At 66.2% G+C, this 57127-nt stretch carries 54 protein-coding genes (1 of these 54 cut by a window edge); 11 read left to right on the forward strand and 43 right to left on the reverse strand.

The window, feature by feature from the left end; translation table 11 throughout:
- Positions 1-310 precede the first annotated feature (310 nt).
- The 5 genes from QQL87_RS33040 to QQL87_RS33060 all read right to left on the reverse strand — a co-directional run bounded on the left by QQL87_RS33040 (position 311) and on the right by QQL87_RS33060 (position 2948).
- Positions 311-649 carry a hypothetical protein gene (locus QQL87_RS33040; protein ID WP_284423317.1) on the reverse strand — a complete coding sequence of 113 codons (339 nt, stop codon included), beginning with the start codon at positions 647-649 and terminating at the stop codon, positions 311-313.
- A gap of 199 nt (positions 650-848) precedes the next feature.
- Positions 849-1043 (reverse strand): hypothetical protein, encoded by a 195-nt coding sequence (locus QQL87_RS33045; protein ID WP_284423316.1) that lies wholly within the window; start codon positions 1041-1043, stop codon positions 849-851.
- Positions 1044-1087: 44 nt separating this feature from the next.
- On the reverse strand, positions 1088-1321 hold the full coding sequence (locus tag QQL87_RS33050) for a type II toxin-antitoxin system HicB family antitoxin (protein ID WP_284423315.1): 234 nt from the start codon (positions 1319-1321) through the stop codon (positions 1088-1090).
- Complete coding sequence (locus tag QQL87_RS33055; protein ID WP_284423314.1) at positions 1318-1917, reverse strand: hypothetical protein; 600 nt, start codon at positions 1915-1917, stop codon at positions 1318-1320. The genes QQL87_RS33050 and QQL87_RS33055 overlap by 4 nt, the downstream gene beginning before the upstream one ends.
- Before the next feature lie 101 nt (positions 1918-2018).
- Positions 2019-2948, reverse strand: coding sequence for a hydrogen peroxide-inducible genes activator (locus QQL87_RS33060; protein WP_284423313.1), 930 nt, complete (start codon positions 2946-2948; stop codon positions 2019-2021).
- Positions 2949-3207: 259 nt separating this feature from the next.
- Between QQL87_RS33060 and katG the strand changes: the two genes are divergently transcribed.
- On the forward strand, positions 3208-5388 hold the full coding sequence (gene katG / locus QQL87_RS33065) for a catalase/peroxidase HPI (RefSeq protein ID WP_284423312.1): 2181 nt from the start codon (positions 3208-3210) through the stop codon (positions 5386-5388).
- A 235-nt stretch (positions 5389-5623) separates the two neighbouring features.
- Here katG and QQL87_RS33070 read toward each other — a convergent pair whose 3' ends face one another.
- Positions 5624-6439: a lytic murein transglycosylase gene (locus tag QQL87_RS33070; RefSeq protein ID WP_502871247.1), complete on the reverse strand. Its 816-nt coding sequence runs from the start codon at positions 6437-6439 to the stop codon at positions 5624-5626.
- A gap of 543 nt (positions 6440-6982) precedes the next feature.
- Between QQL87_RS33070 and QQL87_RS33075 the strand changes: the two genes are divergently transcribed.
- On the forward strand, positions 6983-7573 hold the full coding sequence (locus QQL87_RS33075) for a PepSY domain-containing protein (protein ID WP_284423311.1): 591 nt from the start codon (positions 6983-6985) through the stop codon (positions 7571-7573).
- Between the two features lie 56 nt (positions 7574-7629).
- On the opposite strand, the gene QQL87_RS33080 is transcribed toward QQL87_RS33075, so the two are convergent.
- From QQL87_RS33080 to QQL87_RS33120, 9 genes are all read right to left on the reverse strand, one after another.
- The gene (locus tag QQL87_RS33080; protein WP_284423310.1) at positions 7630-8322 is read right to left on the reverse strand and encodes a TetR/AcrR family transcriptional regulator; all 693 of its coding nucleotides are present in this window, start codon (positions 8320-8322) and stop codon (positions 7630-7632) included.
- Positions 8323-8470: 148 nt separating this feature from the next.
- Entirely contained in the window at positions 8471-9193 is a 723-nt protein-coding gene (locus QQL87_RS33085; protein WP_284423309.1) for an HAD-IA family hydrolase, read from the reverse strand.
- Positions 9194-9198: 5 nt separating this feature from the next.
- Positions 9199-10134 (reverse strand): CbbX protein, encoded by a 936-nt coding sequence (gene cbbX / locus QQL87_RS33090; protein WP_284423308.1) that lies wholly within the window; start codon positions 10132-10134, stop codon positions 9199-9201.
- Positions 10135-10304: 170 nt separating this feature from the next.
- Positions 10305-10721 (reverse strand): ribulose bisphosphate carboxylase small subunit, encoded by a 417-nt coding sequence (locus tag QQL87_RS33095; protein WP_284423307.1) that lies wholly within the window; start codon positions 10719-10721, stop codon positions 10305-10307.
- A 75-nt stretch (positions 10722-10796) separates the two neighbouring features.
- Positions 10797-12257 (reverse strand): form I ribulose bisphosphate carboxylase large subunit, encoded by a 1461-nt coding sequence (locus QQL87_RS33100; RefSeq protein WP_284423306.1) that lies wholly within the window; start codon positions 12255-12257, stop codon positions 10797-10799.
- A 35-nt stretch (positions 12258-12292) separates the two neighbouring features.
- A complete protein-coding gene (gene fba, locus QQL87_RS33105; RefSeq protein WP_284423305.1) occupies positions 12293-13375 on the reverse strand; it encodes a class II fructose-bisphosphate aldolase in 1083 nt (360 codons plus the stop codon).
- A gap of 55 nt (positions 13376-13430) precedes the next feature.
- Positions 13431-15458 (reverse strand): transketolase, encoded by a 2028-nt coding sequence (tkt, locus tag QQL87_RS33110; RefSeq protein WP_284423304.1) that lies wholly within the window; start codon positions 15456-15458, stop codon positions 13431-13433.
- Positions 15455-16330: a phosphoribulokinase gene (locus QQL87_RS33115; protein WP_284423303.1), complete on the reverse strand. Its 876-nt coding sequence runs from the start codon at positions 16328-16330 to the stop codon at positions 15455-15457. Before QQL87_RS33115 ends, tkt begins: the two co-directional genes overlap by 4 nt.
- Before the next feature lie 36 nt (positions 16331-16366).
- Entirely contained in the window at positions 16367-17401 is a 1035-nt protein-coding gene (locus tag QQL87_RS33120) for a class 1 fructose-bisphosphatase (protein ID WP_502871248.1), read from the reverse strand.
- A 165-nt stretch (positions 17402-17566) separates the two neighbouring features.
- On the opposite strand from QQL87_RS33120, the gene QQL87_RS33125 reads away from it, so the two are divergent.
- On the forward strand, positions 17567-18487 hold the full coding sequence (locus tag QQL87_RS33125; protein WP_284423302.1) for a LysR family transcriptional regulator: 921 nt from the start codon (positions 17567-17569) through the stop codon (positions 18485-18487).
- A 48-nt stretch (positions 18488-18535) separates the two neighbouring features.
- Here the strand turns inward: QQL87_RS33125 and bchJ are convergent, their stop codons facing one another.
- The 16 genes from bchJ to bchF form a co-directional block, all read right to left on the reverse strand.
- Complete coding sequence (gene bchJ / locus QQL87_RS33130) at positions 18536-19177, reverse strand: bacteriochlorophyll 4-vinyl reductase (protein WP_284423301.1); 642 nt, start codon at positions 19175-19177, stop codon at positions 18536-18538.
- A 1-nt stretch (position 19178) separates the two neighbouring features.
- Positions 19179-20783 (reverse strand): magnesium-protoporphyrin IX monomethyl ester anaerobic oxidative cyclase, encoded by a 1605-nt coding sequence (bchE, locus tag QQL87_RS33135; protein ID WP_284423300.1) that lies wholly within the window; start codon positions 20781-20783, stop codon positions 19179-19181.
- A gap of 96 nt (positions 20784-20879) precedes the next feature.
- Positions 20880-22091, reverse strand: a complete 1212-nt coding sequence (hemA, locus tag QQL87_RS33140; RefSeq protein ID WP_284423299.1) for a 5-aminolevulinate synthase — start codon at positions 22089-22091, stop codon at positions 20880-20882.
- Positions 22088-23143, reverse strand: coding sequence for a putative photosynthetic complex assembly protein PuhE (gene puhE / locus QQL87_RS33145; protein WP_284423298.1), 1056 nt, complete (start codon positions 23141-23143; stop codon positions 22088-22090). Before puhE ends, hemA begins: the two co-directional genes overlap by 4 nt.
- 13 nt (positions 23144-23156) lie before the next feature.
- Complete coding sequence (acsF, locus tag QQL87_RS33150; protein WP_284423297.1) at positions 23157-24218, reverse strand: magnesium-protoporphyrin IX monomethyl ester (oxidative) cyclase; 1062 nt, start codon at positions 24216-24218, stop codon at positions 23157-23159.
- Complete coding sequence (locus QQL87_RS33155) at positions 24215-24520, reverse strand: O2-dependent cyclase accessory protein (protein WP_284423296.1); 306 nt, start codon at positions 24518-24520, stop codon at positions 24215-24217. Before QQL87_RS33155 ends, acsF begins: the two co-directional genes overlap by 4 nt.
- Positions 24517-24984 carry a photosynthetic complex assembly protein PuhC gene (puhC, locus tag QQL87_RS33160; RefSeq protein WP_284423295.1) on the reverse strand — a complete coding sequence of 156 codons (468 nt, stop codon included), beginning with the start codon at positions 24982-24984 and terminating at the stop codon, positions 24517-24519. The genes QQL87_RS33155 and puhC overlap by 4 nt, the downstream gene beginning before the upstream one ends.
- Before the next feature lie 16 nt (positions 24985-25000).
- Complete coding sequence (gene puhB, locus QQL87_RS33165; protein WP_284423294.1) at positions 25001-25621, reverse strand: photosynthetic complex putative assembly protein PuhB; 621 nt, start codon at positions 25619-25621, stop codon at positions 25001-25003.
- A 26-nt stretch (positions 25622-25647) separates the two neighbouring features.
- On the reverse strand, positions 25648-26430 hold the full coding sequence (gene puhA, locus QQL87_RS33170) for a photosynthetic reaction center subunit H (RefSeq protein ID WP_284423293.1): 783 nt from the start codon (positions 26428-26430) through the stop codon (positions 25648-25650).
- 19 nt (positions 26431-26449) lie between these two features.
- Positions 26450-27877 (reverse strand): PucC family protein, encoded by a 1428-nt coding sequence (locus QQL87_RS33175; protein WP_284423292.1) that lies wholly within the window; start codon positions 27875-27877, stop codon positions 26450-26452.
- A complete protein-coding gene (gene bchM, locus QQL87_RS33180; protein WP_284423291.1) occupies positions 27874-28575 on the reverse strand; it encodes a magnesium protoporphyrin IX methyltransferase in 702 nt (233 codons plus the stop codon). Before bchM ends, QQL87_RS33175 begins: the two co-directional genes overlap by 4 nt.
- Before the next feature lie 15 nt (positions 28576-28590).
- Complete coding sequence (gene bchL / locus QQL87_RS33185) at positions 28591-29499, reverse strand: ferredoxin:protochlorophyllide reductase (ATP-dependent) iron-sulfur ATP-binding protein (protein WP_284423290.1); 909 nt, start codon at positions 29497-29499, stop codon at positions 28591-28593.
- On the reverse strand, positions 29496-33224 hold the full coding sequence (locus tag QQL87_RS33190; RefSeq protein ID WP_284423289.1) for a magnesium chelatase subunit H: 3729 nt from the start codon (positions 33222-33224) through the stop codon (positions 29496-29498). Before QQL87_RS33190 ends, bchL begins: the two co-directional genes overlap by 4 nt.
- Positions 33199-34752 (reverse strand): ferredoxin:protochlorophyllide reductase (ATP-dependent) subunit B, encoded by a 1554-nt coding sequence (gene bchB, locus QQL87_RS33195; protein ID WP_284423288.1) that lies wholly within the window; start codon positions 34750-34752, stop codon positions 33199-33201. Before bchB ends, QQL87_RS33190 begins: the two co-directional genes overlap by 26 nt.
- Before the next feature lies 1 nt (position 34753).
- Complete coding sequence (locus QQL87_RS33200; RefSeq protein ID WP_284423287.1) at positions 34754-36040, reverse strand: ferredoxin:protochlorophyllide reductase (ATP-dependent) subunit N; 1287 nt, start codon at positions 36038-36040, stop codon at positions 34754-34756.
- Complete coding sequence (gene bchF, locus QQL87_RS33205) at positions 36037-36636, reverse strand: 2-vinyl bacteriochlorophyllide hydratase (protein ID WP_284423286.1); 600 nt, start codon at positions 36634-36636, stop codon at positions 36037-36039. Before bchF ends, QQL87_RS33200 begins: the two co-directional genes overlap by 4 nt.
- 230 nt (positions 36637-36866) lie before the next feature.
- Between bchF and QQL87_RS33210 the strand changes: the two genes are divergently transcribed.
- From QQL87_RS33210 to QQL87_RS33235, 6 genes are all read left to right on the forward strand, one after another.
- Complete coding sequence (locus tag QQL87_RS33210) at positions 36867-37763, forward strand: cobalamin B12-binding domain-containing protein (protein ID WP_284423285.1); 897 nt, start codon at positions 36867-36869, stop codon at positions 37761-37763.
- A 138-nt stretch (positions 37764-37901) separates the two neighbouring features.
- Positions 37902-39269 carry a transcriptional regulator PpsR gene (gene ppsR / locus QQL87_RS33215; protein WP_284423284.1) on the forward strand — a complete coding sequence of 456 codons (1368 nt, stop codon included), beginning with the start codon at positions 37902-37904 and terminating at the stop codon, positions 39267-39269.
- 13 nt (positions 39270-39282) lie between these two features.
- Entirely contained in the window at positions 39283-40209 is a 927-nt protein-coding gene (gene chlG, locus QQL87_RS33220) for a chlorophyll synthase ChlG (RefSeq protein WP_284423283.1), read from the forward strand.
- Positions 40210-40214: 5 nt separating this feature from the next.
- The gene (locus tag QQL87_RS33225; protein ID WP_284423319.1) at positions 40215-41549 is read left to right on the forward strand and encodes a BCD family MFS transporter; all 1335 of its coding nucleotides are present in this window, start codon (positions 40215-40217) and stop codon (positions 41547-41549) included.
- Positions 41550-41552: 3 nt separating this feature from the next.
- On the forward strand, positions 41553-42764 hold the full coding sequence (locus QQL87_RS33230) for a geranylgeranyl diphosphate reductase (protein WP_284423282.1): 1212 nt from the start codon (positions 41553-41555) through the stop codon (positions 42762-42764).
- 11 nt (positions 42765-42775) lie between these two features.
- Entirely contained in the window at positions 42776-43039 is a 264-nt protein-coding gene (locus QQL87_RS33235; RefSeq protein ID WP_284423281.1) for a hypothetical protein, read from the forward strand.
- A gap of 17 nt (positions 43040-43056) precedes the next feature.
- On the opposite strand, the gene QQL87_RS33240 is transcribed toward QQL87_RS33235, so the two are convergent.
- Entirely contained in the window at positions 43057-43461 is a 405-nt protein-coding gene (locus tag QQL87_RS33240; protein ID WP_284423318.1) for a c-type cytochrome, read from the reverse strand.
- Positions 43462-43808: 347 nt separating this feature from the next.
- Here QQL87_RS33240 and ppsR (QQL87_RS33245) point away from each other — a divergent pair, with 347 nt between their 5' ends.
- Together ppsR (QQL87_RS33245) and QQL87_RS33250 are read left to right on the forward strand one after the other, a co-directional pair.
- Complete coding sequence (ppsR, locus tag QQL87_RS33245) at positions 43809-45179, forward strand: transcriptional regulator PpsR (RefSeq protein WP_284423280.1); 1371 nt, start codon at positions 43809-43811, stop codon at positions 45177-45179.
- Positions 45180-47354 carry a GAF domain-containing protein gene (locus QQL87_RS33250; RefSeq protein ID WP_284423279.1) on the forward strand — a complete coding sequence of 725 codons (2175 nt, stop codon included), beginning with the start codon at positions 45180-45182 and terminating at the stop codon, positions 47352-47354.
- 276 nt (positions 47355-47630) lie between these two features.
- Here QQL87_RS33250 and QQL87_RS33255 read toward each other — a convergent pair whose 3' ends face one another.
- From QQL87_RS33255 to QQL87_RS33305, 11 genes are all read right to left on the reverse strand, one after another.
- Entirely contained in the window at positions 47631-48308 is a 678-nt protein-coding gene (locus tag QQL87_RS33255; RefSeq protein WP_284423278.1) for a biliverdin-producing heme oxygenase, read from the reverse strand.
- A gap of 18 nt (positions 48309-48326) precedes the next feature.
- Positions 48327-49253, reverse strand: a complete 927-nt coding sequence (gene pufM, locus QQL87_RS33260) for a photosynthetic reaction center subunit M (RefSeq protein WP_284423277.1) — start codon at positions 49251-49253, stop codon at positions 48327-48329.
- An 18-nt stretch (positions 49254-49271) separates the two neighbouring features.
- Entirely contained in the window at positions 49272-50114 is an 843-nt protein-coding gene (pufL, locus tag QQL87_RS33265; protein ID WP_284423276.1) for a photosynthetic reaction center subunit L, read from the reverse strand.
- A 160-nt stretch (positions 50115-50274) separates the two neighbouring features.
- Positions 50275-50463 (reverse strand): light-harvesting antenna LH1, alpha subunit, encoded by a 189-nt coding sequence (gene pufA, locus QQL87_RS33270; protein WP_284423275.1) that lies wholly within the window; start codon positions 50461-50463, stop codon positions 50275-50277.
- A 16-nt stretch (positions 50464-50479) separates the two neighbouring features.
- Positions 50480-50710, reverse strand: coding sequence for a light-harvesting antenna LH1, beta subunit (gene pufB / locus QQL87_RS33275; protein WP_284423274.1), 231 nt, complete (start codon positions 50708-50710; stop codon positions 50480-50482).
- A 170-nt stretch (positions 50711-50880) separates the two neighbouring features.
- On the reverse strand, positions 50881-51108 hold the full coding sequence (locus QQL87_RS33280; protein WP_284423273.1) for a hypothetical protein: 228 nt from the start codon (positions 51106-51108) through the stop codon (positions 50881-50883).
- Between the two features lie 33 nt (positions 51109-51141).
- On the reverse strand, positions 51142-52593 hold the full coding sequence (gene bchZ / locus QQL87_RS33285) for a chlorophyllide a reductase subunit Z (protein WP_284423272.1): 1452 nt from the start codon (positions 52591-52593) through the stop codon (positions 51142-51144).
- The gene (gene bchY, locus QQL87_RS33290) at positions 52593-54143 is read right to left on the reverse strand and encodes a chlorophyllide a reductase subunit Y (RefSeq protein WP_284423271.1); all 1551 of its coding nucleotides are present in this window, start codon (positions 54141-54143) and stop codon (positions 52593-52595) included. Before bchY ends, bchZ begins: the two co-directional genes overlap by 1 nt.
- Positions 54144-54174: 31 nt before the next feature.
- Positions 54175-55173, reverse strand: a complete 999-nt coding sequence (locus QQL87_RS33295; RefSeq protein ID WP_284423270.1) for a chlorophyllide a reductase iron protein subunit X — start codon at positions 55171-55173, stop codon at positions 54175-54177.
- The gene (gene bchC, locus QQL87_RS33300) at positions 55170-56111 is read right to left on the reverse strand and encodes a chlorophyll synthesis pathway protein BchC (protein ID WP_284423269.1); all 942 of its coding nucleotides are present in this window, start codon (positions 56109-56111) and stop codon (positions 55170-55172) included. Before bchC ends, QQL87_RS33295 begins: the two co-directional genes overlap by 4 nt.
- An 89-nt stretch (positions 56112-56200) precedes the next feature.
- Positions 56201-57127: the 3' portion of a methyltransferase gene (locus QQL87_RS33305; protein ID WP_284423268.1), read on the reverse strand. Its footprint extends 219 nt past the window's final position; 927 of the gene's 1146 nt are visible here — the last part of the coding sequence; its start codon lies beyond the right edge, outside the window; it ends in the stop codon at positions 56201-56203.

Here is a 57127-nt window from a genome sequence, read left to right on the forward strand (position 1 = left end):
TCGCAGCCCACCTCCACGTTCGTGACGACGCGTACGTCCCTCTGCTCGAGGCGGGATGACTACAAAAAGCACGAATTCCGAAAAATAGCAAGAGAATTATTTTTAGCAGAAGATCACGACAGTCATGGCTGACCAGGCGATCAGATGATCGGAGCTCTGGCTCGCTCGTATCCGCGTCGTCATGGCCGGGCTTGTCCCGGCCATCCACGCCGAACGGCTTGCTGGGTACGATTTGGATGCCCGGGACAAGCCCGGGCATGACGGAGTAACTCATTGGCAGTGCGTTCGTCGCGACACAATCGCATCGTCACTAGGCGATGGTCTTGTCAATAATCGACGGGATGGCCGCCCTGTCCTTCAGGATCTCGCGCGCCGCCGCCGCGATGCGCTGACATAGGGACAACGCAGTCTCCCTGTCCTTGACATGGAAGATCTCGTCGCTGATCAGGCGGTCATCGAGCCAGGCGCGAAACGCCTGCTCGCTGTCGGGCGTGAACGTGCCCTCCTCATAGATGAAGCCGCTCAGCGGGCCCTCGACCACGTAGTCGGTGTCAGCGGGATGTTGCGACGGCCGTGCGCATTGCGCCCAGATGCGCCCGTCGCCATCGACGAAGGCCAGCACGCCGTCGTCCCGCTGTTCGATTTTCATCCACACCTCCGGCAGTGTGTGAACGAGGCAAGCTCCCTCCACGTCATTGCGAGCGCAGCGAAGCAATCCAGAGTCTTTCCGCAGAGGCAGTCTGGATTGCTTCGCTGCGCTCGCAATGACGGCGGAGAGACGGTGCAAGTTCTCATCTGCCCTCCGACTCCGCGTACGACACGGCACGGCCGCCTGCCCGAATGCCGCGCTAGCTCTGTCCCGGACAGTTGATCTCCTTGTAGACGGCGTCGGCGAACGCCTTGATGCCGGTGTTGATGCGCAAGGGCGAGGTCAGCGTCTGGTAGGTGACGATGCCGCGGGTGATCGACAGCACCTTGTAGCTCTCGGCGATCCGCGTCTTGTAGCATCTGCCGACCTGGATGGCGTCCTCTGTCAGTGGCATGGTTTCTCCCGTCGCGTTGGCGTCTGCGATGGGCGAAGCAAGAATCAGGCAAGCGGCATCGCAGCCCGCGCCGCGCCCGGCAGCGGAGGCTCGCGGTCGACGGCCTTGAGCGCATCGAGGCAGGCGAACAGCGCCTGTTGTCCGTCAGCGACGGCCGCTTCGGTGGTCTCGCCAATGCCGATGACGCCGGGACAATCGGGAAAGGTGACGAGATAGCCGCCGCCATCCTCCGCGCCGAGCGCCGTCACCTCGTAGACATAGACGCTGGGATCGCTCATCGCGCAGCCTCATCCATGCCGTCGATCATCGCCAAGAAGGCCCGGACGTGCGGCGGCCTGATCCTGGCCTTGAGCGGGATGGTGACGCAATGCGGCACCGAGGGATGCAGGAAGACCTCGTGCGTGCCGGTGATCTTGCGAAACTTCATCGCGTATTGCGAGGCGATGATCTCGAGGTCGACCGGCTTCCAGTCGCCGCCCGGATTGGCGCGCAACGCTTCGAGGCGGTGATTGTGCGGCCGGCCCTGTCGGCTTTCCGACATTGGACCGGCGGACGACGCGTCCTTGTCGGTCGCAGCGCGGCCCGTGTCAGGGAGCACCAGGCGAAGGAACGCCACGATGAAATCGCCGACCGTGTCGTTGCGATGCGCCAGCCGCCAGTTCTGCGACAGCACGAGCCTGATCCCGCGGCCAGCGTTATGCAGCGCGACGAGCTCGTCCATCATGGTAAGGACCCTGACGGCGCTGAGATTATAGGGCTCCTGCGTGAACTTGCGCGTGAGATCGATGCGCTCCTTGCGCAGGCTCGCATTCTTGACGAGCCAGTCGACGATCGTGCCGACCCAGAACGCCTCGGTGTTCGCTGCCTCAGACATGGCCGTTCTCCAGGCGCGTCGCGCTCGCGTCCAGAACCGGTGATACAAGAGCTATGCCATGGTCGGGCCCGGCGGCCGCGCGTCGGGGGACGGCGCCGTCGTCACGCCCGCCGCTTGCGGCCGGGCCCGCCATTCGCCTGCTTGCGCAGGCTCTCCGCTGCGCCGCCGACGATCTCGGAGATTTCCATGAGCTGCTTGGCGAGCGGGCTGGTCTTGCGCCAGACCATGCCGATGGAGCGCTGGGGCTGCGGCTCGGCGAAGCGCGCCAAGGACACGGAGGCCGAGCGCGTCTCGACGCCGACCGCCATCTCCGGAATCAACGTCACGCCCATGCCGGCGCCGACCATCTGCACCAGCGTCGACAGCGAGGAGGCATCGAGCATCTCGCGCGGCGCCTGCATGTTGCAGAACGACAGCGCCTGGTCGCGGAAGCAGTGCCCCTCCTCCAGCAGCAGCAGCCGCATCTCGCGCAGGCTCTCGCTGCTCGGCACCTCGGCGCCTTCATATTCGGGCGGCCGCACCAGCAGGAAGTTTTCCGAGAACAGCGCGACCTCGGTCAGCGACGGCTCCGACACCGGCAAGGCGACGATCGCGGCATCGAGCCGGCCCTCGACCAGTTCCTCGATCAGCTTCGGCGTCTTGGATTCGCGGACATGGATGTCGATCTCGGGATGCTTGCGCGTGAGGTCACCGATCACCTTGGGCAGGAGATAGGGTGCGACCGTCGGGATCATGCCGAGCCGCAGCCGCCCGGTGAGCTTGTCGCGCGAGGCGCGGGCGAAATCGCCGAGCTCGTCGACCGAGCGCAGGATCTCACGGACCCGCGCGGCGAGCTGCTCGCCGAACCGCGTCAGCACCACCTGGCGCGCATTGCGCTCCATCAGCACGCCGCCGAGCGCCTCCTCCATCTCCTTGATCTGCATCGACAGCGCCGGCTGCGAGATCGCGCAGGCCTCTGCCGCGCGGCCAAAATGGCCGAGACGCGCCAGGGCATCGAAATAGCGAAGCTGCCGCATCGTCAGGTGTATCATCAGATTAACTTATCGATGCGGCGATTGAAGTCAATTTTTCCTTGAGGAAACGCGCAACAATCTGAGATTGAAGATGCGTGGAGCTCGCATCAAAAGTGGCTTCCGTACGTCCTCCGGGACAGACGCGGCATCACACCGCCGTCATCAGATAATCTTATCGTGATAATCACCAAAGGCAATTTCCCCTGATCGACCTAGCCGAGTACGGTCCCGCCACCCACCCCAGGGGGAACCATGACGATCACGTCAGGAGAGAAACATGGATGACGTCAGCAAGTGCCCGTTTTCGGGCGGCTTGAAGGGATTTTCGAACAAGGATTGGTGGCCGAACCAGCTCAACCTGTCGGTGCTGCATCAGCACTCGAACCTCTCCGATCCGCTCGGTGAGGCGTTCGATTATTCCAAGGAATTCAAGAGCCTCGATCTCGACGCGCTGGTCAAGGACCTGCACGCGCTGATGACCGATTCGCAGGACTGGTGGCCGGCCGATTTCGGTCACTACGGCCCGCTGTTCATCCGCATGGCCTGGCATGCCGCCGGTACCTACCGCATCGGCGACGGCCGCGGCGGCGCCGGCACCGGTCAGCAGCGTTTCGCGCCGCTGAACAGCTGGCCGGATAACGCCAACCTCGACAAGGCCCGCCGGCTGCTGTGGCCGATCAAGCAGAAATACGGTCAGAAGATCTCCTGGGCCGACCTGTTCGTGCTGACCGGCAACGTCGCGCTGGAATCGATGGGCTTCAAGACCTTCGGCTTCGGCGGCGGCCGCGCCGACACCTGGGAGCCGGAGCAGGACATCTATTGGGGTCCGGAAGGCAAGTGGCTCGCCGACGAGCGCTACAGCGGCGATCGCGAGCTGGCCGGCTCGCTGGCGGCCGTGCAGATGGGCCTGATCTACGTCAACCCGGAAGGCCCGAACGGCAAGCCCGACCCGCTCGCAGCGGCCCGCGACATCCGCGAGACCTTCGCCCGCATGGCGATGAACGACGAAGAGACGGTGGCACTGATCGCCGGCGGTCACACCTTCGGCAAGACCCATGGTGCCGGCGACGCGTCGCTGGTCGGCGTGGAGCCGGAAGCTGCCGATATCGCGCAGCAGGGTCTCGGCTGGGCCAGCAAGTACGGCTCGGGCAAGGGCGGTGACGCCATCACCTCCGGCATCGAGGTGATCTGGACGCAGACGCCGACCAAGTGGAGCAACAACTTCTTCGAGAACCTGTTCAACTTCGAATGGGAGCTGACGAAGAGCCCGGCGGGCGCGCATCAGTGGACGCCGAAGGGCGGCGCCGGCGCCGGCACCGTGCCGGATGCGCACGATCCGTCCAAGCGCCACGCGCCGTCGATGCTGACCACCGACCTCGCGCTGCGCATGGATCCGGCCTACGAGAAGATCTCACGCCGCTTCCTCGAGCATCCGGATCAGTTCGCCGACGCCTTCGCCCGCGCCTGGTTCAAGCTGACCCACCGCGACATGGGCCCGAAGGCGCGCTACCTCGGCCCGCTGGTGCCGAAGGAAGAGCTGATCTGGCAGGATCCGGTGCCGGCGCTGGATCATCCTGTTGTCGACGACAAGGACGCCGCTGCGCTCAAGGCGAAGATCCTCGCCGCAGGGCTCTCGGTGTCGCAGCTGGTCTCGACTGCCTGGGCTTCGGCCTCGACCTTCCGCGGCTCGGACAAGCGCGGCGGCGCCAATGGCGCGCGCATTCGCCTGGCTCCGCAGAAGGATTGGGCAATCAACAACCCGGCCGAACTCGCCAAGGTGCTCTCGACGCTCGAGGGCATCCAGAAGGAGTTCAATGCATCAGCCACCGGCGGGAAGAAGGTGTCGCTCGCCGACCTGATCGTGCTGGCCGGCAATGCCGGTGTCGAGGCTGCGGCCAAGAAGGCCGGCGTCGAGGTGACCGTGCCGTTCGCACCGGGCCGCACCGATGCCTCGCAGGAGCAGACCGACGTCGAATCGTTCGCGGTGCTGGAGCCGACTTATGACGGCTTCCGCAACTATCTCAGCGGCAAGCAGTGGCTGTCGGGCGAGGAGCTTCTGGTCGACAAGGCTCAGCTGCTCACCCTGACCGCGCCGGAGATGACCGTGCTGGTCGGCGGCCTGCGCGTGCTCGGCGCCAATGCGGGCGGCTCCAAGCATGGCGTGTTCACGGCGCAGCCGGAGACGCTCTCGAACGACTTCTTCGCCAACCTGCTCGACATGGGCGTGGTGTGGCGGCCGGTCGATCAGGGCGAGCACACCTTCGAGGGCCGCGACCGCAAGACCGGCGCGATCAAGTGGACGGCCACCCGCGCCGACCTGATCTTCGGCTCGCACTCGCAGCTGCGCGCGCTGGCCGAGGTCTATGCGAGCTCGGACGCCAAGCAGAAGTTCGTCAAGGACTTCGTCGCCGCCTGGACCAAGGTGATGAACCTGGATCGGTTCGAGCTGAAGGCGTGAGTTGAATAGCTGACTGACTAAGACAAAGCGGCGCTTTAGCAATGAAGCGCCGCTTTCTTTATTCAACTCTCCGGGCCTCATGGTTCGAGACGCGCCGCAAGCGGCGCTCCTCACCATGAGGGGCTGGCATTCGCTACAAACTCAGCCCTCGTCCTGAGGAGCCCGCCGCAGGCGGGCGTCTCGAAGGACGTTGAAGGGCACCCTGCTAACGACGAGCTCCGGCGCTGCAGAACAGTCACCGCTCCGCGGCCGAGCCGCCGCCGTCGATCTGGCGGCCCATCAGCGCGATCGCCTTCTGATAGACGCCGGCGGCGTTCCAGGCTTCGATGGCCACGAAGTTCGGCTCGCCCGGCTGATAGCCGGCGCCCGCCTTCCAGCCATTGGCGCGCAGGAAGTTCGCGGTCGAGGCCAGCGCGTTGGCGGCGACGTCGAGATTGCCGGTGCCATAGGCGAGGATGTTCTTCGGCATGAATTGCGTTTGCCCGACCTCGCCATGCATCGAGCCGCGGGTGTTGCCCGACAGCACGCCGCGGTCGATCAGCTTGAGCGCGGCATAGAGCTGCTCGGTGAAGAACTCCGGACGGCGGCAATCATAGGCGAGCGTCGCGATCGACGACAGCATGTGCTGATTGCCGCGCTGGCTGCCGAACGCGCTCTCCATGCCCCAGATCGCGATCAAGGGTCCCGGCGGCACGCCGTAGCGCTGCTCGATCGAGGCGAACATCGCCGCCTGCGACTGCTTGAGCTGGCGGCCGCGGGCGACGATCGCCGCCGCGCCGCGCTTGACCAGGAACTGATCGAGCGACAGCGCGAAGCTGCGCTGGCCGCGATCGGCGGCGATCGTTGCGGAAGCGTAGTTGGTCTGCATCAGCGCGGAGATCGCGGTGCCGCCGACGCCCTTGGCCCTCGCCTCCTCGCTGAAGTCGCGCTTCCAGGCCTCGAAGCCCGCCGGCGACGAGCCGCATTGCGCCGCCTGCGCATAGCCGCCGCAGGCTGCGAGCAAGGTCGCAACGGTGAAGGTGAATGTGATCATGGCCCGGCGCTTGGTCATCGATGCTCCTCTGGTCGCGTCCCCGCATGCGGCTTGCATCGCTGCGCGGTGTGAGATGGGAACGCTCGGCACGGCAATATCGCGCCGCTCTGGTTGAAACGCCGACAACCTATCGGAAATGCAAAAAAATCATAGCCGTCGTCGCGCGGCAGGACTGGCCGCCTCGCCCGCTTGCGTGAGCCTGCACCGCGGACCCGCCGGCTTGCATCGCGGGTTCCAATCATGGGCCTCCCGCAATCGTGATCTGCGGCGGTGCGATCGCGGTCCGCTCGTTGGGCATCCGCGAGATCAAGAACATACCTGTCCGACACCTATCAGTTCGCCATGCATAATGGGTTGGGATACCGACGACATGCGCTCGCTCGACGCGCTCGGTGGCGACAGTGCAAAGGTCCGGACGCTTCTGGGTCCGGACCCCTCCCATGCCGTGACCTTGACGGCCGCGGGTTGCCTCGATATAGAACGACACAGTATCGTTTATTTCACGGCCTTTTCACCAGGAATGTTCTAGAACTCGATTCGCAACGGAGGTAGCAGGACGCCATGAGACGGATCATTCTCCTCACCTTCATCCTGCTGTCATGGACTCCCCTCGCCCACGCCGTTGCCGGCGCCGCTGCGACCGACATCCCGGCCGCTGCAGAGCCGCGGGCCTCCAATGATCCGGCGCTGAGCCAGGAGGTGATCGACCGCGAGCTGGACAAGTTCCGGCGGACGGAGGTGTCCTTGCACCAGGCGCTGCGGATTGCCGAGAAGATCCACCCCGGCTCGAAGACGGCGGACATCAGCTTCGAGGGCGGGCTCGACGTGCCCGTCTACAAGGTCCGCACGCTGCAGAGCGGACAGATCTGGGAGTCCGACATCGACGGCACCACGGCCCAGGTGCGCAACAGCGTGCTGTTCTCGACCTTGGACGGTCTCAGCGAAAACGACCGCAACAGCCTCAGCGCACTCAGCGCGATCGCGCTGAAGATGTCGGATGCGATCAGGATCGCGGAACGATCCGCGGCCGGCCGGGCCATCAGCGGCGGCCTAATCAACAAGGACGGCAAACTCGCCTTCATCATTGTCGTCGTCAGCGGCAAGGATCTCAAGCAGGTGACGCTCGAGCCGGCATCGATGCGACGGCGCTGAAGCTGCCGCATCTGGCGGTACGCAGATCGGCCGCCGCAGGCAGCAGAGCTGCGGCATTATGCCTTGGCATGCAGGGCGAGGAAGACCTTGACGCGTTCGCGGACGAAGCCGGGCATCTCCTTGCGAATGGTCCGTTCCTTCATCCCCATCAGCGCACGCATCAGCAGCGGCAGCACGATCAGGTCGATGAAGATTTCCGCGGACGCCTCCGACGCCTTCGAGGGCGTTCGCCTGGCTGATGCCCCCGAGGCCGCGATCGTATCGGCCAGCAGCACTGCCACCGCATGCGTCGCCCGCTTGCGCGAGACCTCGTGGAACTGGCAGCTGAGATCGGGAAAGCGATAGGCCTCGCCGATCGTCACCCGCAACAGGCCGATCGATTCCTTCAGGGCGCGGTCGACGATGGTCATCGCAAGCCCGCAAAGCTTCTCCTGCACGGTCCCGGCCGGAGACGCGTAGGAGCCGACATTCATCAGCTCGCCGATGGAGCGCTCGACGATGGCGGCAAACAAGGCCGGCTTGCCGGCATAGCGCGCATAGATGGTGGGCTTGGAGGCAGGCGCCCGCTCGGCGATCTCATCGATGCTGGTGCCGTCGAATCCGCGCTCGAGAAAAACCTCGCGCGCCGCGTCCAGGATCCGTTCTTCGATATTGCCGGCCAGGGCCTTCGGCGGCCGTCCGACCCGGCCGCGCAGCCCGACCGTGCGCGCGACATCATTCCGTTTCACCTTGGCCTGCGTGCGGGCCATACTCCACGACCTCGACTCGACATGTCAGCATGTCGTCAAGGGATTACACGTTCTCCACTGAACGGCAATAGAACGTGAGGAGACGCAGCTATGCGCACGGTAGTCTACATAATGTGACAATCAGCCCGCGATCAGACATCAAAAGACATCAGACTATCAGCTCGCTGAGATCGTCGAGCACCGCGAGCGCACCATCGAACGCGTCGTCATGAAAGTAGAGGCTGCGGGTGATCAGCACGGGGACGCCGGCCCGTACCGCCGCCATCAACCCGTTACCGGAGTCCTCGATGGCAATGCAACTCGCTGCAGGCAGATCGAGTTGCGACAACACCTCCAGGTAGACGTCGGGTGCGGGCTTCTTGCGCGCGACATCATCGGCCGCCACGACCGCGGCGAACTTCGTTTCCCAATGCTCGCCCAGCACGGGTGCCAGCAACGCGTCGATGTTGACGCGCGTGGTCGTCGTCGCGATGGCCACCCGCTGCTCGCGCGCCCAGGCCGCATCGAGCAGCGCCTTGACCCCCGGCCGCAGCGGACATCCCTTCTCGGACATGATAGCCGCAAACCGCTCCGTCTTGATCCGGTGGAGCTTGGCAATGACCGCATCGCTCAAGGGCGGACCGGACCGCCGCATCTGGTCGAAGGCGCGGATGCGTTCCTTGCCGCCGGCGACACGCAGCAGCTCCTTGTAGATGCGGCGTCCCCAGTGCCAGTCGATGCCGCCGGCCACGAAGGACTCGTTGAAGGCCTCGCGATGGATTTCCTCGGTTTCAGCGAGCGTCCCGTCGACGTCGAGGATCAATGCGCCGGCATCGGCAATTCGGCGTCTGAGATCTTCCAACGGTGAATTCTTCACCAACGCGAGGCTCATCGCTGCTACTCCGCCTTTACGTCGCCCTTGCTTTCAGCTTTGGCAAACACACGGCTGGCCAGCACATCGCTGGCTTCGATCGACATCACGTCGTCGGATGTTAGCACACGGTCCAGCCGCGACACCAGACGGTTGGCCTGCCGCAACCTGACGCGGTCCAGCGCATTGCGGATCGAGCGCGCGTTGGAGAACAGCGGCTGCGTGCGACGCACCGCAATATATTTCTCGAACGCGATGCGGGCCTCCGGCTTGAAATGGTAATTCTGCCCCTCCAGCATCATCTCGGCGATCGTCAGCAGCTCGCCCTCCGAGTAGTCGGGAAAGTCGACGTGATGGGCGATGCGGGAACGGAAGCCGGGATTGCTCTGGAAGAACTTCTCCATCCGGTCGGCATAGCCGGCGAGGATCACGACAAGGTCCTCCCGCTGCGCCTCCATGATCTGCAGCAGGATCTCGATCGACTCCTGGCCGTAGTCACGCTCGTTCTCGGGACGATAGAGATAGTAGGCCTCGTCGATGAACAGGACGCCGCCCATCGCCTTCTTCAGCACCTCCTTGGTCTTCGGTGCCGTGTGGCCGATATATTGGCCGACGAGATCGTCGCGGGTGACGCTGATGACGTGGCCGCGGCGGACGAAGCCGAGCCGGTGCAGGATGCCGGCCATTCGCAGCGCCACCGTGGTCTTGCCGGTGCCGGGATTGCCGGTGAACGACATGTGAAGCGTCGGGAACGTCGTCGCCAGCCCCATCTTGCGGCGGATCCGCTCCATCATCAGCAGCGAGGCGATCTCGCGGATCCGCGTCTTGACCGGCACGAGCCCGACCAGCTCGCGGTCGAGCTGCTCCAGCACCGACGCAATGTCGACGCTCTCGAACTCGCTGCGCAGATCGACGGTGTCGACCGGCGTCGCCTGGGTGGTGTCCGCCTGCGTGGCCTGCATGATCGGCTCGTGCTCCGTTCCCGAGGTTCGCATCAGATCGCCGTGCGTTCGATTGCGAACCTGGCAGCAACGAAGCAACGGCTCATCGACAATTCGTTGGTCCCCCCGGGCGGAGATCCCTGCTACGCCGCTGACCTGCAGGCGCAGCCGCGACCTCCGCCCGCCAGGGATCAGTAACGCTGGCCTTCAGGACGCTCGGCGGCATAGGACCGCGTTGAATAACGCTGATTGCGCCCAACGGTTTCCTGACGATCGAGCCGGAAGCCCGGCTCATTCTGCGGACGGTTGACGATGAAGGACAGCCGGATCGACTCCCAGCCATGGGTGGAATCGAAGGCCGAGATGCGGATATAGCGTTCGCCATAGATCTTCCGGCATTCGGCCAGTTCGTGCATGATGCCGGCAGCATCGCGCAGGTCGAACATCGGCAGGCCCCACATCTCCCAATAGGTGTTGCGGGGATGCGGATCGTCGGTGAACTCGATGTTCACGGCCCATCCCTTTTCGAGGCAGTACTGGATCTGGGCCGTGATCTGCTCGTCGGTCAGGTCGGGCAGGAAGGAAAAGCAACCTTGGGTCACGCGCATGTTGATGTCTCCTGATGTGGCTGATACGGGCGGGCCGGAGACCGGCCCGCAACGCGGCGGCGCATCGAACGATGATTAGCCGGCGGGAGTGACGGTCGGCACGAAGTCCGGCGAGTCTGTCGATTCGTAGTTGAAGCTGACGTCCTTCCAGATCTCCAGCGCCTCGCGCAGCGGCGTGCAGGTCTGCGCCGCCTTGGCCAGGATCTCCGGGCCTTCATGCACGTAGTCCCTGCCCTCGTTGCGGGCGAGGATCATCGCTTCCAGCGCGACGCGGTTGGCGGTCGCGCCGGCGGCGATGCCGCGCGGATGGCCGATGGTGCCGCCGCCGAACTGCAGCACGACGTCCTCGCCGAGCAGGTCGAGCAGCTGGTGCATCTGGCCGGCATGGATCCCGCCCGAGGCCACCGGCATCAGCTTGTTCAGGCTGGCCCAGTGCTGGTCGAAGAACACGCCATGCTCCAGCCGCAACGGATTGAAGTCCTCACGGCAGATGTCGTAGTAGCCGCGCGTCGTGTTGGGATCGCCTTCGAGCTTGCCGACGACGGTGCCGGCATGGATGTGATCGACGCCGGCGAGCCGCATCCATTTGGCGATGACGCGGAACGAGACGCCGTGCGAGCGCTGGCGGGTGTAGGTCGAGTGGCCGGCGCGATGCAGATGCAGGATCATGTCGTGGCGGCGCGCCCACTTCGCCATCGACTGGATCGCGGTGTAGCCGATCACGAGGTCGATCATGATGATGTTGGAGCCGAGTTCCTTGGCGAACTCGGCGCGCTCATACATGTCCTCCATGGTCGCTGCGGTGACGTTGAGATACGTTCCCTTGATCTCGCCGCTCGCCGCCTGCGCCTTGTTGACCGCCTCCATGCAGTACAGGAAGCGCTCACGCCAATGCATGAAGGGCTGCGAGTTGATGTTCTCGTCGTCCTTGGTGAAGTCGAGACCGCCCTTCAGCGCCTCATAGACCACGCGGCCGTAGTTGCGCCCCGAAAGGCCGAGCTTCGGCTTGACGGTGGCGCCGAGCAAGGGACGGCCGAACTTGTCGAGCCGCTCGCGCTCGACGACGATGCCGGTCGCCGGCCCCTGGAAGGTCTTCACATAGGCCACCGGCAGCCGCATGTCCTCGAGCCGCAGCGCCTTCAGCGGCTTGAAGCCGAACACGTTGCCGATGATCGACGCCGTGAGGTTGGAGATCGAGCCCGGCTCGAACAGATCGAGGTCATAGGCGATGTAGGCGAAATAGCTGCCGGGCGAGCCCGGCACCGGCTCGACGCGGTAGCACTTGGCGCGGTACTTCTCCGCCGCCGTCAGGCGGTCGGTCCACACCACGGTCCAGGTCGCGGTCGAGGATTCGCCGGCCACCGCGGCGCAGGCCTCGGTCGGGTCGACGCCGTCCTGCGGCGTGACGCGGAACAGCGCGATGACGTCGGTGTCCTTGGGCTGATAGGACGGCTCCCAATAGCCCATGCGCTTGTATTCCATCACGCCGGACTTGTAGCGATCCTTGCCGCGCACCGTGATCGATGGGTCGTTCATGTGTTCCTCCTGGATTTTCGTTGTGGCCGTTAGCGTCACGCAGCTTCAGTCATTCCCCCAACTCGCGGATCGAGCGCGCCGGAGCGGTAGCGCTTGGCCATCTCCGCGAGCGGGATGACCTTGATCCTTGATGCATTGCCGGCGGCGCCGAACTGCTCGAAGCGCTCGCGGCACAAGTCACGCATGGAATCCATTGCCGGCTTCAGGAATTTGCGCGGATCGAACTCGCTCTTCGACGACGCGCCGACCTTCCGGAAGATCGCGGTCATCGCCAGCCGGCAGTCGGTGTCGATGTTGACCTTGCGCACGCCGTGGCGGATGCCGCGCACGATCTCCTCGACCGGCACGCCCCAGGTCTGCGGCATCGCGCCGCCGAACTGGTTGAACATATCCTGCAGCGATTGCGGCACCGAGGACGAGCCGTGCATGACCAGATGGGTGTTCGGCAGGCGGCGATGGATCTCCTCGATCACGTTCATCGCGAGAATGTCGCCATCCGGCTGGCGCGAAAACTTGTAGGCCCCGTGCGAGGTGCCCATCGCGATCGCCAGCGCATCGACCTTGGTGGCGCGGACGAAATCGACCGCCTGGTCGGGATCGGTCAGCAGCTGTTCACGGCTGACCTTGCCTTCGAGGCCGTGACCATCCTCCTGCTCGCCGCCGCCATGCTCGAGCGAGCCGAGCACGCCGAGCTCGCCCTCGACGGAGGCACCGACCCAATGCGCCATGTCGGTGACGCGGCGGGTGATGTCGACGTTGTAGTCGTAGTCGGCGGCGGTCTTGGCGTCGGCCTTGAGAGAGCCGTCCATCATCACCGAAGTGAAGCCGTATTTGATCGCGGTGGCGCAGGTCGCCTCGTCGTTGCCGTGGTCCTGGTGCAGGCAGAGCGGGATCTGCGGATACATCTCCTCCAGCGCGTCGATCATCTTCGACAGCATGATGTCGCCGGCATACGAGCGGGCGCCGCGCGAGGCCTGGATGATGACCGGCGCATCGACGGCGGCGGCCGCCTCCATGATCGCCAGCCCCTGCTCCATGTTGTTGATGTTGAACGCCGGCACGCCGTAGCTGCGCTCGGCCGCATGGTCCAGCAATTGTCTGAGCGTGATCCGCGCCATTCCTCGTCTCCGTCCCTGTTTCGTGTGGTCTGTGGTATGGCTCTGAGGCGTCCGGTCAGGACGCCCGCGCCCGGATGATGTTGCGCATGGCGGCGTCGGCCACCGCGGCGGGCGTGATGCCGAACTCGCGGTAGAGCACCTCGGCCGGCGCCGAGGCGCCGAAGCCCTGCATGCCCACGAACTCGCCGGCGTCGCCGAGCCAGCGCGCCCAGTCGCCCTCGATCGCCGCCTCCACGCCGATGCGCGGCGCCTGCCCCAGCACCTTGGCGCGATACTCGGCCGGCTGCTGACGGAACAGCTCGAAGCACGGCGCCGAGACCACGGCGGCGCGGACCTTCTCCCCCGCCAGCAGCTTGGCCGCTTCGAGCGCGATCGCCACCTCGGAGCCGGTCGCGATCAAGGTGACGTCGCGGCCGCCTTCGGGCTCGACCACCACATAGGCGCCGAGCGCGACCTGGTTCTGATCCGACGCCTCGGTGCGGAAGGCCGGCAGCGCCTGGCGTGACAGGCACAGCACCGACGGCGAGGTCTCGGCGCGCAATGCGCAATCCCAGGCCTCCGCCGTCTCGACCGCATCGGCGGGGCGAAACACCAGGAGGTTGGGAATGACGCGCAGGCTCGCGACATGCTCGACCGGCTGATGCGTCGGGCCGTCCTCGCCGAGACCGATGGAGTCATGCGTCATCACATGGATGACGCGGATGCCCATCAGCGCGGCGAGACGGATCGCCGGACGGTTGTAGTCGGCGAAGGCGAGGAACGTGCCGCCATAGGGAATGAAGCCGCCATGCAGCGCGATGCCGTTCATGGCCGCGGCCATCGCGTGCTCACGCACGCCGTAGTGAATGTAGTTGCCGTCCATCGTGGCCGGCGTGACCGATTTGTGCGTCTTCGCCTTGGTCAGGTTGGAATGGGTCAGATCCGCCGAGCCGCCGAGCAGGTTCGGCAGCACCGTGGCAATGACGTCGATGACGTTCTGCGAGGCCTGGCGCGTCGCGATCTTGGGCCGCTCGGCGGCAAGCTGCGCGATGAACTGCGCCATGCGCTCGGTGTAGGCCGCGGGCAGCTTCTTGTTCAGCGCGTCATGACACGGCGACCGGTCGGAAGTGCAGAGCTTGCGCGCGCGCTCCTTCCAGGCCAGGCGCACGCTGTGGCCGCGCGCGCCGATCTGGCGCCAGCTGACGAGGACGTCGGCCGGGACCTCGAACGGACGATGCGGCCAATGCAGCGCCGCGCGGGTCTTCTCGACTTCCTCCGGCCCGAGCGGCGCGCCATGCGCCTTCTCCGAGCCCTGCCGTCCGGGCGAGCCGAAGCCGATCGTGGTGCGGCACGCGATCATGGTCGGCCGGTCACTCTGCCGCGCGGCGGCGATCGCCTTTTCAATGGCCTCGGGATCGTGGCCGTCGATGCGTGACGTCGCCCAGCCCGAGGCGGCGAAGCGCGCCACCTGGTCATCCGAGCATGCGAGCCCGGTCGAACCGTCGATCGAGATGCCGTTGTCGTCGAACAGCACGATCAGCCGGTTGAGCTTGAGATGGCCGGCCAGCGAGATCGCCTCGTGGCTGATGCCTTCCATCAGGCAGCCGTCGCCGGCGATCACATACGTATAATGGTCGACGAGATCGTCGCCATAGCGCGCGTGCATCAGGCGCTCGGCGAGCGCCATGCCGACAGCGGTCGCGATGCCCTGCCCGAGCGGACCGGTCGTGGTCTCGACACCCGGCGTGTGACCATATTCCGGATGGCCGGGCGTCTTGGCGCCCCACTGCCGGAACCGCTTGATCTCGTCGATCGTGACCGCCTCGTAGCCGGTCAGATGCAGCAGCGCGTAGAGCAGCATCGAGCCGTGGCCGGCCGACAGCACGAAGCGGTCGCGATCGGGCCAAGCCGGATCGGCCGGATCGAACTTCAGGAACCGGGAGAACAGGACAGTTGCGACATCGGCCATGCCCATCGGCATGCCCGGGTGGCCCGACTTGGCCTTCTCCACGGCGTCGATGGCGAGGAAGCGGATGGCGTTCGCCATCTCGGCATGGCTGGGATCGGTCTTGCTGGCCAGCGTTTGCACGGCGGTGGCGGTCATAGCGTGCGCCTCTTTCGGTCCATCAGTTGCATGATCATGGGGGTGAGAATCAGCTGCATGGCGAGGTCGAGCCGCGAGCCATGGATCACGATCGAATTGGCGCGTGACATGAAGCTGCCCTGGATCATCGACAGCAGATAGGGAAAGTCGATGCCGCGCGGGTTCTTGAGACGGATCACGACCATGGATTCGTCGGGCGTCGGGATCCAGCGGGCGATGAACGGGTTCGAGGTGTCGACCGTCGGCACGCGCTGGAAGTTGATGTCGGTCTCCGAGAATTGCGGAATGATGTAGTTCACATAGTCCGGCATGCGCCGCAGGATCGTGTCGGTGACCGCCTCGGTGGTGTAACCGCGCGAGGCACGGTCGCGGTGCAGCTTCTGGATCCATTCGAGATTGATGACCGGCACCACGCCGATCTTCAGGTCCGCATGTTGCGCGATGTTGACCTTCTCGGTGACGACGGCACCATGGAGGCCCTCGTAGAACAGCAGATCGGAATCCTCCGGCAGCCGGCTCCACTCGGTGAAGTGGCCGGGCCTGGTGTCGTAGAGCCGCGCCTCCTCATCGTCATGAATATAGTGACGGGTCATGCCGGTCCCGGTCTCGGAATAGTCGCGGAAGGTCTTTTCGAGCTCCTCGAACAGATTGGTGTCGGGGCTGAAATGGCTGAAGTGCTTGTTGCCGCGCTCGGCCTCCTCGACCATTCTGCGGCGCATTTCCTCGCGATTGTAGCGATGGAACGCATCGCCCTCGATATAGGCCGCCTTGACGTTCTCGCGGCGGAAGATGTTCTCGAAGGTCTTCTTGACCGACGTGGTGCCGGCGCCCGACGAGCCCGTGATCGAGATGATGGGATGACGACGTGACATTGATTTTCTCCGGAAAGCGCGTTCGGCAGGGCCGGCTCAGCGGAACAGGCCGCGCCGCGCGAACAGGGGCGCATCGCTGGTTTCGAACAGCGGCTCGACGCCCTCATGCAGCTGGTCGACGTCGCGGACGAGGCGGACGTCGCCCATGATCAGCGGCGCACGCTGATGCGGCGAGCGCGCCGACAATTCGAGAATGCGCGCGCGGCCGCTCGACGCGGAGCCGCCGGCCCATTCCATGATCAGCGCCATCGGATGCGCTTCGTACACCAGCCGCAGCCGGCCCTCGCGATAGCCGGGGCGGGAATCGGCCGGATAGAGGAACACGCCGCCGCGCATCAGGATGCGATAGGCCTCGGCGACCAGCGAGGCGATCCAGCGCATGTTGAAGTCGCGGCCGCGCGGGCCCGCGGCACCCGACAGGCACTCGTCGACATAGTTGCGCACCGTGCCGCTCCAGTGCCGGCGGTTCGAGGCGTTGATCGCGAATTCCGGCGTATCCTGCAGGATGCGGATGCCCGTCTTGGCGAGCATGAACTCGTGCAGGATCGGATGCAGGACATACAGATCGACGCGGCGATCGATCGCCAGCACGAGGCAGGTCTGCGGTCCGTAGATGAAGAAGCCGGCGGCGCGCTGCACCGTGCCGGGCTCGAAGAAGCTGGAGAGTACATCGCGGCCGCGCGGCCGGATCGAGAAGATGGTGCCGACCGAAATGTTGTTCTGCAGATTCGCGGAGCCGTCGAGCGGATCGATCGCCACGCAAAGTGGGGCAGCAGCGTTGACCGTTTCCGGAAGATCGACCTCCTCGGACAGGATGCCGGCGACGGGCGCCCGGCACAGCGCATCGCGCATCAGATTGTCGGCGACGATGTCGAGCGCCTTCTGGATGTCGCCGTCGGCGTTGACAGTCGCGGCGCCCTCGTCGACGCCCGACAGCGGCGCGATCGCGATCTGCCGCGCGAGCTCGCGCGCGCCTTCGGCGAGGGCCTCGATGACCGCGGCGCAGTCGGCGTCGGCACCTTGCGATGCGAGATGCGCCTGCAATGTCTGATGATGATCCGGATGAGTCATTGGGCCACTCCCTCGCCATCAGCTCCTCTGCAGGGAACTTGATGAAGCCGCACGAAGGCGTCGTGCCGCGCTGCTATCAACACTCGATTTGCCTAATTAGGGAAATTTCAATATCTTTGGATAGACCAAAGTTTTCCTTATGCGAACGATATCACCGAGGGTTCCATGAGCCGGCACTTCTCCCGCGATCTCACCATTCGCCAGCTTCGCGCGCTGGTGGCCGTGCAGAACTCGGGATCTGTGACCTCGGCGGCCGCCCGCCTGAACCTCACTCAGCCCGCGGTGACGCTGCAGATTCGCAATCTCCAGGAGCTCGCGGGCCTGCCGCTGATCCAGCGCACCACCGACGGCATGATCCTCACCGAAGCCGGACGCAGCGTGCTGGGGCTCGCCGAACGCGTCGAGGCGGCGCTGCAGGATTGCGAGCAGGCGCTCGATATTCTCGCCGGCCGCAGCGGCGGCCGCGTCGCGATCGGCGCGGTCAGCACCGCAAAATATTTCGTGCCGTTCGCGATCGCGGAATTTTCGCGGCGGTTCCCCAAGATCGACGTTACCTTGCGGATCGGCAACCGTGACAGCCTGCGCGAGGCGCTGCGCGGCTATGATCTCGATATCGCCATCATGGGCCGGCCGCCGGCCGACATTCCGGTCGACATGCGCCCGTTCGGCAAGCATCCGCACGTCATCATCGCCCCGGCCGGCCATCGCCTCGCGCGCCGCAAGCGGATCGCGGGCGAGGATCTCGCCGGCGAGGTGTTCATCACCCGCGAACCGGGCTCGGGAACCCGGCTGCTGATGGAAACCTTCTTCGAGAAGCATGGCCTGCAGCCGAAGACCAGCATGGAGATGGACAGCAACGAGACCATCAAGCAGGCGGTCATTGCCGGGCTCGGCATCGCCTTCATCTCGCAGCACACGGTGGCCCATGAGCTGGGCGAGGGACGGCTGGTGACGTTGAAGGTCGCAGGACTGCCGATCATCCGGCAGTGGCATGCGGTGCGGCGCGCCGACAAGCTGCTGCTGCCGCCGGCGCAGGCGATGCTGGATTTCTTCGGCAAGGAGGGCGCGCGGTTCCTGCCCAGATGAGCGCGACACCCGAAGCCATGACGGTGTCGCCGCTCGCATCGCGTGGCCTCACCAGTCGATCTCGAAGCGGCAGGCGGCGGCGCCCGTGGCTTCACAAGCGACCTCGGTCGCGCGCGCGCCGGCCTGCACGAGCGTCCTGAACAGCGTCTCGAACGTCGCCGCATAGAAATCGCAGACGGCATGATCGGCCTGATGCCCGCGGCACAGCGGGCAGTGGCCGACCTCGTAGATGGTCGGCCGCCCGGGACGGGCGGTGAAGCTGCCGGTGCCGGCGAACGTCCAGGCGTGGGCCGCAATGGCGCGCGACAGCACGCGGCTGGCGAGCCGCGCGGGCAGCACGCGAAGCACGCGCTGGGCCGCTCGGGGGATGCGATGCGCGAGCAGATAGGCCGCGGTGAGCTGCCCCGCCTTGATGCTGATGGCGCGGGCGGTGTCGTCATCCAGCACGGCGCGAAGCGCGTCGTGCAGGCGCATCACCTCGGCTTCGTCGACCATGTCGGCCGGCGGCGCCGCGAGATAGGCTTCGAGCCGCGCGGCTGCGAACACGCGGCGCGCGATCGCCTCCCCGAGCAGCAGACGCAAGGCCTCCGCGGTCTGGATGATGGCATTGGGACCGATGCGGCCGGTCGCGTGTTCCGAGGCGGCGGGACCGCGCCGCAGCGGAACGTGCTGGGCGCGCGTGCCGTGCATCTCAGTGCACCCGCGTTTCGGCCTCTTCGCTGAGCTGCTCGGTGCCGCCGCCGCAGGCCATCACCTGCGCCTGCTGCGGTCCGGAGAGCTTGCGATTGTGGCTCGTCTTCCATTCGACGGTGCCGGGATCGGCGCGCTTGCGCGAGGCATCGAAGCCGAAATCGACCTTGCCCTTGGATTGCGGCCCCCAATAATTCACGCGGCCGAGGTCGTAGAACTTGCGCTCGAAGCCCGACTTCAGAAACGCCTTGAGGCAGCCGAGCAAATAGCGGCGGCGCTCGCCGGAGCCGGCCCAGGGATAGGAGAACAGCGCCTTGTGCATGTAGAAGCGCCGGTAGTTGTTCATGACGCCGTCGAGCAGCTCCCCGCGATCCATTGCGTCCGGCTTCATGATCGGGGTCACGAAATTGTACTTCTCGTAGTCGAAGATCTCGACCTTGTCGCCGAGATCGCGGAACAGGTCGGAGAACGGCCATGGCGTGTACATCGCCCAGTTGGCGAGGTCCGGCTTCCAGTCGCGCGCCATCTGGTAGGTCTCTTCCAGGGTCTCGCGGGTCTCATTCTCGAGCCCGACGATGAACTGGGCCTCGACGACGATGCCGGCGTCGCGGAGCAGCTGGATCGCCTTCTTGTTCTGCGCGACCGTGGTCTCCTTGTTGAAGCGGTCGAGCTTCATCTGCGCGGCCGCCTCGGTGCCGAGCGAGACGTGGATCAGGCCGGCCTTGCGGTAGAGCGGCAGCAGCGCCTCGTCGCGCAGGATGTCGGTGACGCGGGTGTTGATGCCCCAGAGAATCTTGAGATCGCGGCGGATCAGTTCCTCGCAGAACGCGACGAACTTCTTCTTGTTGATGGTCGGCTCCTCGTCGGCCAGGATGAAGAAACCGACGTCGTGATCGCGCATCAATGTCTCGATCTCGTCGACGACCTTCTTCGGGTCACGGATGCGATAATCGCGCCAGAACTTCCACTGCGAGCAGAAGCTGCAGGTGAACGGGCAGCCGCGCGCCATGTTGGGGATCGCGACGCGCTTGTTCATCGGGATGTAGATGTATTTGCTCCATTCGAGCACGCTCCAGTCGGGCGTGATCGCATCGAGATTCTTCACCGTCGGCGCCGCCACGGTGGCGACGACCTCGGTGCCGTCGCGATAGGCGATGCCCTTGATGTTGCGGCGGTCGGTCTCCCAGCGGCCATCCTCGCACGCCCGCATCAGGTCGACGATGATCTCCTCGCCCTCGCCGCGCACGATGGCGTCGATCCAGGGCGCTTCCGTCAGCACCTGCTGATACATGAAGGTGGCGTGGATGCCGCCGAGCACGGTCAGCGCGTCCGGGTGCTCTTCCTTGGCGATCTCCAGCAGACGCTCGGCCTTGTAGATCGAGGGCGTGATCGCGGTGCACCCGATCACGTCGGGCTTCTCGCTGCGCAGGATGGCGCGGACCTGATCCTCGGAGAGATCGTTGGTCATCGCATCGATGAAGCGCAGATCGGTGAAGCCTGCGGCCTTCAGCGCGCCGGAGATGTAGGCCGCCCAGGCGGGCGGCCAGTTGCCGGCGATCTCAGCGCCACCGGAATGATAATTCGGATGAAGCAACAAGATCCGCACGGCGCCCTCCCCCGATTGTCAATTTGTTAGGACAGCTTATCGTCAAGCTGAATTGACAAATTGATCTGGGTCAAACGCCGCGCGAAAGTCGTCACCTCATGCGGCCAGCGCCAGTCCCATCTCGGCCCAGATCTCCGACAGCGCCGACACCAGATGCTCGATGTCGGCGTCGCTGTGATACGGCGAGGGCGTGATGCGCAGCCGCTCGGTGCCGCGCGGCACCGTCGGGTAGTTGATCGGCTGCACATAGATGCCGTAGCGGTCGAGCAGGATGTCGCTGATCCGCTTGCACAGCACGGGATCCCTGACCATCACCGGCACGATGTGGCTGGGATTGTCGAGATGGCTGACGCCGGCTTCGTCCAGCCGGCGGCGCAGCCGCGCGACGCGATCCTGGTGCCGGGCGCGCTCCACATTGCTGGCCTTGAGGTGGCGGATGCTGGTCAGCGCGCCGGCGGCCACCGCCGGCGGCAGCGAGCTCGAGAAGATGAAGCCGGAGGCGAAGCTGCGCACGAAGTCGCAGACCGTGTTGGACGCCGTGATGTAGCCGCCGATGACGCCGAACGCCTTGGCCAGCGTGCCCTCGATGACGGTCAGCCGGTCGGCGACGCCGTCGCGCTCGGAGATGCCGCCGCCGCGCGGGCCGTACAGGCCGACGGCATGGACCTCGTCGAGATAGGTCATCGCGTTGTATTCGTCCGCGACGTCGCAGATGTCGGAGATCGGCGAGATGTCGCCATCCATCGAATAGACGCTCTCGAACGCGATCAGCTTCGGCACCTTCGGATCGAGGTCGGACAGCTTGTCGCGGAGATCGGCGACGTCGTTGTGGCGCCAGATCCGGGTCTCGCAGCGGCTGTGGCGGATGCCCTCGATCATCGAGGCGTGGTTGAGCTCGTCGGACAGGATCACGCAGCCGGGCATGCGCGCGGCCAAGGTCGACAGCGACGTCCAGTTGGACACGTAGCCGGAATTGAACAGCAGCGCCGCCTGCTTGCCGTGGAGATCGGCGAGCTCGTCCTCGAGCAGGATGTGATAGTGGTTGGTGCCGCTGATGTTGCGGGTGCCGCCGGCGCCGGCGCCGCAGCGGTCGAGCGCCTCATGCATCACCTCCAGCACCTTCGGATGCTGGCCCATGCCGAGATAGTCGTTGGAGCACCACACCGCGACGTCGCGCTCGCCATGGGGACCGCGATAGGTCGCGATCGGGAACGCGCCCGCCTTGCGCTCGAGGTCGGCAAAGACGCGGTAACGTCCCTCCCGGCGAAGACCGTCGAGCTGGCGGCGGAAATAGTCTTCGTAGTTCATGGTACTCCCCCCTGTGCTGTCGTGTTCGGATCGACCGCATTCGTGATGGATGCTGCGGTCAATCCGGTGATGGTTTGGGCCTGCGCATCGGCGCGGGCCTGGCGATAGGCCTGGCGGAACTGCTCTTCGAGCCGTTGCCGCGCCAAGGCCGCGGCGTTCTTCTGCGCCGACACCGGGCGCTCCGCCGGCGGTGCGGCCGGCACGACGGCGAGCACCGGCCGGACCAGCGGGGTCACGGCCACCGCGACCGGCGCCGGAACCGGGGCAGCCGCAACGGTCGCCATCGCGGGCATGATTGGCTCGACCGGCGCGCTCCAGCGCCACAGATTGATCACCGGCATCGGCAGCGCCATGAAGCCGTGCTCGAGCAGGCCGAGCGCGATCAGCGAGGCCAAGAGCGACAGCGCCACGCCGTCGAACGAGGATTTGGCGCCCAGCGCGGCGGCGGCGACCAGCACGGTCGCAGCGGTGGCAGCCGCGAGCGAGAATGGAAACAGCAGGTTGATGGACTTCTTCGCAAAGTAGCTGCGCATGAAGCGCACCTGCTGCGGCAACAATTCGTCGTTCAGGGTGCGGACGCCGAGGAACAGATTGATCTTGGCGCTCTGCCGGAGCACCAGCAGCGCGGCGAAGGTCCACCAGCTCAGTCGGTTCGGTGCGCCCGAGGTCACCGCGAAGACGAGGCCGGCGGCCACGATCAGTGCCAGCTCGTGATAGGCGATCGCCTGCAGCGCGAAGCCGACGCGCGACGCCGGTGTGCAGTCACGCGGACAGGGCTCGGGGCGCGGGCCGGTGATCCAGCCGGCGAGCAGCGACATCTCTACGGTGCCCCACAGCAGGATCGCGCAGGTGAAGGCACAATAGGCGTCGGCGTCCGCGGCGGCCTGGCTCGACACCGCGACCCCCGAGAGGGCCGCGACGAAGGCCGCGGCCGTGCCCCATTTGAACGCGGCCGGATAGCGGGCGGCGAGCCCGACCAGCGCCAGCACGGCGCCGGTCGAGAACCACCAGACGAACACGACGTAGGGAATGGCAATCGCGGTCGCGCCCATGTCCGGCTCCTTCTCACCAGGCGGGTTGCAGCCTGATCTCGCGTGGCAGCTCGTTGCTCTTGGCCGGCAGCATGTACAACCGGCCAAAGGTCAGCGCCGCCTTGAGCGGCAGCACCGCACGCTTGATCGCCCCCATGACGCCGCCCTGCGCCTTGGCGTCGGCAATCGCCTCCGACACCTTGCGCAGCTGGTTCAAGCCGGCCCAGAAGCGCAGATTGTCGATATCCAGCATAACCGGGAACACCTGGCGCGAGATCTCCGAGGTGATGCGGAACACGCGCATGTCATACTCGTCCACCGGCATGCCGAGCGCCTCGTAGAAGGCGGGGCGCATGTGGTCGCGCACATGCATGGTCGCGAACACCGCGAGCAGGAAGAACTTGATCCACAGCTTGTTGAGGCCGCTGAGCAGCCGCGGATCGGCGCGCATCAAGAGCGCGAACGCCTCGCCGTGGCGGAACTCGTCGTTGCACCACTTCTCGAACCACTTGAAGATCGGGTGGAACTGGCGCTCCGGATGCCGCTCCATCTGGCGATAGATGGTGATGTAGCGGGCATAGCCGATCTTCTCCGAGAGATAGGTCGCGTAGAAGATGAACTTCGGCTTGAAATAAGTGTACTTCTTCACCTTGGTGAGGAAGCCGAGATCGACGCCGATGCCGTGATCCTTGAGGATCTCGTTGATGAAGCCGGCATGGCGGGCCTCGTCACGGCTCATATAGGAGAACAGCTCGCGGATGTCGGGGTTGGTGATCCGCTTCTTGATCTCGGCATAGAGCACGCAGCCGGAGAACTCGGCGGTCAGCGACGACACCAGGAAGTCCTTGAACTCGACGCGAAGCGCTTCGGGCAGGTCGTTCAGATCCTTCTCGAATTCCGGCGTCCGCACGAAATGCTTGCGGTTGTAGTCGGCGCGCAGCTCGGCCATGACCGCATCCCATTCGCGGCGCACCAGCTCGACATTGAGCCGATCCATGGCTGCGAAATCGGTGGTGTAGAAGCGCGGCGTGAGGATGGTGTCCTCCAGCGCCATGTTGGTCGACGTGCTGCCGGCCCCACCTTCCATCGCGATCATCTGACCCTCCCGTCCGAAAAGCTGACGTCATACAATTCAGTAAGCTCGAGATACCCTGCGACATGCATCAGCATGCGCTTCAACGGCCCCGCCCGGACCACGGTCGCGGTGCGGCGCAGGTTGAGCTGCTCACCGAACTTCACGGTGATCGGCGCACCCTGGATCAGCACCTCGTCGCCCGGACGGATGCCGACGTCACGATCGAGCGTGACATGGGCATGCAGGGTCTCGGAGGTCTGCTCGACCTCGATGCTGCAGCCGATGTCGAAGCGGCGCGGCTCGCTGGCCCATAGTCCTCTCATCGCTGCTCTCCCATCGCCATCAATCCCGTGAACCGGCGCATGTTGTCGACGCCGTACGGCGCGAGATCGATCCGCCGGCCGGTGGCGGGATCGTCCAGTGTGAGATGACCGTCCGACCAGCGGTTGATCGTGAACGCCGGGCCTGAGCCGATCGCATGGCGGCGACGGTCGAACGCCATGCTGCGCAGGACGGTCCGCAGGAAGCCATCGCCGCCGACTTCGACGACGCCGACCACCTTGCCGCTGTCCGGCGCCACCACGGAGATGCCGCCATCGGCGCGGTCCTCGAAGCGCAGCGCCACGGACTGCACGGCCGCGACGTGGTCGGTGCGAACGGTGCCCATCCCCGTGAGACGGCCGACGCTCGCGGCGAGCAGCGCAAAGGCGACCAGCGCGAAGGCCGCGCGGAGCGCGCCCTTCGGAATGAAGATCTCGGCTTCGGCATGGCCCTCGGCTTGGCTCATGACTCCCTCCTCCTCATTACGCCGCGCTGGCGACCGCCGCCGGCGGTGCGCCCTGCGACTGACCATTGGCCGCCGGCAGCGGCTGCGCTGCGACGGACCCATCCGATGCCGCAACCAGCGCCTTGGCGAGAATCTCGGCGACGTCGCGCGCCTCAGGCACGCCGCGCAGCATCGGCTCGACCACGTTCAGCCGCCATGGCCGCGCATGCGGCCACAACAGCAGATAGGACAGCCGCTCGTCGGCCAAGACGCCGAGCGGCAGGTCGCCCGATCCGTCGGCATAAAGCTTGAGATCGGCGCGGCCGACCTGCTTCAACGGCACGTTCAGCGTCATCGGCAGCACGGCGCCGAACTGCAGCAGCACGCGCCGGCTGGTGATGGTGTAGCGCGTGGTGCGGCAGTAGAGCACGGCGAGGCCGGTCAGCAGCAGGGTCGCCAACGCCACCGGCGTCGCCAGCGACGACGCGCTGGCGACCGACGCCGCCAGCGGCCGATGATCCAGCAGCCCCGACACCACATGGGCGCCGAACAAGGCTGCGAAATAGGCGAGCACCAGACGCAGGTGGAACACCCGCAGCAGCAGCGCCTTCACCGTGGGCTGTCCCTGCCAGAGCAGCCGCTCGTCCTCTGGCAGCATCAGCTGGTCTTGCTCCCTGCGCGTCCTCACAGCAGCGGCTCCTGGCGTGCGGCGGTCGCGTAGAGATGGCCACCACCGAAGTAGCCGACGATCTTGTCTTCCTCGAGCTTGGTGACCTGGTCGGGCTTGGCGAGCGTCGGCACGTTGGCGAATTGCGCGCCGAGGATGGCGTCGACCAGCACCGCCTTGCGCGATTTGTCGACGATCGCCATCGTCATCGGCAGCAGCACGTGGCGTCCGGCGATGCCGTCGACCTCGACTTCGAGATAGCGGATCAGCATCTCGGCACGGTCGACCCAGACCTCGCGGACCTTGCCACCGAGCTGGCCGTCGGCGCCGATCACCGGCATGCCGCGCGGATCCGGATCCTCCGAGGCGATGAAGATGCTGCCGTCGACCCGCAGCGGCACGATCGCCGGGATGTTGTCCATGGTCAGCTCCGGCTCGTCCCGGCGCGCGGCGTAGGAGCCCGGGCCGACGCCGTCGAGCATCGGATTGCCGGCCGGCAGATAGGGCGTGCCCGGCCAAGGATACATCGGGGTCACCGGCGCATCGGCGCGGTCATTGCCCAAGTTCGGCAAGGTCGCGGTGCGCCCGCCATGCATGTGATAGGTCTTCGGTGACGGCGGCGTCGGGAAGCCATGGCCGCTCGAGGCGGTCCGCCGGCCGACCCGGCCCTCGAACTGGAGCGGGTAGCCTTCGCGCTTGTCCTCGGTGCGCAGGTAGAAGATCAGGCCTGCGAAGAACACCCAAAAGCCGTAAAGCACGACCTGGGCGACATCGATGTAGCTCGTAAATGACGTTTGCATGGCTTCCTCCCCGACTGGGCTAACCTGGAAATTCCGCTATTCCGAATTGTAGAGGCCGTGGCGCCGCCTGCCGGCGGACCAGCGGCCCGATCACCGCCAGTGTGACGAACAGCAGCGCGATCTCGACGTGGTAGACGATGCTGTAGCCGGTCGCCGGGCCGGCGAGCCCGACACCAAGGCTTCCGTTCAACGCCAGTTGCGACATCACATCGCGAATGGCGCCACCGCCGGCGATGGCGATTCCTGCGGCCGTGGCCTGCACCGCGCCCCAGGCGCCGAGCGCAAGGCCGCTCTCGCCGTTCTGCACCAGCGCCATCGCCGCCGTCAGCGTGCCCACGGCAAACAGCCCGCCGCCAAAGCCGATCAGCGTCGTGCCGATCCTGAACAACAGTGGCGAGGCGAGCGGCGCCGAGAAGATCACCGCGGAGAACGCGAACAGCCCGACGAGGCCGCCAAGTGCGGCGATCCGGTAGGGATCGGAGCCCTTGCCGAGCCGGCGCGCCGACAGGCCGAAGCCGGCGAGCGTGCCCGCCGCGAACAAGGCTGTCAGCGCCGTCGTCTCGCCGACGGTCAGATGCAGGATCTCTGCGCCATACGGCTCGAGCAGGATGTCCTGCATGGTGAAGCCAGCCGTGCCGAGCCCGACCGCGACCAGCACGCGCATCGAGCCGCCCGCCTCGCGGAACTGCCGCCAGGAATCGCCGAAGCGCGGCCGTTCGCGGGTCATCGAGGTGCGCGACGGATCGCGCGCCTCCTGCTTCCACAGCGCGATGACGTTGAGCACCATCTCGGTCAGCGCCGCGCCCTGGATCACCTGGATCAGCCGCATCTCGCTGAAGTCCGCCAGCAGGCCGCCGAAGGTCAGCGCGCTCGCCATCATGCCGAACATCAGCATCACATAGAGAAAGGCGACGACGCGCGGCCGCGACTGCTCGGGCGCGATATCGGTCGCCAGCGACAGGCCGGCGGTCTGCGTCGTGTGCAGTCCGGCGCCGACCAGCAGGAAGGCGAGCGCCGCACCTACGCGGCCGGCGATCACCTGGCCCGGCGCATCGCCCGACGACAGCACGAGCAGCGCAAACGGCATGATCGCCAGCCCGCCGAACTGCATCAGCGTGCCCATCCAGATGTACGGCACACGGCGCCAGCCGAGCACCGAGCGGTGGTGGTCGGACTTGAAGCCGATCAGCACGCGCAAGGGTGCGAACACCAGCGGTAGCGCCACCATCGTGGCGACCAGCCAGGAGGGCACGCCGAGCTCGACGATCATGACGCGGTTGAGCGTGCCGTTGAGCAGCACCACCGAAATGCCGATCGAGACCTGGAACAGCGACAGCCGCATCAGGCGCGACAGCGGCAGCTCGGTCGAGGCGGCATCCGCAAACGGCAAATAGCGCGACGACAGCCGCGTCCAGACTTGCAGGATCGATGGTGCCCGCGCGCTCATGACAGCCGAAGCTCCAGCGCTTGCGAGGTATAGAATCCGTTGGCGATGCGGCAGCTGCGCGCGCAACGCCAGTCGGCGAGATCGGGATGGTCGGCAATCAGCCGGTGCAGCTTCTGCTCTGCGACCGGCTCGATCGCCGGCGCCCGGTTGCCGCGCGGAAACACCCGCCCGACCGCGTGCATCACCGCGAGCAGCGGCGTGCGCGGCGCGTAGGTCATCAGGATCGCCTCGGAGGTGCGCGCGGACAGGCCAGCCACGATCCGCACGGCGTCCTCGGTGCGGTAGTGGATGAAGGAATCCATCGCCACCACGAAGTTGAAGCCGCCGTGCCGGGGATCGAGCATGTCGCCGGCGACGAAGCGGATCGCATTGCGGCCGATGTCGTCGGGCAGCCGGCGCTGGGCGATCTCGATCAGGGTCGGCGAGATGTCGACGGCGACGACCTCGGCGCCGCGGCGCGCCACCTCGATCGAGAAGCTGCCGGTGCCGCAGCCGGCATCCAGGATCCGCGCGCCGCGCAGATCGAGCGGCAGCCATGACAGCAGCGTCCGCCGCATCTCGTCGCGGCCGGCGCGCACGGTGGCGCGGATGCGGCCGACCGGCGCATCCGAGGTCAGCCGCGTCCAGGCGGCGACCGCGGTGCGGTCGAAATAGGTCTCCACTTCACTGCGGCGGGCGAGATATTGCGCTGAGGTCATCGGAGACAGCCCTGCTCAATCGAAACCAAGGAGATCGAAGATGTCGCGATCCTTGAGCGGCACCGCCTGCATCGGCTCGCTGCCGGCGAGCATCGAGGCCGCGAGGCGCAGATACTCATTCTGGGCGCGCTCGACATCCGGCGAGGGCTCCATCTCGAACAGCGTGCATTTCTTGAGCCGGCTCTTGCGGATGACATCGAGATCGGGGAAATGCGCAACGGTCTTGAGGCCGGCGCGCTCGTTGAACTTGTCGATCTGGTCGGTCGCCGCACTGCGATTGGCGATGACGCCGCCGAGCCGCACCGGATAGTTGCGCGACTTGGCCTGGATCGCGGCGACGATGCGGTTCATCGCGAAGATCGAGTCGAAATCATTGGCGGCCACGATCAGCGCGCGGTCGGCATGCTGCAAGGGGGCCGCGAAGCCGCCGCAGACGACGTCGCCGAGCACATCGAAGATCACCACGTCGGTGTCCTCGAGCAGATGATGCTCCTTGAGCAGCTTCACGGTCTGGCCGACGACATAGCCGCCGCAGCCAGTGCCGGCCGGCGGGCCGCCCGCCTCCACGCACATCACGCCGTTATAGCCCTGGTAGACGAAGTCCTCGGGGCGCAGCTCCTCGGCGTGGAAATTGACCTGCTCGAGAATGTCGATGACGGTCGGCACCAGCCGCTTGGTGAGGGTGAAGGTCGAGTCGTGCTTGGGATCGCAGCCGATCTGCAGCACGCGCTTGCCGAGCTTGGACAGCGCGACCGAGAGGTTCGACGACGTCGTGCTCTTGCCGATGCCGCCCTTGCCGTACACCGAGAACACCTTGGCGGTGTCGATGACGACGCTCGGATCGAGCTGAACCTGCACGCTGCCGGCCCCATCAGGGCGACGCAATGCCGTCGAGGCGATCGGCGGTCTCAAGGTGACATTCATGCGGCAACTCCCACGCCTTCGAGGCGATCTTCGAGTTCTTCACCGGCCTTGCGCAGCACGTCGAGCATTTCCGGATCGGGTGACCAGTATTTGCGTTCATGCGCCTCGATCAGCCGGTTCGCGACTTTTGCCGAGGCGACGGGATTGAGCGTCGCCAGGCGATCGCGCATCTGCGGATCGAGCACGAATGTCTCGGTGAGCTGCCGGTACACCCAGGGCGCGACGGCGCCCGTGGTCGCCGACCAGCCCATCGTGTTGGTGACGTGCTCTTCGATCTGGCGTACGCCCTCATAACCATGCTTGAGCATGCCCTCGTACCATTTCGGATTGAGCATGCGGGTGCGGGTCTCGAGCGCGACCTGCTCGGACAAGGTGCGAACCGTGCCGGCTCCGCGGGTCTGATCGCCGATATAGACCGGCGCCGAGGTCCCGCCCTTGGCCATCCGCACCGCGCGGCTGATGCCCCCCAGCGTGTCGAAGTAATGATCGACGGTGGTGACGCCGAGCTCGACCGAGTCGAGGTTCTGATAGGCGAGGTCGACCGTGGCGAGCGCGCTCTTCAGCAGCGCCGCCTGCTGCACCGGCTGGCCCTTCACGCCATAGGCGAAGCTCTTGCGGCGCGTATAGGTCTCGGCCAGTTCGTCCTCGTCATCCCAGCGGCCGTTCTCCACCAGATGATTGACGTTCGACCCATAGGCGCCGTCGGCATTGCCAAACACCCGCAGCGACGCCGTTTCCAGGTCGCATTGATGCGCGGCCTGATAGGCCAGCGTATGCTTGCGGACGAAGTTGAGTTCGACCGGCTCGTCGGCCGTCGCCGCGAGATAGCAGGCCTCGGCCAGCAGCTTGATCTGGAGCGGCAACAGATCGCGGAAGATGCCGGACATCGTGATGATCACGTCGATCCGGGGACGGCCGAGCTGGTCGAGCGGAATGAGCTCGGCACCGGTCAGGCGGCCATAGCCGTCGAAGCGCGGCTTGGCACCGAGCAGCGCCAGCGCCTGCCCGATCGGCGCGCCCTCGTTCTTGAGGTTGTCGGTGCCCCACAGCACGATCGCGACGGATTCCGGCAGACCGTTGCCTTCGGCAACATGCTTGTCGATCAGGCGCTGCGCCTGTAGCGCGCCGTCCTGCACCGCATAGACGCTGGGAATGCGGAACGGATCGAAGCCATGAAGATTGCGGCCGGTCGGCAGGATCGACGGCGTCCGGAGCAGATCGCCGCCCGGCGCCGGCCGGATGAACCTGCCGTCGAGCGCCCGAATGAGACTTGGAATCTCGTGGTCCTGCGCCAGCAGCGCGTCGATGCCTGCGAGCTCCTTCAACAGCGCCGACGTCGCGGCATCCGTTCCGGAGGCATCCAGCTTGTCGCCGCGCACGATCGCCTCGAGCAGCGCCTTGTCCGGCCGCGTTCCGTGCGAGGCATCGGCCACCGCCTGCAGCATCTCGACGCGCTCTTCCGGAGACGGCGGCTCGCCGACGACATGAAGGCCGTGCGGGATCAACGCATATTCGAGCTCGAGCACGGCGTCCGACAATTGGCCGATCTGCCGTGCCGCATCGGTCCAGGCCGGCTCCGCCGCGCCGAGATCCAGCGCACTGGCCTGGGCCTGGATGATGGTGGCGAGGTCGGCACGCTCTGCATCCTCGTCGGGCGGCAGGCCACGCCAGCGCTCGATCGACGCCTTCAGCTCGACCAGCCCCTTGTAGAGACCGGCATGGGCGACCGGCGGGGTCAAATAGCTGATCAACGTCGCCGCCGAGCGGCGCTTGGCGATCGTGCCCTCGGACGGGTTGTTCGACGCATAGAGATAGATGTTCGGCAGATCGCCGATCATGCGCTCCGGCCAGCACGCCGCCGACAGGCCGGTCTGCTTGCCCGGCATGAATTCGAGCGCCCCGTGGGTGCCAAAATGCAGCACGGCGCTGGCGGCGAAATCCTCGCGGAGCCAGCGGTAGAAGGCCGAGAAGGCATGCGTCGGCGCAAAGCCCTTCTCGAACAGGAGCCGCATCGGATCGCCTTCGTAGCCGAAGGCGGGCTGGATGCCGACGAAGACGTTTCCGAAACGCTCGCCGAGAACGAAGATCGAGCTGCCGTCGCTCTGCTGCCGGCCGGGCGCCGGGCCCCATTGCGCCTCGATCTGCCGCAGCCATTTTTCCCTGCGGACGTGATCGTTGGCGGAAATGCGCACGTGCACGTTGGCGTCCGCTCCGAACCGGGCGGCGTTGCCGACCACGATGCGCTCGCGCAGCTCATCGGCCGTGTCTGGACACTCGACCTGGTAGCCTTCGCGCTTCATGGCCTGAAGCGTGCGATGCAGGGATTCGAACACCGCAAGAAAAGCGGCCGTGCCGGTGTTGCCGGCGTTGGGCGGGAAATTGAACAGGACGATCGCGACCTTGCGATCCCGGCGCTCGGCGCGGCGCATCGCGACCAGACGCGCGGTCCGCGCCGCCAGCGTTTCGGCCCGCTCGCTGCACACCTGCATCTGGCCGGCGGTCTCGGCGGGGGGAAACTTGCAGGCCCGGTCACAGCCGGTGCAGGCGGCCCCTGCTCCGTCCGAGCGACCGCCGAACACCAGCGGCCCACTCGCGCCATCGAGCTCGGGGATCGCCACCATGATGGTGCTCTCGACCGGCATCAGGCCGCGATCGGACGCGCCCCACTGCTCCAGGGTCTGGAACTCGACCGGGTGCGCGGCAAGATAAGGCACGTCCAGCGTGGCAAGGATGTCCTCGGCCGCCCGGGAGTCGTTGTAGGCAGGTCCGCCCACCAGCGAAAATCCGGTCAGCGAGACCACGGCGTCGACCGCGCTGCGGCCGTCCTTCATGAAGAAGCGCTCGATCGCCGGACGCTGGTCCAGGCCGCTGGCAAAGGCGGGGATCACGCGCAGGCCCTTGGCCTCGAACGCTGCGATCATGCCGTCATAGTGACTGGCATTGCCGGCGATCAGATAGGAGCGCAGCAGCAGCAGCCCGACCGTGCCGCGGGCATTGTCGACGCGGGGCAAGGCGTCGACCACGTCGCTGATGCGGGCCTTCATGCGCGGATGATAGACGCCGATATCGGCATACTCGATCGGCGCGCCCGGCTTGACGAGGCCGCGCAGGCTGCGACGCGGTCCATCCGCGTAGCGGTCGACCAGCAGCTGCACCATGTTGGTGATGTTCTGCTCGGAGCCGGCCAGCCAATATTGCAGCGTCAGGAAATAGGCGCGCATGTCCTGCGCGGTGCCGGGAATGAAGCGCAGCAGCTTCGGCAGCTGGCGCAACATCTTCATCTCGCCCTTGCCGCCAGGCGCCTTGCCGGAGCGGTTGCCGCGCAGCTTCTTGAGCCAGCCGATCGCGCCGCCGGCCTCGATGCTCATGTCGAATTTGCCGATCCGCGTGAGCTTGACCACCTCGGAGGCGGACATGCAGCAGATCATCGCATCGCAATCGTTGCGGCGCGCGACCAGCGCGGGCATCACGGCACGCGCGTGCTCGTCGAGGAACATCATCGTCACGAGGATGATGTCGCCGCGGGCAATGTCGGCCTTGCAGCGCGCCAGCGCGGCGTCGTCAGTGCCCCAATCATCAGCCGCGTGAACCGAAAGCTCGAGCCCCGGGAAGTCCCGCCTCAACGCCGTGTGAGCACGCGCCGCCGCACCCGACAGATGACTATCCATCGTCACGATCACGACCCGGATGGGCGTCTTGTCAGCGACCGAAATGCGCTTTGGCATCGTACAAGGTCTCGAGTGTGATCAGGTTGACATTGCGCTCGCGCGCGAACCGCTCCGTGTTGCGACGCGCCTTGCCGCGAACGAAGAAGGGAATCTTGGTCAGCTCGCGCTCGGCGTCAGAGGCCCAGGCGAGCTCGGTAGACGTGACGGGTTCGACGACGCGCACCGGCGGGGACGCGGGCGCCGCAGGGGCGGCGCCGAGATGCGAGGGCGCGTGATCGGCGAATTCGTGGTCCTCGCGGAACATGCCGAGCAGATGCTCTTCCAGGCCCATCATCAGCGGATGCACCCAGGTATCGAACAGCACGTTGGCGCCTTCGAAGCCCATCTGCGGCGAGTAGCGCGCCGGGAAATCCTGCACATGGCACGGCGACGAGATCACCGCGCAGGGAACGCCGAGTCGCTTGGCGATGTGGCGCTCCATCTGCGTGCCGAGCACGAGCTCAGGCCGCAGCTCGCCGACGCGGGCTTCGACCTCGAGATAGTCGTCAGTGATCAGTGGCTCGACGCCGTAGATCGCGGCGGCTTCGCGGATCTCGCGGGCGAACTCGCGCGAATAGGTGCCGAGACCGACGACCTCGAAGCCGAGCTCCTGGGTCGCGACGCGCGCCGCGGCCACGGCATGGGTCGCATCGCCGAAGATGAAGACGCGCTTGCCGGTGAGATAGGTCGAATCGACCGAGCGCGAATACCAGGGCAGCCGGCTCTCGGTGCGTGCCAGGACCGGCGCCGCATCGACGCCGGCGAGCTGGGCCACCTCGGCGATGAACTCGCGCGTCGCGGTGACGCCGATCGGGATCGTGCGCGTATAGGGCTGGCCGAACTGGCGCTGCAGCCATTGCGCCGCGGTCGCGGCGATCTCGGGATAGAGCACGATGTTGAAATCGGCCAGGGGAAGACGGGCGAGATCGGCCGGCGTCGCGTTCCACGGCGCCACGACGTTGATCTCGATGCCGAGCTCCACAACCTGCCTGGTCACTTCCGCGAGGTCGTCGCGGTGACGGAAGCCGAGCGCCGTCGGACCAAGCAGGTTGCAGACTGGACGAGCGCCTGTCTCCTTCTCACGGCGGGGGGAGCCATCAGCGGAAGACGCAGCCAACGCCCGTACAATCCGGTAGAACGTTTCCGAGGCGCCCCAATTCTCCTTGCGCTGATAGGCCGGCAGTTCGAGCGGGATCACCGGAATCGGAAGCCTGAGCGCCTGCGCGAGCCCGCCTGGATCATCCTGGATCAGCTCGGCCGTGCAGGACGCGCCGACAATCATGGCCTGCGGCTGGAAGCGGTCATAGGCCGCGCGCACGGCGCTTTGCAGCAGGTCGGCGGTGTCGCCGCCGAGATCGCGCGCCTGGAAGGTGGTGTAGGTGACGGGCGGACGGCGATCGCGGCGCTCGATCATCGTGAACAGGAGATCGGCGTAGGTGTCGCCCTGCGGCGCATGCAGCACGTAGTGCACGTCGCGCATCGCGGTCGCAATGCGCATCGCTCCGATGTGCGGCGGGCCTTCATATGTCCAGACCGACAGCTGCATCTCACACCGCCAGTCTGGTTTGACGCAGCAAGGGCCGCGCGAACAGCTCGGCGAGATCGCCGGCCTGTTCGAAGCCCTGGATCGGCGTGAAGATGAGCTCGATCGACCATTTGGTCGTGAGGCCCTCGGCCTCCAGCGGATTGGCGAGGCCAAGCCCGCAGACGACGAGGTCCGGCCGAGCGGCGCGACAGCGGTCGAGCTGACGCTCGACATCTTGGCCCTCGCTGAGCAGCACGTCCTGTGGCAGCAGCTTCAGCTCGGCGGCGAGATGGTCGCGGTGCAGATAGGGCGTGCCGACCTCGACCAGCTCCATGCCGATCTCGCGCGCCAGGAAACGTGCCAGCGGGATCTCGATCTGGGAGTCCGGAAACAGGAACACGCGCTTGCCGGCGAGTTGCGCACGGTAGCGGGCCAGCGCGCGCTCGGCCCGCGCCTTGAGCGGGGCGATGGTGCGATCGACATGGGCGCGCGAGACGCCGAAGGCTTCAGCGGCTGCGGCGAGCCACAGCGCGGTGCCTTCACCGCCGAGCGGGAACGGCGCCGGGATGCGGCGGCAGCCGCGCTCCTCGAGCGCGCGTGCGGTATCACCGAGGAACGGCTGCGCCAGCAGCACGCGCGTCTCGGGCCCGATCGCCGGCAGCTCGGACGAGCGCCGTGGCGGCAGAAAGGAGACCTGGTCGATGCCGAGTGCGGTGAAGGTCCGCCTGAACTGATCCTCGACCACGTCGGCCAGCGCACCAACCACGAGCAGCGACGGCCGCGCGCCGCGATCGGCTGCAGGCAGCACCGGCACCAGCGATGCGAGACAGGCATCCTCGCCTTGCGTGAACGTGGTCTCGATGCCGCTGCCCGAGTAGTTGAGCACGCGCACGCCCGGCGAGAAACGCTGCGACAGCCGCAGCGCCGCCCGCGACAGATCGAGCTTGATCACCTCCGACGGACAGGAGCCGACCAGGAACAACAGCTTGATCTCGGGCCGCCGCGCGAGCAGCTGCGTGACGATGCGGTCGAGCTCGTCATTGGCATCGACGAGCCCGGCGAGGTCGCGCTCCTCCATGATGGCGGTGGCGAAGCGCGGCTCGGCGAAGATCATGACGCCGGCCGCCGACTGGATCAGATGCGCGCAGGTGCGCGAGCCGACCACGAGGAAGAACGCGTCCTGAATTTTCCGGTGCAGCCAGACGATGCCGGTCAATCCACAGAACACCTCGCGCTGGCCGCGCTCGCGCAGCACGCCGTCCGGCGACACGGTGGATGGAACGGCGCAGGGCTGCGCGTGGATGGTCATGACGCGCGCTCCAGGCTGGTGACGGCAGCCCGCGCCATCGCCTGCTCCTGCAGCCGCGCCGCGCGCAGCTTGAGCAGGAACTGCGTGGCGTTGATCGCGTAGGCGGCGTAGGCGGCGAGCACGAGCAGCATCTGCTGCTGGGCTGTGCCGATATGACCGATGATCGCGGCGAGATAGGCCGTATGCAGCGCGATCACCAGCATCGAGAACACGTCCTCCCAGAAGAAGGCCGGGGCGAACAGATAGCGCCCGAACACGACCCGCTCCCAGATCGAGCCGGTGATCATGATGGTGTAGAGCAGCGCCGTCTTCAGCACGACGGAGGCGGTGGCGAGCCATAGGCCGTCGCCGGTCGCGAGATAACGCGCCACCAGTCCGAGACTGATCAGGAAGACGAGAAATTGCACCGGCGCCAGGATTCCCTGCACCAGGGTCCAGGGCGTCGAGTCCCGCCGAAGCTTTTCCTCAGGCGTGTAAAGCGCTTGCCGCTTTGCACGCGGCGCGGGCTCAGGTGTGAAGCAGAGTTGACTCCACAGCGACGGATCAGTGGCGAACGTGAATTGCGCGTCACATGATGTGTAAAGATGATTTGACAACACCAGTTCCGGGTGGTGCGATGATGGCAACCACAGGGACGTTGTTGGTGCACCGCACTCGGTCTGGTCAACGCTACGTAGTGCAGTTCGCAAGTGGTGCATCGCAAATCCCCGAGTGCGAGCCCGATAGGGGAAACGCTAGACCCGGGCAGTAAGAGTGTCAACCAAAATTGACGTCAAATAATATTGACGCAGCGAGTGACGTGCGCTCATATGGAGGGGAGGCGCTTATGACCGAGCTCAATGAGACAGTCCGATTCCCACGGGCCCGCTTTCGGACGAAGCGTGGTCAAGCGGCGTTTCATCCGCCAACGGCGCCGCGCGTCAGCGTGCCGTTACACAGCGCCCGCCATCCCGAGCTCAACGCCGCGATCGAGGCCGAGATCATTCCACGGCTGGTGATGGCCCATGCGCCGGCGCTCGAACGCGTGCCGGCGATCATCAGGGCCTCCGAACAGGAGGCGGCCGATTTCGCCGAGCTGATGCTCGGCGCTGACGACGATCGCGCGGCGGCGTGCATTCAGGCGCATCGCGATCATGGCGAAACGCTCGAGCGGATCTATCTCGAGCTGCTGGTGCCGACCGCGAACCATCTGCGTCATCTGTGGGCCGACGATGAGCGCGACTTCGCCGACGTCACGCTCGCACTGTGGCGGCTGCAGCAGCTGCTGCGGCACTTCAGCCCGGCCTTCTGCGCCGAGCTGACCGTTGCGCCAACGGGACTGCGCGGACTGCTGACGACGGCGCCGGGCGACCGGCGCGAAATGGGACACATGATGTTCGGCCTCGTGCTGGCCAGCGAATTCTTTCGTCGCGACGGCTGGGACACATGGATCGAGCCCGACACCGCGGATCGCGGCTTCATCGACGCGCTTCGCACGCAATGGTTCAACGTCGTCGAGTTCTTCGCCAACAGCGACAAGAAGCTTGACGATCTCGCCTCAAACATAAGGATGGCGCGGCGCGCGTCCTCCAACCAGGACATCGGCGTGCTGGTCTGCGGTCCTGCGTTTATTGAACGGCCTGAACTCGTTCTCCTGGTCGGCGGCGACGGTGTCGTCTCCGATCTGAGCAGAGAGGCTTCGCAAGCCCGGCACGTCGTCAGTCTTCTGACCGAACGGCGATAGCTGAGGGTGACGTGAAGATGAATGCTGGAACGAGACTCGCCGCGCGAAGGCTCCTTGACTGGGAGGACAACGGCGTTGGTGAGGGCGTTCAGAGCTCCGAAAGAGTCGCTTGGCGATCTCAATGCGGATGTGGCGGCCATGCTGGTGGCCGCAGCATCCGACATTGCGCTCGCGCTCGACGCCGACGGCAACATTCAGGACCTGGCCTTTCAGCAGGCCGGTCTGCCGCTTGAATTGAGAAACACAGACGAGTGGATCGGCCGATCCTGGCAAGCAACAGTGTCCGAGGAAAGCCAGACAAAGCCAGAGCTGCTGCTCGCCGAAGCCTCCGAGCGCAAGGTGTCGCGCTGGCGCGAGGTGCGCTATCCGGCTGCCCGCGGACCGGACATCCCGATCCTGTTCGCGGTGGTGGCGATCAAGGGCCCCGCCCGCTTCATCGCGGTCGGCCGCGACGTGCGCGCCACCGCTGCGCTCCAGCAGAAGCTGATCGAGGCCCAGGTGGCGATCGAGCGCGACTACTCGCGCATGCGCAACGCCGAATCGCGCTACCGGATCCTGTTCCAGATCACCGCCGAACCGGTGCTGATCATCGACGCCGTCAGCCACCGCATCGTCGAGGCCAATCCGGCCGCGGCCGACCTGCTCGACCACGGGGCCGCCAACCTGATCGGCAAGCTGTTTCCCGATGCCCTGCTGCTGGACGACCTGTCGATGTCGCAATCACTGTCGCTGGCGATCCGGTCCCAGGGCAAGATCGAGCGCACCAGGATCAGGCTCGACGGCGGCCGCGACTACCTGCTCGACGGCACCTTCTTCCGCCAGGACATGTCGGCGCTGTTCCTGCTGCGCTTCTCGCCGCAGACCTCGCAGGCGGCGATCCCGAAGGCCTCCGACGTCAATACGCAGCTGGTGCAGTTCGTCGAGGCGGCGCCCGACGGCTTCGTCATCACCGACATGGAGGGCCGGCTGCTGCACGCCAACCCGACCTTCCTGCAGCTCGCCCAGATCGAGAACATGCACCAGATTCTCGGCGAGACGATCGACCGATGGATCGGCAAGTCGGCGATCGACTTCTCGATCATGCTGACCAATCTGCGCCAGCATGGCAGCGTGAAGCTGTTCTCCAGCGTCATCCGCGGCGAGCATGGCTCACCGGTCGACGTCGAGATTTCCGCCACCACGGTCGGCGCCCCCGGACAGTCCCGGCTCGGCTTCACCATCCGCAATGTCAGCCCGCGCATCTCGGGCGATGGCGGCGACCACGGCTATATTCCGCGCTCGCGCGAGCAGCTCGCCGAGCTGATCGGCCGCGTGCCGCTCAAGGAGCTGGTGCGCGAGACCACCGACGTGATCGAGCGGATGTGCATCGAGACCGCGCTGAAGCTCACCGGGGACAACCGCGCCACCGCGGCCGAGATGCTCGGGCTGAGCCGGCAGAGCCTCTACGTCAAGCTGCGGCGCTATGGCCTCGCCGAGCCGGCCGAAGACGACAGCCAGTTGGAATAGTTGGAAAGTTGCAATGACCGAGATCGCGCCCGTCCCGCTCGCCCCAAGGATTCCATCGAGGCTCCCTTCAAGGCTTCAGCCCTCGGCCGTTCTCGAACTGCTGAAGCCGATCACCTGGTTTCCGCCGATCTGGGCGTTCGGCTGCGGCGTGGTGTCGTCGGGCGCGCCGCTGGCGCCGCGCTGGCCCACCGTGATCGCAGGCCTCGTGCTGGCCGGGCCGATGGTGTGCGCCACCAGCCAGGCGGTCAACGACTGGTTCGACCGTCATGTCGATGCGCTCAACGAGCCGGACCGGCCGATCCCTTCGGGCCGCATTCCCGGACGCTGGGGCCTCTACATTGCCCTGATCTGGACCGTGCTGTCGCTCGGCGTCGCAACCGCGCTCGGCACCTGGGGATTTGCGGCCGCTGCGCTGGGCCTCGCGCTGGCCTGGGCCTACAGCGCGCCGCCGATCCGGTTGAAGCAGAACGGCTGGTGGGGCAACAGCGCCGTCGGCCTCTGCTACGAGGGCCTGCCCTGGATCACCGCGGCCTCGGTCATGAGCATGCAGGCGCCGTCCTGGCAGGTGCTGTCGATCGCGCTGCTCTACAGCCTGGGCGCCCACGGCATCATGACGCTGAACGATTTCAAGTCGATCGCCGGCGATCGCGTCAGCAATGTCCGCTCGCTGCCGGTGCTGCTCGGCGCGGAGACGGCCGCCCGTCTCGCCTGCATCACGATGGCGCTGGCGCAGGTCGGCGTGATCCTGCTGCTGCTGTCATGGAGCCGTCAGATTCACGCCGCCATCATCGTGCTCATGCTCGCGGCGCAGCTGATCCTGATGCAACGGCTGATGACCAAGCCGCGCCAGCTGGCGCCCTGGTACAACGGGACCGGCGTGCTGCTCTACGTGCTGGGCATGCTGGTGTCGGCTTTCGCGCTGGCGGGGCTGGCGGCATGACGCGGATGAACTCAGCCTCGCCTGCTCACCTCTCCTGGTTCGGCATCGTCAGGCTCGGCCTGGTGCAGACCGCGCTCGGCGCTGTCGTCGTGCTGACGACGTCGACACTGAACCGCGTGATGGTGATCGAGCTCGCTTTGCCGGCGATGATTCCGGGACTGCTGGTGGCGATCCACTATGCCATGCAGGTGCTCAGGCCCTGGCTCGGCCACGGCTCCGATGTCGGCGGCCGCCGCTTCGCCTGGATCGTCGGCGGCATGGCCGTGCTCGCCTCCGGCGGACTGCTGGCCGCCGTCGCCACCGCGCTGATGGCGACCCAGCTCATTCTCGGGCTCGTCGTGGCCGTGATCGCCTTCATCCTGATCGGCATCGGCGTCGGCGCCGCCGGCACCTCGCTGCTGGTGCTGCTCGCCAAGCGCACCGCGCCGGAGCGGCGCAGCGCCGCCGCCTCGATCGCCTGGATCATGATGATCACAGGCTTCATCGTCACCACGGCGGTGGCCGGCAAGGCGCTCGATCCGTTCTCGGGCGAGCGGCTGGTGATGGTGTCGGGCACGGTCTCCGCCATCGCCATGGTGCTGACTCTGCTCGGCGTCTGGGGCATCGAGCAGCCGGCAATTTCCGCAGCGGCGATCTCCGCCGCCGCCGAGCGCGGCGGCTTCATGGAGGATTTCCGCGAGATCTGCCGCGAGCCGCAGGCGCGGCGCTTCGCGATCTTCATCTTCGTATCGATGCTCGCCTACAGCGCGCAGGACCTGATCCTGGAGCCGTTTGCCGGCAGCGTGTTCGGCATGACGCCGGGCCAGACCACTCAGCTCTCCTCGGTGCAGCACATGGGCGCGCTGATCGGCATGATCCTGATGCCGGCGATGGCAAGCCTGCATGCCGACTGGCGGACGCGGCCGCAGCCCTGGATCATCGGCGGCTGCCTCGCCTCGGCGCTGGCGCTGCTCAGCCTCGTCGCGGCCGCCACGGTCGGCCCGGCCTGGCCGCTGCGCGCCTCGGTGCTGCTGCTCGGCATCACCAACGGCGTCTACGCGATCGCGGCGATCGGCGCGATGATGAACATGGTCAGCGAAGGCCGCGACAACCGCGAAGGCACGCGCATGGGCCTGTGGGGCGCCTCGCAGGCGATCTCGTTCGGCATCGGCGGCTTCGTCGGTACGGCAGCGGCCGACGCCGCGCGCCACTTCATGCCCACCACCGCCTCGGCCTATGCGGCGGTGTTCGCCGCGGAGGCCGCACTGTTCGTCCTCTCGGCCTGGCTCGCGATCTGGATCAAGAGCCCACGCGAGGCTCGATCGAGCCTTGCACCGCAGCCGGCCAACATCGGAGCCTGAACGATGACCTCCTCTTCCAGCCCGGAAACCTTCGACGTGGTGGTCATCGGCGGCGGCCCCGCCGGGGCGACCGCGGCCAACGACCTCGCCGGCAAGGGCCAGCGCGTGCTGCTGCTCGACAAGGCCGGCCGCATCAAGCCCTGCGGCGGCGCGATTCCGCCGCGGCTGATCGCCGAGTTCGAGATTCCCGACCATCTGCTGGTGGCACGCATTTCGTCCGCCCGCATGGTGTCGCCGAGCAGCCGCGACGTCGACATGCCGATCGACGGCGGTTTCGTCGGCATGGTCGACCGCGAGCATTTCGACGAATGGCTGCGCACGCGCGCCGCAGACGCCGGCGCGATCCGCCGAACCGGCACGTTCAGCCGGATCGCGCGCGATGCCGACGGCACCGCCGTCGTGCATTACGAGCGGCGCATGGACGATGGCAGCCAGCGGCCGGACAGCGTGCGGGCCCGCGCGGTGATCGGCGCCGATGGCGCGGTGTCAGCGGTGGCGCGGCAGTGCATCCCGGGCGCGGACGAGATCCGCTACGTCTTCGCCTATCATGAGATCGTGCGCTCGCCAGATCCGGGCCATCCGCTGTTCGACGCGACGCGCTGCGACGTCGTCTATCGCGGCAAGCTCTCGCCGGATTTCTACAGCTGGGTGTTCCCGCACGGGCCGACCACCAGCATCGGCACCGGCAGCGCCTGCAAGGGGTTCTCGCTGCGCGGCTCGGTCGCCGAGTTCCGCAAGGCCGCGGCGCTCGATCATCTCGAGACGATCCGCCGCGAGGGCGCCCCCATTCCACTGAAGCCGCTGCGGCGCTGGGACAATGGCCGCGACATCGTGCTCGCCGGCGATGCGGCCGGCGTGGTGGCGCCGGCCTCCGGCGAAGGGATCTATTACGCGATGGCCGGCGGCCGCGCCGCTGCCGATGCGGTTGCGCTGTTCCTGAAGACTGGCGACGCCGCTGCGCTGACGACGGCCCGCAAGGTCTTCATGCGCAAGCATGGCGCGGTGTTCTTCATCCTCGGCATGATGCAGCGCTACTGGTACACGAACGATGCCCGCCGCGAGCGCTTCGTCGCCATCTGCCGTGACCGCGACGTGCAGCAGCTCACCTGGGACGCCTACATGAACAAGGAGCTGGTGCGCGCCAAGCCGCTGTCGCATGTGCGGATCTTCTTCAAGAACATCGCGCATCTGACCGGGCTTGCGAAGGCGGCCTAGCGGCTCGCGTGATGGATGAGCTGTTTCGCAGCCCGCATCTGGTCGACCTGATTCTCGTGGTCGTCGCCGTCGAGCTGATCGCCGTCACGTTGATCTGGCGGCGGCGCCGCCGCGGCATCCCTCCGCGGGCCTTGCTGCCGAATCTGCTGGCTGGCGTCTTCCTGTTGCTTGCGGTGCGCTGCGCGCTGACGGACGCACCGTGGTTCTGGCTTGCGGCCTGTCTGGCGGCATCCGGTCTCGCCAACGCCGCCGATCTGCGGCAGCGCTGGCTATGAGGTCCGACCGATGCCGATCACTTCTTCTCGGAGAACGTCTTCAGATAGGCGATGACGTCCTTGCGCTGCTGCTCGTTGGCGAGCTTGAACACCATCTTGGTCGAGCCGGTAGCCTGGTCCGCCTTGCCCTTCTCGGTCAGGTATTTCTTGAGGAAGGCACTGGGATCGACGAGATATTCGAAGATGTTGTCGTCAGTCCAGACCAGCCCGGCCTCGCCGGCATGCTTGTTGAGATCCGAATAGGCGAAGCCCGGAGCGGTCCCCGTCGGGCGGCCGACCACCCCGGTCAGGACCGGGCCCACGGCATTCTTCGCATCGGGGCCGATACGGTGGCAGGTCATGCATTGCTTGAAGACCTGTTCGCCCTTCGCAGCGTCGCCGCCGTCCAGCGCGAATGCCGCACCTGCCGACGTTGCAACCATCACCGCCGCAACCAAACTCGATCTCAGCATCATCCATCCTCTCCTGATCTGCCATTTTGTTAGTGTACGTGACTTCCTCCTTACAGGTATCAATGTCATGTGGTCTTGTCATGCCCGCTTCATGCAAAAGTGAGCGAATAAGTCGCAGTTCGAACATGCAATAAGCGCGGGAATACCAACGAAAGTAGCCTGCCCGGAAATAAGCCTTGACACTGAAGGCGCTGCGTGGACTAACGACATCATCAAGACTCTCAATACGTTAGCGGGACGCGGCGCAATACCTTCAAAATGCGCGCCACACTGATTGGCCGCGATCCGCCGGACGTATCCAACGGGTGCCTAAGAGCATGGCCGAGTTTCACGGTCCACGACCCGACGTGACACTGCTTCTCGACATGGACGGCGTGATCCGTGAGGCCACGCTGTCTCCGAACATGTCAGCCGAGAATGTCGACGCCTGGCTCGGCCGCCCCTGGTCCGAGATCGTCGATGATGCGAGCGAGAAGATCGAACGCATCATGCAGGACACCAAGCGGACCGGCATCTCCGCGTTCCGCCAGATCACGCAGCGGTTCCCGAGCGGCCTCGAGCTGCCGATGGAATTCACCACCGTCCTGCTCGGTGGTCGCGCCGGCATGCTGGCGATCGGCAAGAATCTGCAGGCGGTCGCAGAACTCCAGGCGCGGCTGATCTCGGCCCAGCAGACCATCGAGCGTGATTACTGGCGACTGCGCGAGATCGAAACGCGCTACCGGCTCGTCATCGAGGATTCGAACGAGGCCGTGCTTCTGGCGAAGGTGTCGGACCTGCGTATCGTCGAAGCCAACCGCACAGCCACGGCCGCGCTGGGAACCTCGAGCCGCCGCAGGGACAATCTGGTCGGCCGTGATTTCCTGCAGGAGATCCCTGCCAAGGACCGCGAGCCCGTGGAACTGATGCTGCGGCGTGTCCGCGACCAGGGCAAGGCGCCGGGAATCGTGATTCACCTCAGCGAGGATGCTGCGCCCTGGATGCTCAGGGGATCGCTGATGACCAGCGATAACGCACCCATGTTCCTGCTGCAGATGGCCCCGATCGGCAAGGCCGCGCAGCCCAGCCCGGTGACGGACGATCCGGAGGCGCTGATCGACAATCTTCCTGACGCGGTCATCAGCATCGACGGCGCAGGCGCCATCAAGCGCGCCAATCGCGCGTTCCTGGAACTGGTCGAGGTCGGATCGAAAGACGCGCTCCTCGACGAGAAGCTGAGCCGATGGTTGCTCCGCCCGGGCGCCGACCTTTCGGTGCTGGTCTCCAATGTCGAGCGCCACGGCACTGTCCGGATGCTGTCGACGACGATCCAGGGCGAGCTTGGAACCGAGACGGAGGTCGAGATCTCCGCTGCAGCCTATGGCACGGATGGGCTGCGCCGGATCTGCATCGTGCTGCGCAATGTCGCCAGGAGGTTGTCGCCGACGGCGGAGCATGACAATCTCAGGACAGCGCTCGCCGCCCTGAACGAATCGGTCGGCAAAACTCCGCTGCGCAAGCTGGTGAAGAGCACGGTTGAAGTCGTTGAACAGCATTACGTCCGCGCCGCGCTTGAGCTCGCCAACGGGAACCGAACGTCGGCCGCGGAAATTCTCGGACTCAGCCGGCAGAGCCTTTACGCCAAGCTCGATAGGTATAATCTCACGCAATCAGAAGAAGACGGCGAGGAAACCGAAAAGGGGAGCTAGTTGCCCGTTCCGCTGACAACGCCAGCCTTCGGCCACGCTACTCTTACCAATTGCGAGCGCGAGCAGATCCATCTCGCAGGCTCGATCCAGCCGCACGGCGTTCTGCTGGCGATCAAGGAACCCGACAATGTCGTGATCCAGGCCAGCGTCAATGCTGCGGCCTTCCTCGGGACGAACGCTGTCGTCGGGCGGCCCCTCCGGGACCTGGGAGGCGACCTGCCGTTCCAGATCCTGCCTCATCTCGCCGGGCCGCTGCACCTCAAACCGATGACCCTGCGATGCACGGCGGGCTCGCCGCCGCGCCGGGTCGACTGCACGATTCATCGCCCCTCGAACGGCGGACTGACCGTCGAGCTGGAACCGGCGACGCAGACCACCAACATCGCGCCTGCCCTGGATGGTGCGTTCCACCACATCACCTCGGCATCGTCTCTGCTCGGCCTGAGCGACGAAACCGCGACGATCTTCAAGGAGATCACCGGCTACGACCGCGTCATGGTCTATCGCTTCGACGAAGAAGGGCACGGCGAGGTGCTGTCGGAACGGCGGCGCCCGGATCTGGAAGCCTTTCTCGGCAACCGCTATCCGGCCTCCGACATTCCGCAGATTGCCCGGAGGCTCTACGAGCGCAACCGCGTGCGCCTGCTGGTCGATGTCAACTACACGCCGGTGCCGTTGCAGCCGCGCATCTCGCCGCTCAACGGACGCGACCTCGACATGTCCTTGAGCTGCCTGCGCAGCATGTCGCCGATCCACCAGAAATATCTTCAGAACATGGGTGTCGGCGCGACGCTGGTCTGCTCGCTCATGGTTAGCGGCAAGCTGTGGGGGCTGATCGCCTGCCACCATTACGAGCCGCGCTTCCTGCCGTTCGACATCCGCGCCGCCTGCGAGGCGCTCGCCGAAACCTGCGCGATCCGCATCGCGGCGCTGGAGAGCTTTGCCCAGAGTCATTCCGAATTGGTGGTCCGCCGGCTGGAGCAGCGGCTGGTGGAGGCCGTCTCGCGGGACGGCGAATGGCAGACCGCGCTGTTCGACGGGGCGCAATCGCTGCTGCAGCCATTGGGCGCGAGCGGGGCGGCGCTGCTGTTCGAGGGCCAGGTCACGACCGCGGGCGACGTCCCCTCGACGCAGCGCATCCGCGACCTCGCCGCATGGCTCGATCGCAGCCGCAAGACGGCAGGCTCCGGGCCGCAGGGGCTCACCGCGACCACGTCGCTGACGCTCGATGAGCCGGGCTTCATGGACCTCCGGGCGAGCGCGAGCGGGCTGATTGCGGCACCTCTATCGGCGAGCGATGGAGAGTATCTGCTGTGGTTCAGGCCGGAGCAGGTCAGGACGGTGACCTGGGGAGGCGATCCGTTGAAGGCGGTCATCATCGGCGACGATCCCTCCGATCTGTCACCGCGCCGCTCCTTCGCGCAATGGCACCAGGTCGTCGAAGGCAAATCCGAGCCATGGTCCGTGGCGGAGCTGGCCTCCGCCCGCTTGATCAGCGAGACGGTGGCCGACGTGGCGCTGCAGCTGCGCTCGGTCCGGATGGTGATCGCACAGGACCAGCTCGCGACGATCAGCGGCCAGGTGCTGCGCTCGGAGCAACCCGTCATCATCGCCGACGTCGAGGGCCGCATCCTGCTGCTGAACGAGGCGTTCGAACAGCAGCTGCGCACCACCCATCCGCACATTCCGCATCTGCGCGATCTCGGCAGCTACTTCGCGGCGCCGGCGGAATTCCGCGCCAGTCTCGACGACCTCATGCGCAACAAGCGGAGCTGGCGCGGCGAGCTGATGCTTGCCGGCGGCACCTCGCCGCCACGGCCCCTGATGGTCCGCGCGGATCCCGTGATCGCGCCGCAAGACCGCGTGCTCGGCTTCGTTCTGATCTTCTCGGACCTGGCCGAGCGCAAGGCGGCCGAAGCGGCAAGGGCCCGCTTCCAGGAAGAGATCGACGGCAAGCGCAGGCCGAGCCTCCGGCTCGATCAGAGCGCGAGCCTGATCTACAAGGAGCTGGCGGCCTCGACGGTGGAGAATGCCCAGCTCGCCGCGCTCGAAGTGACGCACGGCGCGCAGGCCGGAAGCATGCCGGAGATGCTGGAGAGCATCCGGAATTCGACCGCCCGGACGCTCGAGATCATCGAGCACCTGGTGTGGTATCGCTCGCAGAGCGAGGAGTGAAGAGAACTCCGGCTGCGTTCGCTGGCTCGACGACCAAGCTGCTCATGCGATGCCCCGAACCTCTCCACGCGTCATTCCGGGGCATTCGCGCGCAAAACGGCGAAGCCGTTCTGAAGCAGCGCAAATGAGCCCGGACTCCATAACCACAGGACGTGGTAGGTCGAAGACGAGCGCCACGCGCATCTGCACCCTCATGACCGGTCGTCGCTATGGATTCCGGGCTCGCGCGTTCCGCGCGCCCCGGAATGACGCGTGGAGAGAGCGCTTGCCCAGATCTCAAATCCCGAGGCCGGCCGTCGCCTGCAGCGCCTGCGAAAGCGCGATGTTCAGCTGGAACGCCGTGGCGGCCTCCTCGACGACGGCGTCGTGATCGGCCATCGCGGCGCCGGCCTGCTCCAGCGCGGCGCGGTAGGCGTCCTTGAAGTGCGGGATATCGGCAATGGCGGGAAACTCATAGAACGACAGCGCCTCGGGCTGCAAATCGAGCGAGCGCGCGAGAATCTTCTTGATGATCTGGCCGCCGCTGAGATCGCCGAGATAGCGCGTATAGGCGTGCGCCAGCAACGGATGGCCGGAGCCGGATCCTGCCTCCTGGATGGCGCGGACATAGGCGATCGCTTCCGGCAGCCGCGGCAGATCGCTCGCATCGAGCTGCGCGAGATCGGCCTTGATCGCTGCGCTCCGGTGCAGCTGCGGCCGCACGATGCCGCCGACGACCGGCGTCCCTTCGTGCCGCAGCAATTCCGCCTCGAGCGCTTCATAGACCGGCAGCAGATTGCGCAGCAGCAGCGCGTACGCAGGCACCGTGCCGCGACCGCGCAACAGCTCGGCGACGATCCCGGTCCGTTCGGCGGTCACGTGCAGCGCCTTGGTCCGCTCACGCATGGCCTCCAAAAGACTGGCCGGGCGCGTGCTGCGCCCGGCCATTTCGTTCTGATCAACTCTGTCCAGCATCTTGAAGACCTGCAAGGCTCAGCGCGGCGGCGCCAGCCCGTGCTTCACGCCCCATTCGAACCAGTTATCGACAACGGTGCCTGACAGTAGGATACCGATGCCTCCGGTCAAGGTGCAAAGCACGGCGAACCACCAGGCCCAGCGATGGATCGACTCGGCCGTCGCATTGAAGCCCATCGTCCAGCGCCAGAACAGCGCACCACGTTCGAAGGCCGTGCCGCGGTCGACGATCTGCTCGAGCTCACGCTCGCCGCCGTAGCGGCTGATCGCCAGCACCGTCGCACCATGCATCGCGAACAACAGCGCCGATCCGTACAGGAAGGCGATCGAGAGCATGTGGAACGGGTTGTAGAACAGGTTGCCGTGGGTGATGGAGAAGTTGTTGGTCCAGTCGAGGTGCGGGAAGATGCCGAACGGCACCGCCTCGCTCCAGCTGCCCATCAGGATCGGCCGGATGAAGCCGAGCACCAGATAAAGCCAGATCGCCGACGCGAACGCCCACGACACATGCGTGCCGAGGCCGAGCGCCCGGGCGCGGCGGTAGGTGCGGGCCCACCACAACAGGATCGACGTCGTCAGGAAGAAGCCGGCCATCAGCCACCAGCCGCCTTCCTGCAGCGGCGGGAAGATCTGAAGGCCGTATTCCGGCGCCGGCGGTTGCAGCGACAGCCACGGGAACTGGCGGATGAACTCCAGCGGGCTCCAGTTCACCGACGCCAGCATGTTGAGACCGATGATCTCGATCGCAACGAAGCCGGACATCAGCGAGGCGAGGCCGAGGAAGCCGAGATACACCGGGCCGACCTGCGCGTCGCCGAGCTTGCCGAGCCAGTAGTTGAAGCTGCCCTTGCCGAGCCGCTCCCACACGCCGGGCTCGATCGGGATGCCCGGATAGATCGCACTGCGGACTTGGATCTGCGTGAAGATGTTCTGGTATTGGGCCATGACGACCTCTCCTTCAACTCATTGCGGCGACCAGATCGGGACCTTGCGCCACCACTCCCACCAATCCGACCAGGCATTGCCTTCCGGCAGCAGCCAGGCGGGGCCGGAGATGACGATGCAGACCGCGCTGAAGAACACCGCCGCCAGAGCCAGGAACAGGCCGAGGCGGTGAATGCCGAGCGTGCCGATCGAATAGCCGATCAGATCGCGAAACATCGTGTTCTCATGCTCCGGCGACTTCATCTCCTGGCCGCGGCCGGGATTGCTGGCCGACAGGATCAGAGAGCCGTGCAGTGCGAGCGCGAGACACGTGGTGAAGAAGAACGTGATCGCAATCATATGGGCGGGGTTGTAGTGAAAGTTGCCGAACTGATAGCCGGTGTTCGACACCCAATCGAGATGGGTGATGATGCCGTAGGGGAACCCGTAGCTCCACGAGCCCATCAGCACCGGACGGATCACCTCCAGCGTGAAATAGGCGAAGATCGCGAAGGCGAAAGCGAACGGCACGTGATAGCCGATCGCGAGCTTGCGGCAGATCTCGACCTCGCGCAGCGCCCAGGAGACGAACGCGCCGAGGGCGCACACCGTGATGAGCTGCCAGAACCCGCCTTCGGTCAAAGGCGCGAACGACAGCCCGTATTTGGCATCGGGTGGATTGATGCTGATCTGCCAGAGATTCCACGTCGGTCCAAGCGCCGTCGCATAGAGGATCAGCGCCACGCCGACGAAGGTGAAGAAGATCGTCGTCACGCCGAAGAAGCCGACGTAGAACGGTCCGACCCAGAAATCGAAGAGGTCACCGCCGATCAACGTGCCGCCGCGGACGCGGTATTTTCGTTCAAAGCTGAGCATTGCCATCGGTCCTGCCTCCGCTGCCCGTCGCTCGATAGACTACATGTCGTGTCGTAGACTCGTGAATGTCGGGATCGTGAATGTCGTGAGCGGTGTAGAGTGGGAAGCGGGCGGGCAAGGTCTGCCGCCCTGCCATCGTCCGCTTCCCATTGGTCGTGCCTTGGCTCTAGCTGAGCTTCAGCGGAGTCGCCGGATCGGAGATCGACGACGTCTTTGCAGCACGCGGTCCCTCCAGCCAGTTGAACCGGTTGGTGCTGAGCAGGATGAAATGAATCACCAATGCCAGCCCGAACAGGAACACGCCGAGAGCCACAAGAACCCTGCGGGGATCGAACAACAACCACAAGCGCCACATAGTTTTCTCCTTTCGGTCAGGTCAGGTAGGAGAGGACGAGATTGGCGTAGTGGGTCACCCCATCCAGCGCCGCCGCCTTGTAGCCAGTCGGCCCAGGCAGCCAAGGACGCCACATCCAGGCGAGAATGTGGGCGACGATCGCAACCGCCGTGAAGCCCACGAAGCTCGTCATGAAGATGCTATGGAATTCCCTAGCCTCCGATTCGGTCAGCCCCGACAGAGAGCCTCCCTTGTTTGGTTCCACCATAGTAGTACCTCCTGGTGTTGGCCTTTCGGCCGGATGCCGCTCACTGTCGCGAGCGGCGTCGAAGCGCCATCCCGTCGCCGGGATGACATCCGTGCGGCGAGCCGCACGAATTCCTTGCAGAGCTCACAAGGCTGCAACGCGCAGCCGAGTGGCTCGAAACCCGCGGGACCTCACAGCCCCATGAAGGACGAGGTCGCGCAGTTCGCGGCCTTGATCCTTGCTTCACCGACGATCGCGCCGAGCGGCGCGGGCCGGTGTCCCGTGATGATGGAGCCGATCCGGCGCAGCACGCCTTCGACCATCAGCACGACGAAACACACCGCGTAGACCAGGAGATATTCGATCCGCTCGCGCGATCTCGGCGCGACGTCACGATCCATGCGCTCGTATAACGACATCGTCCTCTCCCTCTCCGCCCCATTCTCGTTGCCTTACGCGGCCTGGCCCGTTGCGAGCCGTGACCGCGCATGCGCGAGAACGTCTTCCGTCACCTTGTCCAACCCGGCCTGGCGCGCACCGCGCTCGGCCGCGTCGCGCAGCCGCTTGGCTGCGGAAATCCGCACCAGCACCGGCTCCGTCTCGATGATCTGATCCAGCGCGAGCTTGGCGCCGTCATCCCATGGCAATTCGCGCTCGAGCCGCGACGGCGTTGCCGCGATCTGATCCAGTTGCGTGCCGAGCGGCAGGATGTTGAACAGCGCATCGAACAGCGCGTTGCAGACCTCCTGCACGACATAGGTCGCGCCCGCATAGCCCATGAACGGCGTGCCGGTGTGGCGGCGGATCACGGTGCCCGGGAACGAGGCCGGGATGTAGATCGAGCGGTTGCCGGCTTCCGCCGCATACATGCGCTCATTGTAGCTGCCGAACAGCACCAGCGGCGGCCGCTCGTGGATGGCCTTGCGGATCGCGTCGTTGTCGGTCTTGGCGCCGGCGCAGCGCGAGATCGCGAAGCTGCAGGGCAGGCCGAGCTCGGTCTCCAGGAAGTTGCGCAGGCCCCGCGCGTAGGTCTCGGATGCGACGATGCCGAAGCTCGCGGTGCCGAAGAAGTCCTGCGTCACCGAGCGCCAGAGATCCCACAGCGGCTTGATCGTAGTGTGCTTCTCACGGGTGATGAACGGCTCGGGATCGAGCCCGAGCAGTTCGCCGAGCGAGCGCAGGAATTTGGTGGTCGAATGCAGCCCGATCGGCGCCTGCAGGTACGGCCGCTCCAATGTCTCGCACAGCAGCCGGCCGAACTCGCGATACATGCAGACGTTGACGTCGGCATCGACCAGCTTCGGCACGTCGGCCAGATGACTGCCGAGCGGAAATACCATGTTGATCTCGGCGCCGATGCCCTCGACCAGGCGACAGATCTCGGCGACATCCGAGGGCATGTTGAAGGTGCCGTAGATCGGCCCGATGATGTTGACGCGCGGCTTCTCGCCGTCCTTGCGCGGCTTGCGCTCGGGGACCTTGCGCAGGCCGTATTCGCTCCACAGCCAGCTGAGCGCACGGTTGGCGCTCTGCCACTGGTCCTCGTCGATGGTGCGTGGCAGGAAGCGCTTGATGTTGGAGCCTTCGGGCGTCACGCCGCCGCCGATCATCTCGGCGATCGAGCCGGTGACGACGACCGCCGGCAGATCCGGATCGAGCGCGCGGCGCGCGCGCTTCATCGCCTGCTCGGTGCCCTTCTGGCCGAGCTCATCCTCGCCCAAACCCGTGACGACGATCGGCAGTTCGTGCGGCGGCAGGCCGTCGGTGTAGTGCAGCACCGAGGTCACCGGCAGATTCTCGCAGCCGACCGGGCCATCGATGATGACCTGCAGGCCTTTGACCGCAGTGAACGCGTAGACCGCCCCCCAATAGCCACCGGCGCGATCGTGGTCGAGGATCAGCATTACACCATCTCCTCGGACTTGCGCTTCTTGGCCTGCGCCGCAACCGCCTTGCGGAACTTGTCGCGGAACTCAGGACGCGCGACAGGTGTGTCCTGCCACACGCCGGCGTTGTCGCCCTCGCCGACGCCCTCGAAGAACTCGCGCATCTCGTCGAAGCGGGCCTTGCCACCGATCGCCGCATTGACGACCTGCGCCAGCGAGCCGGCGCCCGACACGCCGAACAACGGCCGCGCCGAGATCAGGTTGGTGAAGTAGAGCGACGGGATCGCGCGCGCCTTGGCCTTCTGCACGACAGGCGTGGTGCCGATGGCCAGATCAGGCGCATACTCATCGACCGCCGCGAGATCCTGCTCCAGCGAGGCGCGGTACTGCACCCGCACGCCGCGCGCCTCGAGCCAGGCGCAATCGGCCTCCGACCAGCGCGTGCGCGGGCACGCCGTGCCGACATAGCGCAGATCAGCACCGCTCTCGACCAGGAGACGCCCGACCAGGAGCTCCGATCCCTCATAGCCCGACAGCGTGATGCGGCCACGAATGGGCGTCGCCGCAAGCGCCGCGCGAATTGCCGGCAGCACCGCGTTCTTGGCCGCGTCGATCTGCGCGCGCCCGACACCGCAAGTCGTCCCGACGGCTTCCAGCCAATCTGACGTGCCGTCGCAGCCGACCGGCGCCGAGCCGATGATCGGACGGCCCGCCGCCTCGAACTCGCGGATCGAGGCCGTGTAGAACGGATGGATCGCCGCGACCGCCGCGCAATCCAGCGCGCCATAGAGCTCGCGCCATTCGCGCGTCGGCACGGTCGGACCGGCCGCCAAGCCGAGCGGCGCCAGCATCATGCCGATGCCGACGGGATCGGCCGGGAACATCTCACCCAACAGTGTGATGGTCGGCTTGTCGCCCCGCGGCGCCCGCGGCGCCTGCACCGGCCCCTGCTCCGCCTCGCGACGCGCGTAGTTGAGCATCGCGCCGGCCAGCACGTCCTTGGCCTCGGCATGGGTCGGCACCCCAAATCCGGGGACGTCGATGCCGATCACGCGGACGCCGTTGATCTCCTTCGGCAGGATCTGCAGCGGCACGCCCGATGCGGTCGGGACGCAGAGATTGATGATGACGACGCAGTCGTAATTGGCGGGATCGGCGAGCTTGAACACCGCCTCGCGGATGTCCTCGAACAGTTTTCCGGTGACCAGCGTCTCGGAATTGAACGGGACGTAGCCGACGCTGCGCCGCGCGCCATAGAAGTGCGAGGTGAAGGTCAGGCCATAGACGCAGCAGGCCGAGCCCGACAGCACGGTCGCGGTGCGCCGCATGCGCAAGCCGACGCGCAACGAGCCGAACGCCGGGCACATGCTCTGCGGCTGATCGTGCGGCCCGGCCGGATAGTCGGCCGCGTAGCGCGCGAGCACCTCGCTCTTGCCGGCGGCCTCGGCCGCCTTCTTGAGCTCGGCCTTGCCGGCATGGCAGCCGAGCGCCTCGGGCTGCGCCGGCAGAAGGCCTGCCTCTGCGCCGCTCTGCGCGCTGACTGCCTGATGGACTACAGGATCGCTCATTGCACTACATTCCACTCGCCAGCCGATCCCATCACAAATTGTCGTAGATCACTTCGAGCGACGGCTTGGCGACGGCGGTGCTGCCGCACATGTCCTCGAGCGTCGCCTGCTCCAGCACGACGTCGCGACCAGTCTCCGAGGCCTTGAACAGGCCGAGCAGGCCGTCATGCGTCAGGGGATGCGGATGCTGCGGCGGCGCGTCGGCGACATTGGCGGCGAGATGCTCGAACAGCGGCGCCCAGGGCGTGCCGGGCCGGCCGATGATCTGATAGCTCGCGCTCTTGCGCCGGATGTCGTCGTCGGCCGGGATCGAGGCCAGCACCGGAATGCCGGCCGCATCGGCAAAGGCCTGGGCCTCACCGGTGCCGTCATCCTTGTTGATGACGATGCCGGCGACGCCGACATTGCCGCCGAGCTTGCGGAAATACTCCACCGCCGAGCAGACATTGTTGGCGACGTAGAGCGACTGCAGGTCGTTGGAGCCGACGATGATGACCTTCTGGCACATGTCGCGTGCGATCGGCAGGCCGAAGCCGCCGCAGACGACGTCGCCGAGGAAATCCAGCAGCACGTAGTCAAAACCCCAATCGTGGAAGCCGAGCTTCTCGATCAGCTCGAAGCCGTGGATGATGCCGCGTCCGCCGCAGCCGCGGCCGACTTCGGGACCGCCGAGCTCCATCGCGAACACGCCGTCGCGCTTGAAGCAGACATCGCCGATCTTGACCTCTTCACCCGCGAGCTTCTTCTTCGATGAGGTCTCCAGAATGGTCGGGCAGGCGCGGCCGCCGAACAGCAGCGACGTCGTATCGCTCTTCGGATCGCAGCCGATCAGCAGCACCTTCTTGCCCTGCTGCGCCATCATGTAGGACAAATTGGCGAGCGTAAAACTCTTGCCGATGCCGCCCTTGCCGTAGATCGCGATGATCTGCGTGGTCTTCTTCGGCGCAGCCGTTATCGGCGCATCGGGCTCGATCGCCGCTTCGGCACGCAAGGCGTCGGTCATCGCACTGATCTTGGTCGGGGCGTTCATGCTGCAGCTCTCCAGTCCAAGACCATCTTGAGACATGACGGATCGTCGAACGCGGTCCGGTAGGCGCTCTCCGCGGCCTTGGCGTCCGCGTGATGCGTGATCAGGCCGTCCAGCGACAGCCGGCCGGTATCGATGAGGTTGCGCACCACGAGCAGATCGTCGTGCTTCCATTCGGCGGCGACGCGGATCGCCGCCTCGCGCATGAAGGCCGGCGGATAGGAGAAGGTGAGCGGCGCGCTGTAGAAGCCGGCGAGAATGATCTCGCCCCTGGGCGCCAGGCGAGCGATGAGGCTGTCGAGCAGGCCGGCATCACCGCTGGCATCGAGAATCAGGCGATAGTCGCGCTTGCTATCATCAGCGGGATCGATGACGCGGTAGCCCATCGCGCCGGCGGCGCGCTCCGGATTGCTCTCCCACACCACCGGCGGATCGCCGCCCATCGCCATGATCAGCCGCGCCAGCAGGCGACCGAGCACGCCATGGCCGACCACACATTCGGCGCGGCCGTCGCCGCCGATCGCCAGCGCGTGATAGGCGGTGGCCGCCAGCGCCAGCAGCACGCCGTGCTCGCCGATGGCTTCGTCGATCGCAACCACGCGCTGTGCGGGAACGTTGAGGCGCGAGGCGGCGGCGCCGAACAGGCTCTTCACCTCGCCGAAGCAGCGCGCTGCGCCCGGCACGAACACGCGCTCGCCTTTTCGAAAACCGGAATTGCGGTCCGTGTGCGCGACACGCCCCACCGCCTCGTAGCCCGGCACGAGCGGATAGCCCATGCCCGGGAAGGACGGCATCCGCCCTTCGTACAGCAGCCGTTCGGTGCCGGTGCTGATCGCGCTCCATTCGATGTCGACGGTCAGGCAGTCCTGGGCATCCGCCAGCAGCAGCTGCTGCAGCGACAATTCCCTCGGCCTCCCCAGCACAACGGCGATCGCGTCCATAGCCCAACTCCCCGGCGACGCCCGCTTAGTTACGGGTGTCAGGTTAATCCGCCCACTGAGAGTGTCAACATAAATTTACATTCCGAGTGTCAGCTATTCGCGACAATCACGCTGGCGATCAGCGGGATCCGCGTGCGTAGCGTTCGCACCTGCGAGAAGCCTGCCGCGATCAGCAGCTCGCGCAGCCGCGCGGCGCTGCGCGGCCGCCCCTGCCCCATCGCGCGCAGATAGATCTCGAAATAGGCGCTGACGCCGTCGCTGCCGCCGGCCGCATCGCGCATCGGCTCGCCGAGCAGCAGCACGCCCTTGTCGGGCAGGGCCGCGCGCGCCTTCTTGAGCAGCCGCGCCACGGCTTCGTCGTCGTGATCGTGCACGACGCGAATCAGCGAGATCACGTCGGCGCCGGTCGGCAGCGGATCATCGTAGAAGCTGCCGGGGCTGATCGTGACGCGATCGGCGAGCCCGGCCTTGCCGAGACGCTCCTGCGCGATCGCGGCGACCTCCGGCAGATCGAACAGCTGCAGCCGGAGCTGCGGCGCCTGCCGGGCAGCGGCCATGAGAAAGCTGCCGTCGCCGCCGCCGACATCGAGCAGGCAGCGATGGCCGCTCAGGGGATAGGCCGCGAGGACGATGTCGGCGATCATCGGCTGCGACGCCGCCATCAGCGCGGTGTAGGGCGCGACACTGTCGCGCGTCAGCGCATCGCCGCTGTGATCCAGCGCATAAGGCCAGTAATGCGCCAGCCGGCGCTCGCGATCCTGCCCGCGCAGCAGCGCCACGGGATCGCCGAGGTCGGCGTAGAGCGCGGCATGATGCCGGACCATCGCGGCGATGCCGGGATTGCCGAGCAGCGCCGCGCCGAGCGGCCCGAGCCCATAGCGCGCCGCGCCGCGTCGCTCGAGCAATTGCAGCGCGGAGGCAGCCTCGCACAGGCTCTCCATCGCGTCGTCCGGCATCGCCGCGCGCGACGCCAGCGCCGCAACATCGCAGGGTCCGGCCCGCAAGGCTTCGAACAG

This window comes from Bradyrhizobium sp. SSBR45G, from assembly GCF_030159255.1.
Taxonomy (GTDB): domain Bacteria; phylum Pseudomonadota; class Alphaproteobacteria; order Rhizobiales; family Xanthobacteraceae; genus Bradyrhizobium.

Coding starts and splice junctions, on each gene's coding strand:
- QQL87_RS33040 (WP_284423317.1), bottom strand. CDS start 649: ATGAAAATCGAACAGCGGGACGACGGCGTGCTGGCCTTCGTCGATGGC.
- QQL87_RS33045 (WP_284423316.1), bottom strand. CDS start 1,043: ATGCCACTGACAGAGGACGCCATCCAGGTCGGCAGATGCTACAAGACG.
- QQL87_RS33050 (WP_284423315.1), bottom strand. CDS start 1,321: ATGAGCGATCCCAGCGTCTATGTCTACGAGGTGACGGCGCTCGGCGCG.
- QQL87_RS33055 (WP_284423314.1), bottom strand. CDS start 1,917: ATGTCTGAGGCAGCGAACACCGAGGCGTTCTGGGTCGGCACGATCGTC.
- QQL87_RS33060 (WP_284423313.1), bottom strand. CDS start 2,948: ATGATACACCTGACGATGCGGCAGCTTCGCTATTTCGATGCCCTGGCG.
- katG (WP_284423312.1), top strand. CDS start 3,208: ATGGATGACGTCAGCAAGTGCCCGTTTTCGGGCGGCTTGAAGGGATTT.
- QQL87_RS33070 (WP_502871247.1), bottom strand. CDS start 6,439: ATGACCAAGCGCCGGGCCATGATCACATTCACCTTCACCGTTGCGACC.
- QQL87_RS33075 (WP_284423311.1), top strand. CDS start 6,983: ATGAGACGGATCATTCTCCTCACCTTCATCCTGCTGTCATGGACTCCC.
- QQL87_RS33080 (WP_284423310.1), bottom strand. CDS start 8,322: ATGGCCCGCACGCAGGCCAAGGTGAAACGGAATGATGTCGCGCGCACG.
- QQL87_RS33085 (WP_284423309.1), bottom strand. CDS start 9,193: ATGAGCCTCGCGTTGGTGAAGAATTCACCGTTGGAAGATCTCAGACGC.
- cbbX (WP_284423308.1), bottom strand. CDS start 10,134: ATGCAGGCCACGCAGGCGGACACCACCCAGGCGACGCCGGTCGACACC.
- QQL87_RS33095 (WP_284423307.1), bottom strand. CDS start 10,721: ATGCGCGTGACCCAAGGTTGCTTTTCCTTCCTGCCCGACCTGACCGAC.
- QQL87_RS33100 (WP_284423306.1), bottom strand. CDS start 12,257: ATGAACGACCCATCGATCACGGTGCGCGGCAAGGATCGCTACAAGTCC.
- fba (WP_284423305.1), bottom strand. CDS start 13,375: ATGGCGCGGATCACGCTCAGACAATTGCTGGACCATGCGGCCGAGCGC.
- tkt (WP_284423304.1), bottom strand. CDS start 15,458: ATGACCGCCACCGCCGTGCAAACGCTGGCCAGCAAGACCGATCCCAGC.
- QQL87_RS33115 (WP_284423303.1), bottom strand. CDS start 16,330: ATGTCACGTCGTCATCCCATCATCTCGATCACGGGCTCGTCGGGCGCC.
- QQL87_RS33120 (WP_502871248.1), bottom strand. CDS start 17,401: ATGACTCATCCGGATCATCATCAGACATTGCAGGCGCATCTCGCATCG.
- QQL87_RS33125 (WP_284423302.1), top strand. CDS start 17,567: ATGAGCCGGCACTTCTCCCGCGATCTCACCATTCGCCAGCTTCGCGCG.
- bchJ (WP_284423301.1), bottom strand. CDS start 19,177: ATGCACGGCACGCGCGCCCAGCACGTTCCGCTGCGGCGCGGTCCCGCC.
- hemA (WP_284423299.1), bottom strand. CDS start 22,091: ATGAACTACGAAGACTATTTCCGCCGCCAGCTCGACGGTCTTCGCCGG.
- puhE (WP_284423298.1), bottom strand. CDS start 23,143: ATGGGCGCGACCGCGATTGCCATTCCCTACGTCGTGTTCGTCTGGTGG.
- acsF (WP_284423297.1), bottom strand. CDS start 24,218: ATGATCGCGATGGAAGGTGGGGCCGGCAGCACGTCGACCAACATGGCG.
- QQL87_RS33155 (WP_284423296.1), bottom strand. CDS start 24,520: ATGAGAGGACTATGGGCCAGCGAGCCGCGCCGCTTCGACATCGGCTGC.
- puhC (WP_284423295.1), bottom strand. CDS start 24,984: ATGAGCCAAGCCGAGGGCCATGCCGAAGCCGAGATCTTCATTCCGAAG.
- puhB (WP_284423294.1), bottom strand. CDS start 25,621: ATGCTGCCAGAGGACGAGCGGCTGCTCTGGCAGGGACAGCCCACGGTG.
- puhA (WP_284423293.1), bottom strand. CDS start 26,430: ATGCAAACGTCATTTACGAGCTACATCGATGTCGCCCAGGTCGTGCTT.
- QQL87_RS33175 (WP_284423292.1), bottom strand. CDS start 27,877: ATGAGCGCGCGGGCACCATCGATCCTGCAAGTCTGGACGCGGCTGTCG.
- bchM (WP_284423291.1), bottom strand. CDS start 28,575: ATGACCTCAGCGCAATATCTCGCCCGCCGCAGTGAAGTGGAGACCTAT.
- bchL (WP_284423290.1), bottom strand. CDS start 29,499: ATGAATGTCACCTTGAGACCGCCGATCGCCTCGACGGCATTGCGTCGC.
- QQL87_RS33190 (WP_284423289.1), bottom strand. CDS start 33,224: ATGCCAAAGCGCATTTCGGTCGCTGACAAGACGCCCATCCGGGTCGTG.
- bchB (WP_284423288.1), bottom strand. CDS start 34,752: ATGCAGCTGTCGGTCTGGACATATGAAGGCCCGCCGCACATCGGAGCG.
- QQL87_RS33200 (WP_284423287.1), bottom strand. CDS start 36,040: ATGACCATCCACGCGCAGCCCTGCGCCGTTCCATCCACCGTGTCGCCG.
- QQL87_RS33210 (WP_284423285.1), top strand. CDS start 36,867: ATGACCGAGCTCAATGAGACAGTCCGATTCCCACGGGCCCGCTTTCGG.
- ppsR (WP_284423284.1), top strand. CDS start 37,902: ATGCTGGTGGCCGCAGCATCCGACATTGCGCTCGCGCTCGACGCCGAC.
- chlG (WP_284423283.1), top strand. CDS start 39,283: ATGACCGAGATCGCGCCCGTCCCGCTCGCCCCAAGGATTCCATCGAGG.
- QQL87_RS33225 (WP_284423319.1), top strand. CDS start 40,215: ATGAACTCAGCCTCGCCTGCTCACCTCTCCTGGTTCGGCATCGTCAGG.
- QQL87_RS33230 (WP_284423282.1), top strand. CDS start 41,553: ATGACCTCCTCTTCCAGCCCGGAAACCTTCGACGTGGTGGTCATCGGC.
- QQL87_RS33235 (WP_284423281.1), top strand. CDS start 42,776: ATGGATGAGCTGTTTCGCAGCCCGCATCTGGTCGACCTGATTCTCGTG.
- QQL87_RS33240 (WP_284423318.1), bottom strand. CDS start 43,461: ATGGTTGCAACGTCGGCAGGTGCGGCATTCGCGCTGGACGGCGGCGAC.
- ppsR (WP_284423280.1), top strand. CDS start 43,809: ATGGCCGAGTTTCACGGTCCACGACCCGACGTGACACTGCTTCTCGAC.
- QQL87_RS33255 (WP_284423278.1), bottom strand. CDS start 48,308: ATGCTGGACAGAGTTGATCAGAACGAAATGGCCGGGCGCAGCACGCGC.
- pufM (WP_284423277.1), bottom strand. CDS start 49,253: ATGGCCCAATACCAGAACATCTTCACGCAGATCCAAGTCCGCAGTGCG.
- pufL (WP_284423276.1), bottom strand. CDS start 50,114: ATGGCAATGCTCAGCTTTGAACGAAAATACCGCGTCCGCGGCGGCACG.
- pufA (WP_284423275.1), bottom strand. CDS start 50,463: ATGTGGCGCTTGTGGTTGTTGTTCGATCCCCGCAGGGTTCTTGTGGCT.
- pufB (WP_284423274.1), bottom strand. CDS start 50,710: ATGGTGGAACCAAACAAGGGAGGCTCTCTGTCGGGGCTGACCGAATCG.
- QQL87_RS33280 (WP_284423273.1), bottom strand. CDS start 51,108: ATGTCGTTATACGAGCGCATGGATCGTGACGTCGCGCCGAGATCGCGC.
- bchZ (WP_284423272.1), bottom strand. CDS start 52,593: ATGCTGATCCTCGACCACGATCGCGCCGGTGGCTATTGGGGGGCGGTC.
- bchY (WP_284423271.1), bottom strand. CDS start 54,143: ATGAGCGATCCTGTAGTCCATCAGGCAGTCAGCGCGCAGAGCGGCGCA.
- QQL87_RS33295 (WP_284423270.1), bottom strand. CDS start 55,173: ATGAACGCCCCGACCAAGATCAGTGCGATGACCGACGCCTTGCGTGCC.
- bchC (WP_284423269.1), bottom strand. CDS start 56,111: ATGGACGCGATCGCCGTTGTGCTGGGGAGGCCGAGGGAATTGTCGCTG.